The organism is Collinsella aerofaciens, assembly GCF_902501475.1.
GTDB lineage: Bacteria > Actinomycetota > Coriobacteriia > Coriobacteriales > Coriobacteriaceae > Collinsella > Collinsella aerofaciens_AL.
The window spans coordinates 115,343-173,013 of sequence record NZ_CABWIF010000011.1; the positions used below are offsets into that span (position 1 = coordinate 115,343).

The 57,671-nt window shown below is 59.7% G+C and carries 52 protein-coding genes and 1 pseudogene (2 of these 53 running past the window's edge); 9 read left to right on the forward strand and 44 right to left on the reverse strand.

Annotation, left to right across the window (positions count from 1 at the left end):
- The 4 genes from GDJ93_RS03370 to GDJ93_RS03385 form a co-directional block, all read right to left on the reverse strand.
- On the reverse strand, positions 1–492 hold the 5' portion of the coding sequence (locus GDJ93_RS03370) for an SGNH/GDSL hydrolase family protein (protein ID WP_152067746.1). It extends 168 nt beyond the left edge of the window; only the first 492 of its 660 coding nucleotides appear in the window; its start codon is at positions 490–492; its stop codon lies beyond the left edge, outside the window.
- 78 nt (positions 493–570) lie between these two features.
- Positions 571–1,686: a TIGR02452 family protein gene (locus tag GDJ93_RS03375; protein WP_152067747.1), complete on the reverse strand. Its 1,116-nt coding sequence runs from the start codon at positions 1,684–1,686 to the stop codon at positions 571–573.
- A 137-nt stretch (positions 1,687–1,823) separates the two neighbouring features.
- Complete coding sequence (locus tag GDJ93_RS03380) at positions 1,824–2,519, reverse strand: Bax inhibitor-1 family protein (RefSeq protein ID WP_152067748.1); 696 nt, start codon at positions 2,517–2,519, stop codon at positions 1,824–1,826.
- Positions 2,520–2,603: 84 nt separating this feature from the next.
- On the reverse strand, positions 2,604–2,942 hold the full coding sequence (locus GDJ93_RS03385) for a hypothetical protein (RefSeq protein WP_138374472.1): 339 nt from the start codon (positions 2,940–2,942) through the stop codon (positions 2,604–2,606).
- A gap of 249 nt (positions 2,943–3,191) precedes the next feature.
- Here GDJ93_RS03385 and GDJ93_RS03390 point away from each other — a divergent pair, with 249 nt between their 5' ends.
- From GDJ93_RS03390 to GDJ93_RS03400, 3 genes are all read left to right on the forward strand, one after another.
- Positions 3,192–4,241, forward strand: a complete 1,050-nt coding sequence (locus GDJ93_RS03390; protein ID WP_117655139.1) for an inorganic phosphate transporter — start codon at positions 3,192–3,194, stop codon at positions 4,239–4,241.
- Between the two features lie 67 nt (positions 4,242–4,308).
- Positions 4,309–4,932 carry a DUF47 domain-containing protein gene (locus GDJ93_RS03395; RefSeq protein ID WP_152067749.1) on the forward strand — a complete coding sequence of 208 codons (624 nt, stop codon included), beginning with the start codon at positions 4,309–4,311 and terminating at the stop codon, positions 4,930–4,932.
- Positions 4,933–5,218: 286 nt separating this feature from the next.
- Complete coding sequence (locus GDJ93_RS03400) at positions 5,219–5,749, forward strand: nitroreductase family protein (protein ID WP_152067750.1); 531 nt, start codon at positions 5,219–5,221, stop codon at positions 5,747–5,749.
- Positions 5,750–5,915: 166 nt separating this feature from the next.
- On the opposite strand, the gene GDJ93_RS03405 is transcribed toward GDJ93_RS03400, so the two are convergent.
- From GDJ93_RS03405 to arcA, 30 genes are all read right to left on the reverse strand, one after another.
- A complete protein-coding gene (locus tag GDJ93_RS03405) occupies positions 5,916–6,590 on the reverse strand; it encodes a DivIVA domain-containing protein (protein WP_148346099.1) in 675 nt (224 codons plus the stop codon).
- Positions 6,591–6,651: 61 nt separating this feature from the next.
- Positions 6,652–6,939 carry a YggT family protein gene (locus tag GDJ93_RS03410; RefSeq protein WP_040358293.1) on the reverse strand — a complete coding sequence of 96 codons (288 nt, stop codon included), beginning with the start codon at positions 6,937–6,939 and terminating at the stop codon, positions 6,652–6,654.
- Positions 6,940–6,954: 15 nt separating this feature from the next.
- Positions 6,955–7,677 carry a cell division protein SepF gene (locus GDJ93_RS03415; RefSeq protein ID WP_022094497.1) on the reverse strand — a complete coding sequence of 241 codons (723 nt, stop codon included), beginning with the start codon at positions 7,675–7,677 and terminating at the stop codon, positions 6,955–6,957.
- 60 nt (positions 7,678–7,737) lie between these two features.
- The gene (locus GDJ93_RS03420; protein ID WP_089571590.1) at positions 7,738–8,475 is read right to left on the reverse strand and encodes a YggS family pyridoxal phosphate-dependent enzyme; all 738 of its coding nucleotides are present in this window, start codon (positions 8,473–8,475) and stop codon (positions 7,738–7,740) included.
- Positions 8,476–8,594: 119 nt separating this feature from the next.
- Positions 8,595–9,452, reverse strand: a complete 858-nt coding sequence (locus tag GDJ93_RS03425; RefSeq protein ID WP_152067751.1) for a phosphate signaling complex PhoU family protein — start codon at positions 9,450–9,452, stop codon at positions 8,595–8,597.
- A 92-nt stretch (positions 9,453–9,544) separates the two neighbouring features.
- A complete protein-coding gene (gene pstB / locus GDJ93_RS03430; RefSeq protein WP_152067752.1) occupies positions 9,545–10,348 on the reverse strand; it encodes a phosphate ABC transporter ATP-binding protein PstB in 804 nt (267 codons plus the stop codon).
- Positions 10,349–10,360: 12 nt separating this feature from the next.
- Entirely contained in the window at positions 10,361–11,266 is a 906-nt protein-coding gene (pstA, locus tag GDJ93_RS03435) for a phosphate ABC transporter permease PstA (RefSeq protein WP_006234250.1), read from the reverse strand.
- A gap of 3 nt (positions 11,267–11,269) precedes the next feature.
- Positions 11,270–12,196, reverse strand: a complete 927-nt coding sequence (gene pstC / locus GDJ93_RS03440; protein WP_152067753.1) for a phosphate ABC transporter permease subunit PstC — start codon at positions 12,194–12,196, stop codon at positions 11,270–11,272.
- 1 nt (position 12,197) lies between these two features.
- Positions 12,198–13,034 (reverse strand): phosphate ABC transporter substrate-binding protein, encoded by an 837-nt coding sequence (locus tag GDJ93_RS03445; protein WP_055251678.1) that lies wholly within the window; start codon positions 13,032–13,034, stop codon positions 12,198–12,200.
- Positions 13,031–13,831: a purine nucleoside phosphorylase YfiH/LACC1 family protein gene (locus GDJ93_RS03450; protein WP_152067754.1), complete on the reverse strand. Its 801-nt coding sequence runs from the start codon at positions 13,829–13,831 to the stop codon at positions 13,031–13,033. The genes GDJ93_RS03445 and GDJ93_RS03450 overlap by 4 nt, the downstream gene beginning before the upstream one ends.
- 210 nt (positions 13,832–14,041) lie before the next feature.
- Positions 14,042–15,196: a cell division protein FtsZ gene (gene ftsZ / locus GDJ93_RS03455; RefSeq protein ID WP_022094491.1), complete on the reverse strand. Its 1,155-nt coding sequence runs from the start codon at positions 15,194–15,196 to the stop codon at positions 14,042–14,044.
- 199 nt (positions 15,197–15,395) lie between these two features.
- Positions 15,396–16,184, reverse strand: a complete 789-nt coding sequence (locus GDJ93_RS03460; RefSeq protein ID WP_226812441.1) for a cell division protein FtsQ/DivIB — start codon at positions 16,182–16,184, stop codon at positions 15,396–15,398.
- Between the two features lie 424 nt (positions 16,185–16,608).
- Positions 16,609–17,520 carry a UDP-N-acetylmuramate dehydrogenase gene (murB, locus tag GDJ93_RS03465; RefSeq protein WP_006234257.1) on the reverse strand — a complete coding sequence of 304 codons (912 nt, stop codon included), beginning with the start codon at positions 17,518–17,520 and terminating at the stop codon, positions 16,609–16,611.
- Positions 17,521–17,525: 5 nt separating this feature from the next.
- Positions 17,526–18,944 (reverse strand): UDP-N-acetylmuramate--L-alanine ligase, encoded by a 1,419-nt coding sequence (gene murC / locus GDJ93_RS03470; protein ID WP_152067756.1) that lies wholly within the window; start codon positions 18,942–18,944, stop codon positions 17,526–17,528.
- 97 nt (positions 18,945–19,041) lie between these two features.
- Entirely contained in the window at positions 19,042–20,157 is a 1,116-nt protein-coding gene (gene murG / locus GDJ93_RS03475) for an undecaprenyldiphospho-muramoylpentapeptide beta-N-acetylglucosaminyltransferase (protein ID WP_152067757.1), read from the reverse strand.
- A complete protein-coding gene (gene ftsW / locus GDJ93_RS03480) occupies positions 20,147–21,640 on the reverse strand; it encodes a putative lipid II flippase FtsW (protein ID WP_193221432.1) in 1,494 nt (497 codons plus the stop codon). Before ftsW ends, murG begins: the two co-directional genes overlap by 11 nt.
- A gap of 35 nt (positions 21,641–21,675) precedes the next feature.
- Positions 21,676–23,082, reverse strand: coding sequence for a UDP-N-acetylmuramoyl-L-alanine--D-glutamate ligase (gene murD / locus GDJ93_RS03485; protein ID WP_152067759.1), 1,407 nt, complete (start codon positions 23,080–23,082; stop codon positions 21,676–21,678).
- Positions 23,083–23,091: 9 nt separating this feature from the next.
- Positions 23,092–24,111, reverse strand: a complete 1,020-nt coding sequence (mraY, locus tag GDJ93_RS03490) for a phospho-N-acetylmuramoyl-pentapeptide-transferase (protein WP_006234262.1) — start codon at positions 24,109–24,111, stop codon at positions 23,092–23,094.
- A gap of 3 nt (positions 24,112–24,114) precedes the next feature.
- Positions 24,115–25,539, reverse strand: coding sequence for a UDP-N-acetylmuramoyl-tripeptide--D-alanyl-D-alanine ligase (locus GDJ93_RS03495; RefSeq protein ID WP_117770004.1), 1,425 nt, complete (start codon positions 25,537–25,539; stop codon positions 24,115–24,117).
- Between the two features lie 126 nt (positions 25,540–25,665).
- Positions 25,666–27,366, reverse strand: coding sequence for a peptidoglycan D,D-transpeptidase FtsI family protein (locus tag GDJ93_RS03500; protein WP_306421710.1), 1,701 nt, complete (start codon positions 27,364–27,366; stop codon positions 25,666–25,668).
- A 182-nt stretch (positions 27,367–27,548) separates the two neighbouring features.
- Positions 27,549–28,019 carry a hypothetical protein gene (locus GDJ93_RS03505; RefSeq protein ID WP_152067760.1) on the reverse strand — a complete coding sequence of 157 codons (471 nt, stop codon included), beginning with the start codon at positions 28,017–28,019 and terminating at the stop codon, positions 27,549–27,551.
- 90 nt (positions 28,020–28,109) lie between these two features.
- On the reverse strand, positions 28,110–29,075 hold the full coding sequence (rsmH, locus tag GDJ93_RS03510; RefSeq protein ID WP_006234266.1) for a 16S rRNA (cytosine(1402)-N(4))-methyltransferase RsmH: 966 nt from the start codon (positions 29,073–29,075) through the stop codon (positions 28,110–28,112).
- A gap of 20 nt (positions 29,076–29,095) precedes the next feature.
- On the reverse strand, positions 29,096–29,530 hold the full coding sequence (locus GDJ93_RS03515; RefSeq protein ID WP_006234269.1) for a division/cell wall cluster transcriptional repressor MraZ: 435 nt from the start codon (positions 29,528–29,530) through the stop codon (positions 29,096–29,098).
- Between the two features lie 462 nt (positions 29,531–29,992).
- The gene (xerD, locus tag GDJ93_RS03520) at positions 29,993–30,934 is read right to left on the reverse strand and encodes a site-specific tyrosine recombinase XerD (RefSeq protein ID WP_193221433.1); all 942 of its coding nucleotides are present in this window, start codon (positions 30,932–30,934) and stop codon (positions 29,993–29,995) included.
- A gap of 2 nt (positions 30,935–30,936) precedes the next feature.
- Positions 30,937–32,598, reverse strand: a complete 1,662-nt coding sequence (pyrG, locus tag GDJ93_RS03525; protein ID WP_055286060.1) for a CTP synthase — start codon at positions 32,596–32,598, stop codon at positions 30,937–30,939.
- Positions 32,599–32,776: 178 nt separating this feature from the next.
- A complete protein-coding gene (locus GDJ93_RS03530; RefSeq protein ID WP_152067761.1) occupies positions 32,777–33,115 on the reverse strand; it encodes a helix-turn-helix domain-containing protein in 339 nt (112 codons plus the stop codon).
- Positions 33,116–33,371: 256 nt separating this feature from the next.
- Positions 33,372–34,853, reverse strand: a complete 1,482-nt coding sequence (locus GDJ93_RS03535) for a DUF1846 domain-containing protein (protein WP_152067762.1) — start codon at positions 34,851–34,853, stop codon at positions 33,372–33,374.
- Positions 34,854–35,408: 555 nt separating this feature from the next.
- Complete coding sequence (locus GDJ93_RS03540; protein ID WP_370739707.1) at positions 35,409–36,896, reverse strand: YfcC family protein; 1,488 nt, start codon at positions 36,894–36,896, stop codon at positions 35,409–35,411.
- Positions 36,897–37,034: 138 nt separating this feature from the next.
- The gene (gene argF, locus GDJ93_RS03545) at positions 37,035–38,030 is read right to left on the reverse strand and encodes an ornithine carbamoyltransferase (RefSeq protein ID WP_099431521.1); all 996 of its coding nucleotides are present in this window, start codon (positions 38,028–38,030) and stop codon (positions 37,035–37,037) included.
- A 105-nt stretch (positions 38,031–38,135) separates the two neighbouring features.
- Positions 38,136–39,377, reverse strand: a complete 1,242-nt coding sequence (arcA, locus tag GDJ93_RS03550; RefSeq protein WP_055309804.1) for an arginine deiminase — start codon at positions 39,375–39,377, stop codon at positions 38,136–38,138.
- Positions 39,378–39,933: 556 nt separating this feature from the next.
- Between arcA and ppk1 the strand changes: the two genes are divergently transcribed.
- The 5 genes from ppk1 (at position 39,934) to GDJ93_RS03575 (ending at position 46,093) form a co-directional block, all read left to right on the forward strand.
- Positions 39,934–42,336, forward strand: coding sequence for a polyphosphate kinase 1 (gene ppk1, locus GDJ93_RS03555; RefSeq protein WP_226812442.1), 2,403 nt, complete (start codon positions 39,934–39,936; stop codon positions 42,334–42,336).
- A gap of 98 nt (positions 42,337–42,434) precedes the next feature.
- Entirely contained in the window at positions 42,435–43,763 is a 1,329-nt protein-coding gene (gene rlmD / locus GDJ93_RS03560; protein ID WP_152067765.1) for a 23S rRNA (uracil(1939)-C(5))-methyltransferase RlmD, read from the forward strand.
- Between the two features lie 106 nt (positions 43,764–43,869).
- Entirely contained in the window at positions 43,870–44,412 is a 543-nt protein-coding gene (locus GDJ93_RS03565) for a DJ-1 family glyoxalase III (RefSeq protein WP_152067766.1), read from the forward strand.
- A complete protein-coding gene (locus GDJ93_RS03570) occupies positions 44,409–44,990 on the forward strand; it encodes a Maf family protein (protein ID WP_152067767.1) in 582 nt (193 codons plus the stop codon). The genes GDJ93_RS03565 and GDJ93_RS03570 overlap by 4 nt, the downstream gene beginning before the upstream one ends.
- Positions 44,991–45,091: 101 nt before the next feature.
- Complete coding sequence (locus tag GDJ93_RS03575) at positions 45,092–46,093, forward strand: P1 family peptidase (protein WP_152067768.1); 1,002 nt, start codon at positions 45,092–45,094, stop codon at positions 46,091–46,093.
- Between the two features lie 372 nt (positions 46,094–46,465).
- On the opposite strand, the gene GDJ93_RS03580 is transcribed toward GDJ93_RS03575, so the two are convergent.
- Complete coding sequence (locus tag GDJ93_RS03580) at positions 46,466–47,497, reverse strand: glycosyltransferase family 2 protein (protein WP_152067769.1); 1,032 nt, start codon at positions 47,495–47,497, stop codon at positions 46,466–46,468.
- Positions 47,490–48,694: pseudogene (gene glf / locus GDJ93_RS03585) on the reverse strand (UDP-galactopyranose mutase). The gene GDJ93_RS03580 and the pseudogene glf overlap by 8 nt, the downstream one beginning before the upstream one ends.
- A 231-nt stretch (positions 48,695–48,925) precedes the next feature.
- Between glf and pta the strand changes: the two are divergent.
- The gene (pta, locus tag GDJ93_RS03590) at positions 48,926–49,906 is read left to right on the forward strand and encodes a phosphate acetyltransferase (RefSeq protein ID WP_152067770.1); all 981 of its coding nucleotides are present in this window, start codon (positions 48,926–48,928) and stop codon (positions 49,904–49,906) included.
- Positions 49,907–50,004: 98 nt separating this feature from the next.
- Here pta and GDJ93_RS03595 read toward each other — a convergent pair whose 3' ends face one another.
- The 8 genes from GDJ93_RS03595 to GDJ93_RS03630 form a co-directional block, all read right to left on the reverse strand.
- A complete protein-coding gene (locus GDJ93_RS03595; RefSeq protein WP_152067771.1) occupies positions 50,005–51,183 on the reverse strand; it encodes an acetate/propionate family kinase in 1,179 nt (392 codons plus the stop codon).
- A 164-nt stretch (positions 51,184–51,347) separates the two neighbouring features.
- Positions 51,348–52,526: an acetate/propionate family kinase gene (locus GDJ93_RS03600; RefSeq protein ID WP_152067772.1), complete on the reverse strand. Its 1,179-nt coding sequence runs from the start codon at positions 52,524–52,526 to the stop codon at positions 51,348–51,350.
- Positions 52,527–52,628: 102 nt separating this feature from the next.
- Positions 52,629–53,807, reverse strand: coding sequence for an MFS transporter (locus tag GDJ93_RS03605; RefSeq protein ID WP_152067773.1), 1,179 nt, complete (start codon positions 53,805–53,807; stop codon positions 52,629–52,631).
- Between the two features lie 119 nt (positions 53,808–53,926).
- Positions 53,927–54,817 carry a LysR family transcriptional regulator gene (locus GDJ93_RS03610; protein WP_152067774.1) on the reverse strand — a complete coding sequence of 297 codons (891 nt, stop codon included), beginning with the start codon at positions 54,815–54,817 and terminating at the stop codon, positions 53,927–53,929.
- 41 nt (positions 54,818–54,858) lie between these two features.
- On the reverse strand, positions 54,859–55,194 hold the full coding sequence (locus GDJ93_RS03615) for a histidine triad nucleotide-binding protein (RefSeq protein ID WP_035137921.1): 336 nt from the start codon (positions 55,192–55,194) through the stop codon (positions 54,859–54,861).
- Positions 55,195–55,243: 49 nt separating this feature from the next.
- Positions 55,244–55,510: an exodeoxyribonuclease VII small subunit gene (gene xseB, locus GDJ93_RS03620; protein WP_152067775.1), complete on the reverse strand. Its 267-nt coding sequence runs from the start codon at positions 55,508–55,510 to the stop codon at positions 55,244–55,246.
- Between the two features lie 42 nt (positions 55,511–55,552).
- A complete protein-coding gene (gene xseA, locus GDJ93_RS03625) occupies positions 55,553–57,004 on the reverse strand; it encodes an exodeoxyribonuclease VII large subunit (RefSeq protein WP_306421711.1) in 1,452 nt (483 codons plus the stop codon).
- Positions 57,005–57,119: 115 nt separating this feature from the next.
- Positions 57,120–57,671 carry the 3' portion of a zinc metallopeptidase gene (locus GDJ93_RS03630; protein WP_117855647.1) on the reverse strand. It continues 153 nt past the right edge of the window, so only the last 552 of its 705 coding nucleotides appear in the window; its start codon lies off the right edge, out of view; its stop codon occupies positions 57,120–57,122.

A 57,671-nucleotide genomic window follows, 5' to 3' on the forward strand; every position in this document is an offset into this window, starting at 1 on the left:
ATGCTCCGAGGCCTCGACGGAACGCTCGTCAAAATCGGTCATATATACGTCGGCGATTTGCGGCTTGATCTTGATAGGCGCCATCAGCAGAATACGCGGGCAGGGTGCGGCATTGGTCCAGGGAAATGCACGCACCGCGCGAATCAGCGCCATGGTGCCACGGGCAATATCGGAGGCCGTCACACCAAAGACCGTCTTGCAATCGTTAGTTCCCAGCATAATAACGATCGCATCCAGCGGCTTATGGGCCTCAAGCAGCATCGGCAGCGCGCGGATGCCGTTAAGATTGGTGTCCAAATGGCACATGTCGTCGCGTACCGTCGTGCGGCCGTTGAGGCCTTCTTCAATTATATGCCAGCCCTCGCCTAAGTCACGTTGGGCCACGCCACACCAGCGCACATCCCGCGCATAGCGCACCGCGGTGCCGTCGCGCATGCCCGCCGGATCGTAACCATAGGTGTTGCTGTCGCCAAAGCATAGAACGTTTTTCATCGTAAGCCCTTCCTTTAGTAAAAAGCCGACGGGAGCAGCCTCTCCCGCCGGCTCGACCTATCTGTCAGCACGTACCGATTACAGGTACTTGCGCCAGTCGTCGTCATCCTCGTCGTCCTCGGCAGCGGCCTGGGCCTGCTCGGCGGCGCGAGCTGCCGCAGCGCGAGCGGCAACCTGGGCATAGGACTCCTCGTTGCGCTCGGGGAAGTTTGCCAGCACGTGCTCGAACTTGGCAAAATCCTCATCCCAGCGCGTAGAAGGCACGGCAAAAAAGACCTGCTTGACCTTAAAGTCGCCCGACGCGAGCTCCTTGCGGAAGAGCTCGGCCACGGCCTCTGCGTCAAAGCCGTTGTTGTCGCAGCCCCAAGCGCCCAGCACGAGCTTCTCGCGACCCAGCTCGTCGCAGATGGCAAGCACAAAGCGAATGCGGTCGCGCAGGGCATCCAGCAGAGCATCGTCGCTCACGCGATACTCCTGGCGGGCGCGCTTAACGTTGGGCGCGGCGGCCACGATCACGTCGGCGTATGCATGCACGTGGTTGCGGTCGAAGCGCACCGCAGGCACCACCAGCGCACGGTTTCGGTAAAGCTCGCAGTTGATGTTGCGGCGACGGTTCTCGCCGTACCATTTGCGCTGCTTATCGAGAACGTTGTACAGATACGAATCGGCGCACAGCGTGGCCTCCTGGCCCAGATAGCCCTGAATATAGCCACCGCCCGGGTTGGTGAACGAGGCAAAGGCGAGCACGGCCATGTCGCAGAACTGCGCATAGCCACGACCGTTGTCCAAGATGGCCTGCGTGGCGGAGGCATCGAGCACAGTGACCTCGGGCAGAACCGGAGCGGGCTCCTCAGCAGGCGCGGACTCAGCTTCGGCGATTTCCTCGGCAGGCTCCTCGACGGGCTCGAGCGCTGCCTCGACCTCGGCAGCCTCCGCGCCCTCGACGTCCTCGGCAACCTGTTCTTCGGTGGCCACAGCACTCTGAACCTTGGCCTTCATCGCCGCGACAAAGCCGGCAGGCATACCGTCAAACTCGCGAACACCGGCAAGCGAACGCTCGATATCCTTGGCGCACGCTTCGGACACAGTTGCCACGTGACGCTCGGCGGCCTTGGCACGGGCCTCGCGCTTGGGATTGGGCTGACCCGCGCGATTAGACCTGCGGTTACGGTTCCTGTTGTCGACGTCTGCCATAAGTGGCCACCTTTCCTGTCGCTGCCGCTATCGGCTTTTTCCATCCATGATACCCCGCCGCGTACAAAAAAGACGGCCCCGAAGGACCGCCTTTCGCATCGATTTACACGCACGGCAAGCACCGCCGCAATTCGCCACTAGTCGCGACGGCCAAGGATGTTCAGGATGCGCAGGAACACGTTGATAATGTCCACGAACAGATTGGACGCCATGAGCACGGCGTTGGGCAGTGTAGGCGGCACTGTCGTGGCAACATAGGTGTCGTAGCCAATAAAGCCGGCGAACACCACGATCACGATCAGGTCGGTGATGGTCTGCGAGACGCCCATGAACATCAGCACGATCTCAACCAGAATAGTGGCGAGCAGAATGCCAAAACCGATGCCATATACGCGCTGGAAAAACTTGGGGAACGTCACGCCCAAGGCGCCAAAGACAAAGGTGATGGCGGCCGTGGCGATAAAGGCAGTGTTGATGGTGGGCAGGTCGTAGTTGGCAAGGCCAAACGACGCGGTCAGGCCAAAGGTACTCGCAAAGATTACGTAGCCCACAAGGGACAGGCCCACGGACTGTTTGCTGGCAGCAGCCGACATCATAACCATGCCGACGATGGTCAACATAAACGAGCCAAAGACCAGCGGCAAGGCGGCGCCGCTCATCATCATGCGCGCAAACGACATGGTGCTCGTAAAGTAGGCGCCGGCGCCCATGGCGCAAAAGCCCAAGAAGATCAGGGCAGACATGGTGAGATTGTACGCGCGCGGCGACATCTCCTTGGCGCGGCTTGCGCCGCTCTCGACGGGGCCGTTCTGATAGCCCTGGATATCGTTCATAGGTTCGTCCTTTCAAAAAGCGCCACAAATAACGGCGCAGTAGCTGACAAGATTCCTGTCATTGTACCCGAACGCCGTGCGTCCTTACCTACGGCGCTCGCCCTCAAGCGTACGGTCGAATGCCCACACCCACCAACGCATCAGGTGGGCCTGCGAGCCATCTGGTCGTTCACGCGTCTGGTCCTCCAGATACAACTCGGTCGCGTGCCCGCCAAAACGTACCTTATAGGTTGCCGTACGGATGCCGTGAACCGTCAGGCCAAACCCAGCGGTCGAGACAATCTCGTCAATCGTAAAGCAACGACCGTCGACCCAGCAGACGGTGACCGGCACGACCTGTCCGCCCGCGAGGATGCGAGCCACGACGTCCACATACTGCTTGTGCACGCGCCGAGTTTTGCCATCTGTCTGTCGATATTCCATGTCTCCTATTATCGAACGCATGTTTGCATGTTGTAAAGCGAACAGACTGTGGTTTTGGAGTGTCGAAGCGAACGCGCGTGTCCGCATGGCGTGATAGCAAAAAGAACACCCACGGTCAACAGGGCTAATATTCTATTTTAGTGCCAAAAAATTACTTCTCCCATCAGAACTCGGCAAAGAAACCCGTAGGAGGTGATACGATTTATCATGTTTTTGTAACGTGTCTGCAAACTTCGAGAAAGCCCATATATGGACGTAACGTTCTCAACCTTCCTCGGCCAAATTGTGTCGAACCCAGTCCTTGCCGTCACCGTGATCCTCGCGTTGGGCGCCATCTTCGTCAATGGATGGACCGACGCGCCCAACGCCATCGCGACCTGCGTCACTACGCGTTGCATGCCCGCCCGCGCCGCCATTCTCATGAGCGCCGCATTCAACTTCCTCGGCGTGCTCATCATGACGCACTTTAATGCGAGCGTCGCCAACACCATCTCACATATCGTCGATTTTGGCGGAAACAGCACCATGGCGCTCGCCTGCCTGTGCGCGGCGCTGTTCTCCATCGTCGTCTACGGCGCCACAGCGTCGCGTTTTGGCATCCCCACCTCGCAAAGCCACAGCCTTATCGCCGGCCTGACCGGTGCCGCTATCGCCCTCGGCGGCGCGAGCAGCGTCAACGTCCACGAGTGGATGAAGGTCATCTACGGCCTGGCGCTCTCCATCGGCCTGGGCTTTGTCATGGGCTGGGTCCTGTGCAAACTCGTCTCGATTCTTTTCGCCGCCGCCAACAGGCGACGTGCCAATGTCTTCTTTAAATACGCTCAGATCGCGAGCGCTGCGGCCATGAGCTTTATGCACGGCGCGCAGGATGGACAGAAGTTCATCGGCGTGCTCTTTTTAGGCGTGGCCTTCGCAAACGGCCAGACCAGCGTCGGCGATGCCGGCATCCCCATCTGGATTATGCTGCTGTGCTCGGCCACCATGGGTATCGGCACCAGCGTGGGCGGTGAGCGCATCATCAAGTCCGTCGGCCAGAGCATGGTTAAGCTCGAGAAGTATCAGGGCTTCTCCGCCGACCTCGCGGGCGCCGCGAACCTGCTGCTTGCCACCCTTACCGGCATCCCCGTGTCCTCCACACACATCAAGACCTGCGCCATCATGGGCGTCGGTGCCGTCAAGCGCCTCTCGGCCATCAACTTCGGCGTCGTCAAGGACATGATGTTCACCTGGTTCTTCACCTTCCCCGCCTGCGGACTCATCAGCTTTGTCATGGCCAAGCTGTTCATGATGTTCCTCTAGTCAAACCGAACGTCCATCTGGACCGCAACACTTCGCCCACCCGTCTTCGCCTCGAAAGGACCCACCCATGGCTAAGAAACCCGATTCGTTCTACTTTGACAACTACGTCGCCTGCGCCGACCTCGCCGTCCAGGCCGCCGAGCTGCTTACCCAGATTTTTGAGAACTTCGATCCCGCGCAGATTCACGACATGCTCAATAAGATGCATGCGATTGAGCATGCGGCAGACAAGAAGCACCACGAGCTCGAAGACGCCCTGCTCACCGCCTTTATCACCCCGCTCGAGCGCGAGGATCTGGATCTGATGAGCTGCGCGCTCGACACCGTGCTCGACCGTATTGAGGGCGTCGTGCAGCGCGTCTACTTCACCAACATTCAGAGCATCCATCCCGACGCCATCGTCATCGCCCACAAGGTGACTGACGCCTGCCGCGCCATGAAAGACCTGATGGTCGAGCTTCCCAACTACCGCAAGTCCAAAACGCTGCGCGAGCTGGTCATCCAGATCAACACCATCGAGTCCGAGGCCGACGAGCTCTACATCAACGCCATGCGCAACCTGCACGTTAACGGCAAGGATCCGCTCGAGGTCATCGCTTGGCGTGACGTGTACGCCTTCCTGGAGTACTGCGCCGACTGCTGCGAGAATGTGGCCGATGTCGTGGATTCGATTGTCATGAAGAACAGTTAATTGGGGGTACATGTCCCACCGGTCGCGGGCCCGGCCACTAATAACCTTTTTCACTCCGGCTGCAAGCAGAGTCGTTCAAAAGGTTATTAGTGGCCGGGCCCGCTCCCTTATGCACCACCATTGGGAACTTTGGCTGATAGGTTTAGCGCGATGGGGGTTTGGCTGAAGGGACCTTTGGTATCCGTTCGGACACTTTGGCCCTTGATGAGCGTTTGGCTGATTGCTGCTTTGGGTACCGTTTGGGTTACTTTGGGTTTGTTTGATTTTTAATTGTTGGAGGGCTTGTATGTCTTATTTGGATCTGGCTCGGGGTCGGTATTCTTGTCGCGAGTTTGAGAATCGTCCTGTTGAGCAGTCGGTGGTGGATGCCATTGTTGAGGCTGGGCGTATTGCTCCTTCTGCTTGTAATAATCATCCAACCCGTGTGATGGTGTTGGATACGCCTGAGCTTCTGGAGAAGGCTGCTGCTTGTCAGCCTCGGTTTGCTCGTGATGGATCTATCTTTGGCGCTCCGCTCATCTTCCTTATTTGTAGTGTTACCGAAGACGCTTGGGTGCGCCCGTATGACCAGATGAATTCCAGTGAAATCGATACGTCCATAGTGTGCGATCAGATGATGATGGAGGCCACCGAGCAGGGCCTGGGAACGTGCTGGGTATGCCATTTTAAGCCCGAGGTGGCACAGGAGCAGTTCAACCTGCCCAAAGGCGTTTATCCCTATCACATGCTCGTCTGCGGATATCCTGCCGACCACATCGCCGATCCCGAGCATCGCGAGGCCCGTACCATTCCCCTCTCCGACTTCCTCCTCAAGTAGGTTTTGGGACATGCCTTAAAACCTACCCTTGACCGCTCACCCGTTCGCCGAGTTCTGCGCCACTATGTGCAGGGCTCGGTTTTTTATGTTGCGCGCCCCTGCACAGTCATAAAAAAGGACCCGCAAGCTGCGGGTCCTTTCTAGGCACTAAATTGTAGGCCGAATGTTAGTCGAGGTCGTCGGCAGCGAAGTTGTCGATCGGGGCGAAGGGATCGGCCACGGGGACAACCGGGTCAGCGACGGGCAGCGGCTCGGCGGGAACAGTCACCGCAGGAGAAGCGGCAGAACCGACCGGCGTAGAGGCCATCAGATCGGCCGGGAAGGAGTTCTGGGCATCGTCCATAAAGTGCTGGATGAGCTTGAGATACTCGGCCTTGAACTCCTCACGGGAAGCTTTGAGACGATCGATCTCCTCGAGCTCGGCCTGCTTTTCGGTCAGAGCCTGGCGGATAACCTCGCGGGCCTTGGCGTCAGCCTCGTTGCGGATACGCTCAGCGTTCTCGTTGGCATCGTTGACGATGGTCTCAGCGGTCTGCTGGGCAGCAATCAGGGCGGCGGAAATCTGGCGCTCCTGAGCGGAGAAGTCAGGGGCGGGAGCAGCCACGGGGGCGGCAGGAACGGCCTGGTCGGCGGTATCCTGAGCCTGGGCAAGCTGAGCCTGTGCATCGGCAAGCTGCTGCTCGGTAGCAGTCAGACGACCCTTAAGGTCAACGATCTTAGCGAGCATAGCGTCAACCTCGGAGGACAGCGTCTCCAAGAAGACGTCGACCTCGGCAGGATCGTAGCCACGCTTGGCCTCAGAGAAAGTCTGAGCCTGGATGTCTGCAGGGGTAATAGCCATAACAAGTCTCCTTTTTCATCGCCTCGGCGCTACACGCCCGACGTAAGTTACTAAGTCAGTTCTACACGAGTATACCTATAAGAAGCTGCAGAACCAGCCTCTGCACCAACTGCAACGCAATAATCGCAACGACCGGCGAAAAATCGATACCGCCCATCGGCGGGATGAAACGACGGAACAGGTTAAGCCACGGACCGCACACGCTATCAAGCACCGCAGCAATATCCTGAAGCAAACCACCCTGCTTCATGGGAATCCACGTCATAAAGCAGTAGACGACAATGAGCGTGGAATAGAAATTGAACAGCGTGTTGACCAGCTGGACGATAGTGTAGATGTTGATGGGAATCTCCTCGTCTTGTCTTTACTTAAGGTAGCCGTCGGCACGAAGCTTCTTGAGATCGGAATCTTTGACCTCGCAGCCGGCGGGCAGCACCATGAACACGCGGTCGCCCACCTCCTTGACCGTGGCACCCAGACCGCAGGCAAAGCCGTAAGAGAAGTCCAAGACGCGCTTGGCCACTTCGGTGCGTACGCCCACAAAAATCAGTGCGACAGGCTGCTTGGTGCGAACGCGGCGCACCACGGTCTCCACGTCGTCATAGCTCTCGGGGCGCAGGACATAGGCCGGCAGCTGCGGCGTGGCGTTGATGATATTGCTCGCATAGGCCGAGGCATCGCTCGGTGCAGGCGCGGGTGCAGCGGCGGCACGGGCGCGGGTATTCTCGGCGTAGCTCGACGGCGTGTCATAGGCACCAGGACGATAACCGCTCGCAACACTGTCCTGCGAGCGCGAAGGCGGGTTATACGTCGTGGCATGGCGGGAGTCATCGCCGACCAGCTGACCGGAGCGCGTATACACGGCAACCGACTCAGCTTCACCGCGGCGCGTCTGACCAAGCAGGCCGTTGCTCGGCTCGTCTTGGGTATAGAAGCCCTCGCCCGAAGCACCGCTGTAGCCGTTGCCCTGATAGCCATCGTCATAGCCATCATCGTAGCCGTAGTCGTCGTCCTGGCCATAACCCTGGTCGTAACCCTGCTGGCCGCCCAGGTGCATCTTATTTTTAATCTCGTCAAGGAAGCCCATGGTTGTGTCCTCTCGCGGTTTAGTGCAGGCGCCCCGATAATCAGTGCGCACTTCAGAGCCTTATTTTACTGCAAACTCCGGGCTAAATACTACCCTGCCCAGGCGAACGAGCGTAGAGCCCTCCTCAAGGGCAGGCTCAAAGTCCTCGCTCATACCGCAGGAAAGCTCAGGCAGGTTCAAATCGGGATGCGCCGCCTCCAGCTCATCCCTCAGCTCACGAAGCCCCGCAAAGGTGCGGCGTGCCACATCCTTATTCCCCCGGGGCGCCATAGTCATAAGCCCCTGTACGCAAATTCCCTCAAGTTCCGCAAGCTCACCCGCGGCGGCGCGAATCTCATCGGGCGAAAAGCCTCCCTTCGACTCCTCACCACTCACATTGACCTCAATGAGCACACGCTGGGGGCCGGCGAGCTCGCCTGCCTCAATCTTGCGGACAGCACGGCTCGAGATCGCCTGCGCCAGATGCAGCGAACCCACCGAGTGAATCAGCTCGGCTGAGCCCAGCACCGCATTGATCTTATTGGTCTGCAGGTTGCCGATCATATCGAAGCGCACCTCGGGCAGCTCCGGATGCTCCGCCAGACCCGTGAGCTTGCGAACCAGCTCCTGCGGGCGGTTCTCGGCAAAATGGCGATACCCCGCCTGGATGGCGGCAACGGTCTCATCGACACCAACGGTCTTGGACACGGCAATGAGGCGCGCGGCGTCGTGGGGACGGCCTGCGCGATCGAGCGCCGCATAAAAACGTTCAAGAATCTGCTCGCGGCGAGCGCGCATCAAGTCCAAATAGTTATCCATTGCTAATCGCCTCCGCTGACAGCCAAACAAGTAGTCCCATGCTAACGCAAGAGCGCGGCCCCGCATGTGCAAGGCCGCGCTCACTTAGGTATTTACAATCTTTCGACGAACGGGGTTACTTACTCCTCGTCGTCCTCGCCATCGTCCTCGTCCTCAAGATGATCGAGCAGATAGCGAAGACCCTCGCTGACCTCGTTAACGGGCACCTTGGCAACGTAGTGCGCGTCGACGGCGGGCCTCATGATAACACCCTCGCCCGAAGGCACACGCATGCTCTCGAGCTCATCCTCATCAGTGCGGGCGATATCGCCGGCATTCATGCGCTGACCAGTCAACAGGAAGGTCAGACGGCAAGCGGCATCGATGGAAATCGAAGCGATGCGATCGAGGTAGCGCGAAACCATGATAGCGCGGCGCAGGTCGTCATAGTTGCTGTCGTCGTCCATAAAGTCGCCCGTATCCATACGGTTAAAGGTGCGGAAGAACTTCTCGTAGGCGGCGTGCACTGGCTCGTCCTCGACGGCCAAGTTGCAAATGATGGACATGTCATTGGTGACGAGCGCGGAAAGCGAAGAGCCCAGCACCTGGTAGACGGCCTCAGCCTCGGCCTCGACCGTGCCGACAAGCTCCTTGGGCAGCGAGATATCGGCCTTGATCATATGACGCGTGGCGCGGCAGATCTGGCGAACCTTATCGGTCATGCGCTGCAGGTTAAAGTCGACGTAGATGATCGTCTGAAGCAGGCGGAAGTCGGAGGCGACCGGTGACTGCGTGGCGATCAGGTTGTAGCAGACGGCCTCCAGGTTGGCGCAGCGTGCGTCAATCGAAAGCGTGCGCTTCTTGGTCTTGGTGGCGAGCTTGCGGTCGTCGGTCACATAGGCCTTCACGGCATCGTGGAGGGCCAGATCGACGGCCTCGTAGATGCTCAGCATCTCGTGGCGGGCCTCGATGAGCTGACGGGAAAACAGTTTGCGCATGGTTCACTCCAATCAGTTGGGTGCGGTCATGCCGCCCGCACAGTGAATACGCACCGGACCAGGTCCGATCGGCTTGGGACTAGTCGCACCGATCAGCCAAAGCGGCCGGTGATATAGTCTTCCGTCCGCGAGTCCACCGGGCTGGTGAAGATCGCGTCGGTTTGACCATACTCGATGAGTGTGGCGGGCTCGCCGGCAACTTCCTGCAAGAAGAATGCGGTGTAGTCGCTGATACGAGCTGCTTGCTGCATTGAATGCGTGACGATGATGATCGTCATCTCGGGCGCCAGCTCGGCCATCAAATCCTCGACCTTAGAGACGGACGTGGGGTCGATGGCGGAGCAGGGCTCGTCCATCAGAAGGACATCGGGTTGCACCGCAAGCACGCGCGCGATGCACAGACGCTGCTGCTGACCGCCCGAGAGCGCCAAACCATCCTTGTTGAGCTGATTGGATACCTCTTTCCAGAGGTTGGCGCGCTTGAGCGATTCTTCCACGATGTCATCGAGGTCGCTTTTGCTAGTCACGCCCTGCAGACGAGGGCCAAAGGCGACATTCTCGTAGATGGATTTGGGAAACGGGTTGGGCTGCTGAAAGATCATGCCCACGCGACGACGGAGATCGACCGGGTCGACACCCTCGGCATAGATATCGTTGCCGTCGAGCGTCATGGTGCCCTCGATGCGCGTGTCCTCGATCAGGTCGTTCATGCGGTTGATGCAGCGCAAAAACGTCGATTTGCCGCAGCCCGAAGGGCCAATAAACGAGGTGATGGCGTTTTTGGCGATGTTGAGGTCGAGCCCCGTCAGCGCATGAAAGTCACCGTACCAAAAGTTGAAATCCTTGGCCGTAATGGCCGCTTGCTCCAGCGTGGGAGCGGACTGATAAACGGACATGGGACTCCTTAACTAGCGACGCTTGCGCGACAGGAAGCGCGCAAACAGGTTGAAGGCCAGAATGATCACCATCAGCAAGAGCGCGGTGCCGTAGGCTGCGTTCATGTTGATGCCGTCGTTGGCAAGCAGGTACAGGTGAACCGTCATGGGGCGGCCGGAATCGAGCGGCGAAATAGGTAGATTGATGGCCTGCCCCATGGTGTAGAGCACCACCGCGGTCTCGCCAATGGCACGGCCGATGGCAAGGACGATGCCCGTGGCAATACGGCCAAAGGCAGAAGGAAGCACGATCTTGGAGACAACCTGCCACTTGGTGGCGCCCAGACCGTACGCGCCCCAACGGATATAGCGCGGAACGGCGCGAATGGCCTCTTCGGTGGTGCGCATGACGATGGGAAGCATCAAGAGCGCGAGTGCCAGGGCGGCAGAGACCATCGAAAGGCCCAAGCCCATGGCCTCGACAAACAAGGCGTAGCCAAACAGACCCATAACGATGGAGGGCACCGAGGCCAAAGCGTCAGCAGCGTAGCGAATGAGCTCGACGACCTTGCCCTGCTTGGCGTACTCGGCCAGATAGACGGCTGCCAGCACAGCGATCGGCGTGCAGATAAGCATGGCGAGCGCCGTCACATAGACGGTCGAGACGATCGTGGGCCAAATACCGCCCTCGGCGTTGACGCCCTGGGGCCAACCGAAGATAAAGTCGAGCGAGATGTGTGGCAGGCCGTTGATGACCACGTAGGCGATGATAGCGACCAGCACCAGCGTGGTGATGTAGGCAGCGGCACGGAACACGCCAAGCATGATCTTGTTGGACAGGTCCTTGTTGATGCGGCCCTTCTTGCCGTGGGAAAGGGCACGCTTGATGCGCTCGCGCGACGAGGTCGTATCGACCGTCGTGTCAACGGAATCGGACATAGCCTACCCCCTCTTCTTCTTGGAAATCAGACGGACGATGCCCACCAGTGTGGCGGAGATGATAAACAGGACCACACCCATGCCGAACAGCGCCGAGCGGTGCAGACCCGAGGAATAGCTCATGTCGAGCGCAATCTGGCTCGTGAGCGTCGAGATGGGGCTCGCAATGCTGTCGGGAATAACCGGGGCGTTACCTACGACCATGAGCACGGCCATGGTCTCGCCGATGGCACGGCCCATACCCAGCACGATGGCATCAACGATACCCAGCTTCGCGGCAGGTAGCACGACCTTATAGATGGTCTGCCACTTGGTGGCGCCCATGGCATACGATGCCTCGCGAATGCCCATGGGAATGGAATTGAGAGCATCGATGGTGAGCGTGGTGATGGTAGGGACGATCATGATGGCGAGCACAAACCACGCCGTCAGCGCACCAAAACCAAGGCCGCCGGTCAGTTGTGCGATAAACGGGCGGATGATGATCATGCCAAAGAAGCCGTAGATGATGGAGGGTATGCCCGCCAGCAGGTCAACGGCGGGGCTGATGAGCTTGCGCACGCGCTTGCTGGCAATCTCGACCAGGTAAACGGCCGTACCCACGCCCAGCGGCACGCCCATGGCGAGCGCACCGACGGTCACCAGACCCGAGCCGGCAAGCAGCGACAAGATGCCGTAGTGGCCCTCGGAAGGCGCCCACGTAAAGCTAAAGAAGTCCGCCAGACCGATGTCAGTAAAGACGGGCAGCGCCGAGTACGTGGTAAAGACAAAAATCAGGATGACGGTAACGACCGCCAAGAACGCGCAGGCAAAGAAGATCCACTGCAGCGCCTTCTCCTTGATATAGGTACTGTGCGATACGAGCGCCAGCTCGCGCTTCTTGGGCGTCTGAACATTCTGCTCAGTCTGGGAGTTTTCCTGTGCTTCCATGCTACTCACTCCCCTTCTCGTCGTTGGTGACGGGAATAAAGCCCGCCTCGCGAATCTGCTTGTCCATCTTTTCGGACGTCACATAGTCGATGTAATCCTGCGCCTGCTGCGAAGGCGCACCCTTCACAAAGAAGTAAAGGTCGCGTGAGATGGGATAGCCGCCGCTCGCGACCGTCTTCTCGGACGCCTCAACATGATTGACCGAGACGGCCTTGACCGAGGTCTTGGCGTTGAGACTATCGACGAAGCCCAGCGAAATGTAGCCAATGGCACCGCGCGAACGAGATACCACGTCGCGCACCTGGCCCGTGCCCGAAAGAACGGCCGAGCGGCGATCGAACGGGGTGCCGTCCATCACGATGGTGCGGAAGGCCTCACGCGTGCCGGACGCCTCATCTCGATTGATGACCTGGATCCTCAGGTCCTCGCCACCGACTTCTTTCCAGTTGGTGATCTTGCCGGCGTAAATATCGCGGAGCTGCTCGGTCGAGAGGTTATCGACCGGGTTATCGTCGTTCACGATGACCGCGATACCGTCGTGGGCAATGACGATGGGAGTCAGGCCCAGATCCTGTTCGTCGGCATTGAGTCCACGGGAGGAGCTGGCGATATCGGCCGTGCCGGCGCTGACGGCCTCGATGCCAGCGGAAGAACCCAAACCGGAAACGAGCACGTCGATGCCGGTCTCCTCCTTAAAGCCCTCGGCCGCAATCTCGGCGATAGGAAGGCAGGTCGTGGAGCCGGCGACGGTAATGGAAGAGGTAGAAGATCCCGAAGAACAGGCGCACAGCGTAAGCGTAAGCACAGCGGCGCTCAGGACCGATACGATCTTTCTCATAGCATCACGCCGATCGCAGCATGGCGCCCACAGGTGCCGTCCTCGTTACGGTAGGAATAAAAGCGGTCGTTCTGACGCACAGTCGAAAGCTGGGTATCCACGATATTATCCGCGTCGACACCGACATCTACCAGCGCCTCGCGAATGGCAGCGGAAAGATCGAGCATGCGAGAGGCACTCGCATCGATGCAAGAGAACTCGGCGGCAAAGCGATCCATGAGTTCCTGGGATACCTCATATTCGTCACCCAAGATATGGGGGCCGATATAGGCGGAAACGTTGCTCGCATCGCAGCCGGCAGCATCGCAAAGCGCCTGGCACGCCTTGGCAGAAATACGTGCAATCGTGCCCTTCCAACCGGAGTGCACCACGGCAAATCCGCCAGGGGCCACCAGCACCACGGGAACGCAGTCGGCAAAGCAGAGCAGCACGGGCACGTTATGCGCCGTGCAGACGATGGCATCACAGCCCTCGGCAATCTGCTCGCGAACGTCCTCAAGGTCATCGGCGCCGTTCGAGGTCACCGCAACGATATGATCACCATGGACCTGATTGGGAACGAGCAGGTTGTGCTCGCACTCGGCGGCACCCATAGCTTCGAGCGCACGACGACGATTTTCTTGAACAGCAAAGGGGTCATCGCCAACATGCGAGCCCAAGTTGAGTGAGGAGTACGCATCTTCGGAAACGCCACCGGCGCGCTCGGTGAAGGCAAAGCGAACATCGGATGTCGCGCCCTCCACCAACGTAACTCCATCATGGTCGACACGCGAAACGTTGTCCGCACGTGCTGCCATACTAAAGCCTCCTAATAACACAAGTACCGCGGCATCGCCGCTACAGCCCGCGTTTATACGGCTGTCATACTTCTCTAAAAGGATACCTGCTGCGCTGGAGGCAATCGTAAAGGGAACGTAAAGAGATTGGAGGTTCTAGTTTACAAAGTCGAAATTAAAAGGGCGCGTCCATACGGACACGCCCCTGTGCACAACAATGCAAAGAACGACTTAGAAGCTACCGCGCTTCAGGAAGTCGGGAAGCTCGAACTGATCGTTGCCGAAGTTAGGAAGCTCGGTGCCACCGACGTTGCGGGTCGGAGCGGCCTGAGCCGGGCTCGTGGCAGGAGCGGTGCGCTGCGGCTCAGCGGAGGCAGCGGCCTTGCTCTGAGACTGCTGAGCAGCAAAGAGCTCGTCCTGACGGTTGACGTTGGAGTCGGAGAAGCCCGTAGCGATGACGGTGATACGCACCTGATCGCCCAGGGACTCGTCGACAACGGTACCGAAGATGATGTTGGCCTCGGGGTCGACGGCGTTGGCGACAACGTCGGCGGCGTCGCTGATCTCCTGGATGCCCAGGTCCTTGGAACCGGCGATGGAGAGCAGCACGCGCGTGGCACCATCGATGGAGCTCTCGAGCAGCGGGCTGGAGATGGCCTGCTGGGCAGCGTCGACGGCACGGGTATCCCCAGAAGAGGTACCGATACCCATCATGGCGGTACCGGCCTGCTTCATGATGGTCTTAACATCGGCGAAGTCCAGGTTGATGATACCGGGGACGGTGATGAGGTCGGTGATGCCCTGGGTGCCCTGGGAAAGGACGCCATCGGCAATCGCGAAGGCCTCGAGCATGGTGGTCTTCTTCTCGGCGATGTCGAGCAGCTTATCGTTAGGGATGACGATCATGGTGTCGACGCAATCGGAGAGGGTCTTGATGCCCTCCTCGGCGCTCTTCTTGCGCTTGCGGCCCTCGAAGGTGAAGGGCTTGGTCACGACGGCGACGGTCAGCGCACCGACCTCGTTCATCGCGATATCGGCAACGATGGGAGCAGCGCCGGTACCGGTGCCACCGCCCTCGCCGCAGGTGATGAACACCATGTCGGCGCCAGCGAGCGCCTCGGCAATGTCGTCGCGGGACTCATCGGCAGCCTTGCGGCCAACCTCGGGGTTGGCGCCGGCGCCCAGGCCGCGGGTAAGGTCGGTGCCGATGTGCACCTTGATATCGGCATCAGAGATCGCGAGTGCCTGAGCATCGGTGTTGATGGCAACAAACTCGACGCCGCGGATGCCCTCTTCGATCATTCGATTGACCGCGTTGGTACCGCCGCCGCCGACGCCGACCACCTTAATGACGGCAAGGTAGTTGTTGATCTCTGTCTCGTGCATGTCGGTCCTCCGAACAAAGGTTATAGCCATAGCATGGGTCGACCCCTGCGCACATTAACCTTCAGGTTGAAAGTAAATGCAAAGGTAAACCGTATTATGTTTGCACATTATGAACGTATCAGTCAAATAATTGACCGTGAAAACCAAACAAACCAGATAAACGGCGTGGTATGGCCCCTCAACAAAGTAACAACCAGCGTTACGAGGTCGGAGCATTCCTAAATGTATAGTTGCCCGGAGAGCGCACATTGATATACGTTACGCCCTCTACCTGCGAAAGCAACTTGGTGACTACGCGTTCTTTCTTGGCGATATCGTCCGAATCGCCCAGCGACACCTCAATGCCGTTATTGAGGTTTGCCGAGATGGCTTCGACCGAAGGCGTGGAAATATCCTTGACTTGTCCCAAGAACTCGCTCGAAAAACCACGCACATAATCCAGGCCGGCCTTAACGGCCTTGGAGCTCACCGCCTGGCCGGAAACCGGAGCGACATCCGCCGAGACATCAGTCAACAGCACCGCGCCATAATGTTTAGCGAGCGCCAGCGCGGCATCGATTCCGGTCAAGGTATTTGAACCCTGCCCTGTCGTGATGACGTTGCCCTGGTCGTCCACTTCGACCGACGTCGACAGTGGGGCGATCCAAGTGTCATCATCCCCGATGGCCCAAGCAAGGTCATCGGAGCTGATATAGGCAATTGCGATGACCTTGCGCTCCATCGGCGTAATGATGAGCGTATGCGGGAACTGACGCTGGACATCCACGCCCGAGACCCACGGGTTCTGCTTGAGGTCCTCGGTAATCTGGTCGGGATCGACGTTAAAAAGCGACGTTCCCTCGGGCAAATCGATCAGCTGGATAGCATCGTGCTTCGTCACATGCTCGCTGCCTTGAATCTGAATATCAGTGGCGGTAAACAATCCAGAGTTGATCACCACGATGGCAACGACGACGAGCACGGCCAAGACGGCCAGAACGCCGCCCACGATTTTGCCTTTGCCTGCAACGGCTGAAGCGGCGTCTGATGTTTTATTTGCCATCGCCCCAAGTGAAGACAACGGGTTGACACCTTTTTTACTCGAAGGCTTCTTGGCGGTAGCCGGCACCGATGTCAGCGAGCGCGGTTTCGATGCGCCCAGCGTGCGACCCGGACGAGCCGCATTAGTTCCCGTCGAGGGCTTAGGAGTTGCCATGGGACGGGCAGGCTTGGCGCCCATAACAGGCTTTGACGTCACCGAGGGACGCGAGGACTTTTTTGCGGCCGGACGATTACCGAGCTGCGAGCCGACGACCGGACGACCGGCCTGTCGAGCATGCCCGACAGACTTAGAGTGCGCGACGGTATTGCGTTGAGGTTTGGCAGGCGCGCCGGAACACCCTCCGGCGCGGCGGAAGGTGGGTTTCGATGCTCTAGAAGCCGAGGAATTTAACTTCCGGTCTGAGCTCGATGCCATACGCCTCCCTCACCTTTCCGTGCACATGTCTGATAACCGCGGCAACGTCATCGGCCGAGGCAGTTCCGTTATTAACGATAAAATTAGCGTGAACGGGCGAAACTTCCGCGCCGCCAATCGAAAAACCCTTTAATCCACAATCCTCGATAAGCTTGCCCACGCTCGCATCGGGCGGGTTGCGAAAGACCGACCCGCAGGATGCGCGACCCATGGGCTGCGTACGCTTGCGCCTCGTCAGGTACCGTTCCATGCGCTCGCGAATGTCGGCCTTGGGCGCCGGTTTAAGCTTGAGCACGCACTCGAGGATGATCTCATTGCGGGGAAGGCTACATTCGCGGTAGCCCCAAGTGATCTCGGACCCCGCATAATGCTTGATACCGGATGCCGGGTCAAACGTTACGACATCCTCAACCAGCGAGCCAATCCACTCGGTCCGTGTGCCGGCATTCATAGATATCGCACCGCCGACCGAGCCAGGGATGCCAACGGCAAACTCAAGGCCCGAGAGGCTACGCGACAGGGCATCGTTGACCAGGCGCGCAAACATCACGCCCGCACCGACCGTCAGCGTACAACCGTCATCGGCAACAACCGTGCGCTGAAACTCACGTCCGAGCGAAATGACGGCACCGCGATAACCGCCATCGGCAACCAGCAGATTGGAGCCCTTGCCTATGATGACCCACGGCACCTGCTCGCGATCGAGCACCGCCACGGCGCGGCGGAGGGCATGATAGCTATGGCACGTCACAAAGAGGTCGGCCTTGCCGCCGATACGATAGCTCGTATGACGCGCAAGGCGCTCGTCCTCGATCACATCCGTGTCGATCATGCCCGAGAGCGCCATGACGGCGTTAAACAGACCCATTAGGCTTAAGCGTCTTTCTTGGCAGTCAGATACTCAATGAACTCGGGACCGACGGTCGTAACGTCACCGGCACCCATGGTGAGCAGCAGGTCGCCCTCGCCCACCATCTGCTCGAGCTCCTGATTGAGCTCAAGACGGCTGGAGCAGTACACGACCTCCTTGCCAGGATGCTTGGCGCGCACGGTATCGGCGAGCATCTTAGAGGTGACACCCGGGATGGGCATCTCGCCAGCCGAGAACACATCAATCAGCAGCAGTTTATCGGCATTGGCAAATGCATCGGCAAAGTCGTCGCACAGGGCCTGCAGGCGCGAATAGCGGTGCGGCTGGAACACGACGTCGACGTGCTTGTAGCCCAGCGACGAAGCGGCAGCAAGCGTCGCCTTGATCTCGGTGGGGTGATGGCCGTAATCATCGACCACGGTGATGCCATCGATATCGCCCACGTGGGTAAAGCGGCGGCGAACGCCCTCAAAGCTCGAGAGCGCCTTGGCGGCGGCGTCGATGTCAAGGCCCAGGACATGGGCGACGGTGAGCACCGCCGTGGCGTTGAGCATGTTGTGGCGACCGGGATTGCTCTTGATCTCCACGGCATGTTCAGTGCCATCCTCAAAGCGAACGATAAAGTCACTCTGGATGCCCTTGACATCCGGGTGCATGCAGACGATGTCGTTGCTCTCGGCAAAGCCGTAGGAAAGCACGTGACGGCCCGTCGACTTGGCGAGCTCGGCCAGATGCGGGTCCTCACCGCAGACGATGACGGTGCCGTCCTCGCCCACCAGGCTCATGAATTTGGCGAAAGTTGCCTCGATCTCCTCGATACCCGAGTAGTGATCGAGGTGGTCGGCCTCGACGTTGGTCACAATGACTACGTTGGGGTTCAGGAACAGGAAGGAGCTGTCGGACTCGTCGGCCTCGGCGACAAAGTAGTCGCCCGAGCCGTTCTTGCCGTTCGTGTCATAGCCCTCGACGATGCCGCCGATCAAGAAGCTCGGATCCAGACCCATGCGGTCGAGCATGGTGGCGCACATCGAAGACGTGGTGGTCTTGCCATGCGTGCCGGCAACAGCGACGGTGGTGTAGCCGTGGCCCAAAGCAGAGAGCATCTTGGCACGGGGCCACACGGGAATACCAAGCTCGCGAGCGCGCACGAGTTCAGGGTTGGACTCCGGAATAGCGGTGGAGACAACAACCACGTCGGGCTTGACCTCGTCGATCGTGGCAGTCTCATGGCCCACATGCACCTTCACACCAGCGCGGGTAAGCTGGCGGATATAACGTGACGTCTTAAGGTCGGAGCCGGTAACGGCATAACCGCGCTCGTGCAGAACGAGGGCGATGCCGCTCATGCCGGCGCCGCCGATACCGATAAAGTGGGCGCTCTTAAACTCGGGCGCGGAGGTTGCAGTCTGGGAATCAGCCATGTGCTCGTGTACTCCTTGCGTAAACACTGCCTGTAACCCGTTAACTGTACCGCACCTACCGCATCAGCGCGAGGGCGACCGACGATATCCCGTCTAACTAACGCAAACCCTCTACCGCATCGGCCAGAAGAGCGGCGGCCCTATCCTGAGCCAGACCACGCGCCGCCTGACGCATGGCGTCGCGCGCCGCCGCGTCATCGACCAGGTGCAGCAGCTCATCGGCAAAGGCAGAACCGTCGATATCGGCATCGGCGCAAAGCACACCGGCCCCGGCGTCGACCAGATAACGGGCATTGGTGGTTTGGTGGTCGGCCGTCGCATGCGGATACGGCACGAGCACCGAGGGCACGGCGAGCGCAGCGATCTCGGCCACGCTCGATGCACCCGAACGCGAGAGCACCAAATCGGCAGCAGCCAGCATATCGCCCATGTTGTCGATGTAAGGCTGGACGCGGTAACGCTTCGCCTCCTCGGGCGTCAGCGCCAAAGCGCGCTCGGTCTCCTCAAAGCCGTCGGCACCCGTCGAATGCAACACATAGAGGTTCTTGCGCGAAAGCAGCTCGTTTTTGAGCGAAGCCACGCGCTCGTTGAGGTGCTGGGCGCCAAGTGAACCGCCAAAGACGAGCAACAGCGTAGCGTCCTCGGGAACGCCAAGTGCCTTGCGGCCGCGAGCGCGATCGCCCTCGAGTACCGAGCGACGTACGGGGTTGCCGGTCATGAGCACGTGGCCAGGGTCACCTTCGCGCTCAAAGACCGAACGCGCTGCCGGCACCGAGATGCACACGCGGGCGGCGTGGGAGTTCATCATCTTGTTGGCCAGGCCCGGAACAGAGTTCTGCTCATGCAGCAGATACGGAACGCCCGCGCCCTTGCACCACCCCAGCAGCGGAACCTCGACATAGGCACCAAAACCAATGGCGGCATCGGGCTTGCCGACCTTTGAGAAATGACTGGCGAGCGCACGTTTGGCCTTGTTGACACGCCACAGCGAGGTCAGCGCCGTCCAAGGACGGGAGCGGTCGAAGCCCGTGACCGTAATGGGCACAAAATCAAACCCAGCCTCGGGGACCAGACGACCCTCGAGCTTGCGCGACTGGCCCACGAACACAACGTGGTGGCCGCGGTCACGCAGCTCTTCGGCCAAGGCGAGCGCGGGGTTGATGTGCCCTGCCGTGCCGCCGGCTGCAATAGCAACGGTCATTTTATCGGTCATGGTAGTCCCTTCGTACGCGCGGTCCCTGGTCGTCGATACGCAGACGTGCCGACGGGTCCGAGTTCAAATCGATTCGATTATATCCGCCGCCCGCATTGCGAGGAGTGGGGCGCTGAGGACGACCTTGCGGCGCCGTTCGCTGACGCGGGCGGGCTGCCGGCTCGGTCGCAGAGCCATCCAGGACGGTAAAACCGTTACGCGAAGATCGCTCGCCGCGCACGTGGGGCACGCCGGCGGTACTCTCATCCATAACGGCAAAGCTCTCACGTCGGCGGTCATACTCATCGCGGCGGGCGCTCTCGTACGAAACGCGCAGGATCAACCCGGCAAGCATAAGCGACACAATGATCGACGAACCGCCGTAGCTAATAAACGGCAACGGTTTGCCCGTCATGGGAAACACGTTGAGGATGCCCAGCGCGTTAATCAAAAACTGCACCGCGAGAATGACCGCGGAGCCAGACGCCATGAGCGCGCCCCGACGATCGGTCGCCTGCTCGGCAATGCGAAACGCCGAGTAGATCAGCATCGCAAACACCAAGAAGAACAGCACGGTTCCGACAAAGCCGACTTCCTCGCCAATGATAGCCAGGATGTAGTCATTGTGCGCCTCGGGCAGATACGAGTACTTCATGGTTGAGTTGCCGATGCCACGGCCGAACAGACCGCCCGAGGCAAAGGCCATGATGGCAAGCGTGGCCTGATAGCCGTCACCATACTCGTCGGCCCAAGGGTTCAAGGCAACCTGAATACGCACCATACGGTACGGCTCTGCGACAAGCGCAAGCACGATCACGAGAATGCCGAAGATTAGCACGCCGATGATAAATCTGGGGTCGAGACCCGCAAACAACGCCATGCACATGAGGGTCAACAGGATGATCAGGACAGTACCGAAATCGGGCTGGATAAAGATCAGAAAGAGCGAAATGCCCAGGTAGATGCCCATCTTGCGAAGGAATTCGTTGATGTTGCCACCGGGCGAAAAGAAGCGATCGAGCATGATGGCCGAATACGCAATGGCAAATGGCTTTAAAAACTCGGAAGGCTGGAACTGAATGCCGGCGATGTTGAGCCAGCGCGTGGCGCCACGGCTGCCGCTGCCCACCAAGAACACCAGAAGCAGTAGCCCTATCATGCCGATGAGGAAGATCCTGAGCACATCCTCCCCAAACCAGCTGTCCGGCAAAACGCGCACGATGGCAATCAGCGCCAGAACACCGACCACGGCAAACGCGGCCTGTCGACCCAGAAAAAACGTCGCCGAGCCATTCTCGTGCAGCGCCTCGACCGAAGACGCCGAGTACACCATCAGCAGGCCAAAGCATACCAAGGTAAACAAGCAGGCCATGAATATCAAACGGGGGCGCATGATACGGGCGGGAACGCCGGCAATATAGCGTTCGCTAAACGACTGCCCGCCGCGGCTGGAACGCGGTGTGATACGACGTGAGGAAGCACGGTCCGAGTCGGGCCTCCTCATACCTTGTCGGGGGCTCTCCTCTCTCACCGCAACCCCTATTCCATTTGTGATTTCGCCGCAGCGGCAAGCTGGGCCACGTAGTCCTTAAACACGCGGCCGCGCTCCTCATAGCCCGAGAACTCATCGAACGAAGAGCAGGCAGGAGAAAGTAAGATCACGTCACCACGGCTCGACAGCGAACGGGCGACGTCCACGGCGTCGCGTAGGTCATCCGCCTGGGCGATATCCACATCGCCATCGACATCGGCCTCGTCCATAGCGGCGGTGAAGCGCTCGCGCGCATCGCCAAAGCAGACGACCGAGCGCACGTTGTCCATAACGACGCGCGCGAAGTCCGTGAGCGGCGTGCCCTTATCGTGGCCGCCGAGCAGCAAGATCACGTCGTCATCGGGAAATGCCGTCAGTGCCTTCTCGACCGCATCGGTGTTGGTCGCCTTGGAATCGTTGACGTAGCGCACGCCGTCAATCTCGCCACACGGCTCCACACGGTGCTCGAGCGGCTGGAACGAGGCCAGACCACGGCAGATACCATCGACATCGGCACCGACTGCCAGGGCAGCCGTGGCGGCGCACAGGGCATTGATAACATTGTGATGGCCCGAGATCTTGAGCTCGGATGTAGCGACGAGCGGGGTCTCGACGCCCTTCAGGCGCACGATCATCTTGCCATCGCGCACAAAGGCGGCATCCTCACCCTCAGGCTCGTCAAAGGCAACCTTGCAGATGCGACGACCCGGCGTGTAGATGTACTCATCGAACTCGCGAATGCCGGCGTCTTCGACGTCGACAACCGCCAGATCGTCATCGACCATATTGTCAAACAGTTTGATCTTGGCAAGCGCGTAGTTCTTATGGCTCTTATGCCAGCCCAAGTGGTCGGGAGTGATGTTGAGCAGCACCGCCACGCGGGGGTGGAGCTCGGTTGTCGTAGCAATCTGATAGCTCGAGAGCTCAGCCACAAACCACTCGTTGTGGGCTCGGCCGTCAATCTCGTTGACCGGCGGCTCGCCGATGTTGCCGACAGCAACGCTGGCCTCGCCGGCAGCCTTAAGCAGATAATCAGCCAGCGACGTGGTGGTCGTCTTGCCGTTGGTGCCCGTGATGGCAATCCAGTTATCGGGCGACAGGCGATAGGCAAACTCGGGCTCACCCATAATCTGGGCGGCATGCTCGCGCCCGGCCTTAAAGAAGCCCGAGAACTCCGAGATGCCCGGGCACGTCACGCATACGTCATAGGCGCCCTCGACCTGTTCGGTCCCATAGACAAACGACGCACCAGCAGCCTCGAGCGCACGCGTGGTGTCATTGGGCTCAGAGGTGCCACCGCCATACACGGTAACGGCACTTACGCGCTCGGGATGTGCCAGCGCCCAGCGGGCGACATCGAGACCGGATTTGCCCTGACCCAAAACGAGCAGGCTAAAGACATCAGCAAGAGGCATGAAAGACCACTATCCCAACTGGAAGAACAGGGCAAGGCCAACGGCACCAAAGGCAGCAGCGATAATCCAAAAACGGATGACGACCTTGGTCTCGGCCCAGCCCTTCTTTTCGAAATGATGATGGATGGGCGCCATAAGGAAGACGCGCTTGTGCGTAAAGTGGAAGTAGACAACCTGAATCATGACCGACAGGGTCTCAACGATAAACAGGCCGCCGATGATGAGGGAGACGACCTCGGTGTTGGTCATGATGGACGTGCAGGCAAACGCGGCGCCTAGGGCAAGCGAGCCGGTATCGCCCATAAAGATGCTCGCCGGATAGCAGTTGAACCACAGAAAGCCCAAGCAGGCACCGGCACACGCGGTGCAGAAGATGGACAGGTTCACGTCTCCGTGCAAAAACGCCATGGCAGCCATGGCGAGCATGGCAATCATGGAGGTGCCGCCGGCAAGACCGTCAAGGCCATCAGTCAGGTTCACGGCATTAGAAAGACCGGCGATCATCAGCCAGCAAAAGACAATGTAAAGCCACGGGAACGAAAGGCCGCAGATAGTGGTCGAAAGAACACCGAGGTCAATCGTCAGGCCGCCGGGAAAACGAATCTCGGGGGCGACGCCGCACCAGTTGACGGCAAGTACCGTAAAGGTGACACAGATAATGGTTAGACCGATCATCTTGGCATGAGGCGTCAGACCGAGCGAGCGCCCATGCGTAACGGAAGTCAGGTCGTCGATCAGGCCCAGCACGCCGGTCGCCAGCGTGGCGAGCAGCACGAGCACGAGCTCGGTGGTGAGCTTGCCCATCAGCAGGCAGGTCAGCGAGATCGCGACGAGGATGACAACGCCACCCATGGTGGGCGTTCCCTGCTTAACCAAATGACGCTTGGGGCCGTCGGCACGAACCTGCTGGCCGATACCCTCGACCTTGAGCAGCTTGATCCACCACGGCATGAGCAGCAGCGCAATGGCAGCGGCGATGCCAAGCCCCAAAAAAGCCTGATACGTTGGATACGAGGGATTGCCGAACATGGGCTAGCACACACCTTCCACAAAGCGGTCGAGCTCAACAAAGCGGGAACCCTTGACCAGTACAACATCATGTTTTTCAAGCGCGCCGCCCATGCGGTCGAGCACCTGCTGATAATCGGAGAACACCTGGATGCGGTCCTCGTCCATGCCCATCATGCGCGCGGCATCGGCCATAAGCTGGGCCAGCTCACCACCCACGCACGCCAGCATGTCGAGCTTCTTGGCGGCCGCATAGGCGCCCACGAGCTCATGCATGCGAGGAGCCTCATCGCCCATCTCGCCCATCTCGCCCAGGATCGCCATGCGAGACCCCGTGCACGAAAGCGAGCACAGTAGATCGAGGCCAGCAGCCATGGATTCGGCACTGGCGTTATAGGAATCGTCGATGACGCGGGCACCGCTCTTGGCGCGCTTGATCTCCTGGCGGTGACCGGTGATCGTGAGGCCCCTAAAGGCAGCATCGATCTGCTCGGGCGTCACGCCCAGGCGATAGGAAACCGCGGCGGCCTTAACGGCATTAGGAACGGACTGCACGCCGGGGATGGCAAGCATGGTATCGATCGTCTCACCCTGGCCAAAATCGAGCGTAAAGACCGGACGTCCCTCGTCATCAACACGAATGTCGCGGGCACGGACCTCATCATCGTCCGAGACGCCGGCCAGCATCACATCGATACCAGCAGGCTGGGCGAACGTATCGCGAATGAACGGCGTAAAGTCGTCCTCGCCGCCCAAAACCAGCAGCGGCAAGAAGTCGCCGGCGGCGCACATACCCTGGACAATCTCGGCCTTAGCGCGGGCGATGTTCTCGCGGCTGCCCAAAATGCCGATGTGAGAGGTACCAATCTTGCTCACGATGGCAAGGTTGGGATTGGCGGACTGGGACAGGCGCTCAATCTCGTGGAAATGGTTCATGCCCATCTCGAGCACCAGGACCTCGGTATCGGCCGGAGCGGAAAGCACCGTGAGCGGCATGCCGATCAGGTTATTGAAATTGCCCTTGGTGGCCCAGACACGATAGCGCTTGGCGAGCACGGCGGCGAGCACGTCCTTGGTCGTCGTCTTGCCGATGGAACCGGTAATGCCAACGACCAGGCAGCCAAGCTCCAGGCGATACGTGTGCGCCAAACGCAGCAGAAACTCCTCGGGATCATCGGTCAGCAGGATGGCGCACCCCTTGTCCTGCGCCAGCGAGACCAGCTCGGCCTCGGGCTCACGCGTCATCACGACGGCGCCGGCACCCGACTGGACGGCACGGGAAGCAAAATCATTGCCGTCGACGTTTTCACCGGGAAAGGCGACGAAAATCGTCCCTTCCTCGACCTGGCGCGAGTCGATAACGCACCCGCGGCATACCCGATCGGCTTCTCCCGTCACGGTTCGGGCCCCTGTTGCGGCCGCGAGGTTGTTGACGGCGATCTCTATCATTGCAGCTCCCCTGTAAACCTAATAATGCTATCGGCGTATTGTATCCCAGCGCCGCACATGCGTGGTGCAGGGCATGTGAACACCCTCATATGGGACAACAAACCACGCCCCAAAGATTGTAACCCCCTACTTCGTGTGCGGGATACCCAGCACGTCGAGCGCGTTGGCCATAATGGACTGGAACGGCACCGCAGCGGCATCTGAGCCGCTCGGCGTTCCGTCGAGCGTGATATAGCACAGCACCTTGGGCGATTGTGCCGGTGCAAAGCCCATAAAGGACGACATGTAGTTCTCCTTGAGGTAGCCGCCGTTCTCGTCGGCACGTTCGGCCGTACCGGTCTTACCCGCCACGTCATAGCCGTCAACCGCGCCGCCAACGCCCGTTCCCTCGGACACGACCGTCTGCATGCACGATGTCACCTGGGATGCGGCGTCCTCCGAAATCGCGCGCTCACCTTCGCCCCAGTCCTTCTCGTCGCCTTTGCTGGACTTATAGAAGTGCGGTGTCATCATCACGCCGCCGTTGGCGATGCCGCCCACGGCACGTGCGATCTCAATCGGCGAGACGGACAGTGCCTGTCCAAAGCTCATCGAGCCCAGCGTGGCGCCGTCATACTGGTCACGCTCCTTGACGATACCCAGGCTCTCTCCCGGAAAATCGACACCCGAGCTGTGACCGATGCCCCACTTGTCCACATAGGCGGCAAAGTCGTCGGCACCGATCTTGCGCCCCACTAGGACAAAGCCCACGTTGGACGAACGGCGCATCATCTCGCGCACATCCATGGTCATGGCATAGTCGCGCTTGTCGGCATCGGTGACGGTATCGTCGCCCACCTTGATGCTCGCCGGCACCTCAAACGACGTACTCGATCGCACGACGCCCAAGTCGAAGCCGGCGCCCGCCACGAGCGTCTTAAAGACCGAGCCGGGCTCGTAGGCGTCGGTGACCAGGCGCAGATTCATATCCTCGGTCTTGGCATTCTCCAGATCGGTCTGGTCGTAGGTCGGGTACGAGCAGGCTGCCAAAATCTCGCCTGTCGTAGGATCGGTGACCAGCGCCGAGCCGTTCTTGGCCTTAGTCTTCTCAACCGCCTCTGCCAGGGCATCCTCGGCCGCACGCTGGATATTGACGTCGAGCGTCGTCACGATATCAACGCCGTCGACCGCAGCCACCTTTTTATAGGCACCGCCCGCGATATAGCTGCCGTCCCTCGCGCGCTCGCGTACGAGAGAACCGTTCGTGCCGGTCAGAAGCTTGTTGTATTGCTTTTCGAGACCCGTCAAGCCGTCGTTGTCTACATTCACTACACCCAGCACCTGCGATGCCAGATTGCCGTATGGATATACGCGCTTCATGGCCTGCTCAAAAAGCACGCCGGGCAGGTTCTTCTTCTCCAGCGCCGCAACATCGTCTTCGTCCACCTGGCGCTTGATATACACCCAGGTTCCATCGGACTCAACGAGCTTGCGGCAGGTCTTTTTATCGATTCCAGTTGCCTTGACCAGCGCCGACACCGTCTTGTCAACATCCTCGACAAGCTGCGGGTTCACGGCGATGTTGCGACATTCGACCGACGACGCCAACACGTTGCCGTTGCGGTCGTAGATGGTGCCGCGTTTGGCATAGAGGGTCTGCGCAAGCAGGCGGCGCGCATCGGCACGCTCGCGCAGTTTATCGGCTTCGACAATTTGATAGTCGGCAAGGCGAAAGACGCCCAAGCCCAAGCCAAGCCCGATGAAGCCCATGACGGCTTTGCGGCGAGGCAGAGGCGCGCCTGTGAGCCATTCGGTCGACGAACTCTTGCGCGACCTGGTGTTATGCACTTGAGGGCCGCCCGAGCCGCGAAGTCGCGACGCCAGGTCGTTGCCACGGGACCGCCCGGCGTTGTAAGATTGCCGACCCGTTCCTTGATAACCAGAACGTCCCCGCGACGAGGGACGTCCAGAACCGCGGCCCCCATCGGAACCGCGGCGATAGTCATTTGTCATACTCAGCTACCGTCTTGCTACTGAGCGGTCGCGGTCGCGTTGGCGCCCGCGGCTGCATCCTGCGAAAAGTCAAGTGTAACGCTCTCGCTGGGCTCCACCATGCCATAAGCGCCCGCAAGGTCGCGAATGCGCGTGTCGGCGCCGTAGACCGAATGCATGACCTCCAGGTCGGAGCTCTCATCGGTCGCCTTTTCGAGCGTGTTGGTAAGCTCGGCGTTGCTGTTGAGCACCTGGGCCGTAACGCCGGCGAGCGCCACGCGGGCGACGCCGATCGTCATGAAGATAGCCGCAATGATGCAAAACGTTTTAAGAACGCTCATGAAAACCGGGCTTACCGCCTGGTTTGCCTGACGGCCCGCGCCCGTGTAGACATCAAAGCGCGGCGCGCGCTGCTCACGGGGAGCAACGGGGGCCTGCGGCGTCTCACGATAGGCGGGCATGGCGTTCATATCATAGGCGAGTGCTGCGCTTGAAGTGTTGTAGCCCATGATATGCCGCCTCCCATCCCGAGTACGTTGGTAGTGTGTTTAAGCTTCGTTTATGGTGCGAGCGGGAGGTCCAATATCGCGCGGTCGCGTCTACAGACGCTGCGCCACGCGGATTTTGGCTGATCTCGCCCGAGGGTTGCGCTCAACCTCATCAGGCTGGGCAACCAGGGGTTTGCGGGTGATGACCTTGAGTATCGGCACGTTGCCGCACACGCACACCGGAATCTCCGGCGGACACGTGCACCCCTGGCTCATCTCCTTAAAGTGGTTCTTTACGATACGGTCCTCGAGCGAGTGATACGAGATGACGCAGATACGTCCGCCCGGGTTGAGCCACCTGGTGGCGGCATCAAGCCCTCGTTCGAGCACATCGAGCTCGTGATTGACCTCGATGCGAATGGCCTGGAAACTTTTCTTGGCCGGGTGTCCGCCATGCCGACGAGCGGCAGCCGGGATACCCGCCTTGATGATCTCGACAAATTGGCCGGTGGTTTCGATCGGTTCTTGCTCGCGGCGGCGCACGATCTCGCGCGCGATCTGCGAGGCGAACTTCTCTTCGCCGTAGACGCGTAGAATCCGGGCGAGGTCGTGTTCGTTATAGGTGTTGATGACCTCAGCTGCGTTTAAGGTGTTATTACCCGGATCCATCCGCATGTCCAATGGGGCGTCCTCGTTATACGAAAAGCCCCTGCCAGGGATATCGAGTTGCGGTGACGAAACGCCCAAATCGAACAGGAAGCCATCGACCCCGGGCACCTCGGCCGAGCAAAGAAGCTCGTCCAAGTCGCCGAAGTTGCCCTTCAGCAGCTGGTGCGGAACGCCGGGAACCTCGCGGTCCAGACGGGCGCCAGCGGCCTCGAGGGCCATGTCGTCCTGATCGACGCCGAGCAAAAGGCCCGTCTCCCCCACCTGCGCGGCCATCTTTACCGAATGGCCGGCACCGCCAAGGGTGCAATCGCAGACAACGGAGCCGCTCTTTAGCCGCAGCGACTCAAGCACTTCGCCGAGCATGACAGGTTCATGCCGATATTCTTGTGTCAAGATCCCACGCTCCATCCGTTACCCGTGCCTTGCCCTTACGAGAAGAAGAGGTCCAGCAGGGCCTCATCGTCATCGTCCTCATCGGCCGCGGCGCGATCCCAAACCTCAAGGTGGTCGTAGTTGCCCACAACCGTGACCTCGCGGTCGAGGTTCGCCTGCTTGCGGAGAGACTCGGAAAGACCGATACGACCGGCGCTGTCCACGTCCATCGACGTGGTGCGCTTGTTGATCGCCCTCATGAGCTTCTGGTCATTAATGTCACGCGGGTTAAAACCCTCGTGGCCCTCACGACCCGCGAAGAGTCCTTCGACCCACTTATCGAAGGCCTCGGCAGAGAACACGTACAGAGCATCGACATCCAGGGCTTTGAACACGCGAACGTGCTCTCCAAGCTCCTCGCGAAGGGGTGCAGGCAGGGACAGACGACCTTTTGCATCGAGATTGCGCTCGTATGCACCCGTCATTCCCATGTGCGCCCTCCCCTCGGTTACTCAGATGGCACGTACGCGGGGAACCGCCCCGCCTGTCGACGTCATTAATAATATGGGGAACCACCCCATTTTTCAACACCTTTCCCCACCCCTTCCCCCACCCCGCCCCACCACTCCACCCCCTATATGTTGCAAAACACCCCCGAGCATATGTTCGAAAACACAATATGTTGTGTTTACAGCAACGGCGGGATGCCACCTGTAGAACCACGCCCGCGAACCTCAACCTTCAAGTTGACCTTGAGGCGATTTTTACGTCCCTTTACACGCCGTTCACATCGCCCCCAAACTCCCCCGCCCACGGTACACACGGCCCACCACCGCGTCGGTGTCTGGCGAAAAATGGGACGGGCCCCAGATTGCCCATGCGCGCGCAAAAGCACGCCGCGGCAATCTGGAGCCCGTCCCCAAATACCTATAAATATGCAGGTCAGCGATGTGTTAACGATGTGCCAGCGGGTGCGCCGCCAAATAGACCTCGGTCAGTTGCGTACGATCGACATGCGTGTAGACCTGCGTGGTCGATATATCGGCATGTCCCAAGATCTCCTGTAGCACACGGAGGTCTGCGCCGCCCGCAAGCATATGGGTGGCAAAGGAGTGACGCAGCGTATGGGGATGGAGTCCCACCAGTCCCACCTGGCGCCCGTAGCGCTCACAGATGGCATGGATGCCCTGGCGCGACAGACGGCGGCCGTTCTTATTTAAAAAGACCGCCGAGGTCTCGGCTCCGCGGGCATGGGCCGCCAAGCGAGAACGCCCCTCAGTTACATAAAGCGCCAGAGCTCGCGCCGCGCTTCCCACCAGCGGGGACAGGCGTTCCTTCGAGCCCTTACCGCGAACGAGCACAAAACCATCGTCGATATGGATATCGCCCACATCGAGTCCCACCAACTCGCTCACACGCAAACCGCATCCATAGAGCACTTCCAAGATGGCATGGTCACGCAAGCCCATCTCGCCCTCGGGGAAATCTTGATCGAGCAGCGCCGAGACATCCTCCACCGATAGATACTCCGGCAAACGCTCAGCCTTTTTAGGTAGGCGCAACGCCGCCGTTGGATTTTGGGCCACAGCCCCATCGCGCACCAAAAAGGCATGCAGGCCCTTCACGGCCGCAAGCGCACGCTCCACCGAGGCATCGGAATAGCCCCCATCGCGACGGTCGGCGACAAAGCCCTCCACGACCTGACGAGTCACCTCTTCAAAAGACACAATACCCGCCCGCTCCAGATAGGCGCAGTACGTCGTCAGGTCACGACGATAGGCCGCAATCGTGTTGCGCGCCAAACCCCGCTCGACCGCGAGGTAATCGAGATACTCCCCCGCCGCCACGGCGAGCGACGAGGGAGTAGCTTCGGTATGTTCCTTATTCGACGGCACCCTTAGTCCGTAGCAAGGTTCATGGGCGTCACCTGCAGACGGTCGACACCCTCGTGCTGGCCGATCGAAGCGCGCACGAACTCGCGGAACAGCGGCTGCGGGTTGGTCGGACGGCTCTTGAACTCGGGATGAGCCTGGGTTGCCACATACCACGGATGCACGTCGCGCGGCAGCTCGACCATCTCGACCAGGCGCTCGTCGGGCGACAGGCCCGAGATAACCAAACCGGCGTCCTCGAGCTGGTCGCGGAAGGCGTTGTTGAACTCAAAGCGGTGACGATGACGCTCGTAGACGAGCTCCTCGCCATATGCCTCGCGCGCGAGGGTATCGGCGGCGAGCTTGCACGGATAGGCGCCCAGGCGCATGGTGCCGCCCTTCTCGGTCACGTCCTCCTGCGAGCTCATCAGATCGATGACGCTAAACGGGCCGTCCGGATCGAACTCGGAGGAGCTGGCACCGGCAAGGCCGACGACGTTGCGGGCGAACTCGCACACGGCCACCTGCATACCCAGGCAAATGCCCAGATACGGAATCTTGTGCTCACGGGCAAACTCGGCCGCGAGAATCTTGCCCTCCAGGGCGCGCTTGCCAAAGCCGCCGGGGACCAGGATGCCCGAGGCGTCGCCCAGAACCTCGGAGACATTCTGCTCGTCGAGGCTCTCGCCGTCGACCAGCTGGACGTCCACATGGCGATCGTAGAAGACGCCCGCATGGTGCAGGGCCTCGATAACCGACAGGTACGCATCGGGCAGCTGCGTGTACTTACCCACGACGGCAATCTTCACCTTGTCGGCGTGATGGTTGGCGTGATTCTGTTTGCGCAGGAACTCGTTCCACTCGCTCATGTCGCGCTCACGCGGGTCCAGACCCAGGCGCTCGCAAATGCGCAGGTCAAAGTCCTGCTCGGCAAGCAGCTGCGGAACATCGTAAATGCTCGCGCAGTCCTCGTTGGTAAAGACACAATCGGTGTCGACGTCGCAGAAGCTTGCGATCTTTCCGCGGATAGCGTCATCGATATGGTGGTCGGAGCGCAGCACGATGATATCGGGCTGGATGCCAAAGCTGCGGAGCTCCTTGACGGAATGCTGCGTGGGCTTGGTCTTGACCTCGTGGGCGGCGGCGATATAGGGAACGAGCGACACGTGGATGTAGCAGACGTTCTCGGGGCCGGCCTCCTTGCGGTACTGACGGATGGCCTCGACAAACGGTTGGGACTCGATGTCGCCGATCGTGCCGCCCAGCTCGGTGATGACTACATCGGAGCCGGTCTGCTCCTCGATGCGGCGGAACTTGTCCTTAATGGCATTGGTGACGTGAGGAATCACCTGCACGGTACCGCCCAAAAAGTCGCCGCGACGCTCGCGGGCGATCAAGCTCTTATAGATGGCGCCGGTCGTAAAGTTGGAATCGCGGGTCAGGTTCTCATCAATAAAGCGCTCGTAATGACCCAGGTCCAGGTCGGACTCGTAACCATCCTCGGTAACGAAGACCTCACCATGCTGGAAGGGGCTCATGGTACCGGGGTCGACGTTCAGATACGGATCGGCCTTCTGCATCGTTACTTTGTAGCCACGCGACTTGAGCAGACGGCCCAGCGAGGCCGCGGTGATACCCTTGCCCAGGGACGAAACCACGCCACCGGTTACGAACACATGCTTGGTCATATTGAGTTACCTGCGCTTCCCGTAGAAGTTGTTTATCCACATCTTACGGGTCTTCATTGTAATACTCGCGCCGCGGACCGTTCGCAATTTTTCTCGCGTGCGATTGCATTTCTCAATCTTGAAACAAAACGCCGCCCGGTTTCCCAGGCGGCGTCGCTATGGCAAGGGTTACATGCTGCTATCGATCAGCAACCTCGTCCTCAAGCATTTCTTGAACGAGCATGCCGGTACGGACGCCCTCAAGATACCACTCGCCACGTTCGGTGAGGCAAATGCCATTTGCAAGCTGACCGCCGTCGTCGCTATAACGCGAGACGACATCAATCATGCCTTCGGAATCCAAGCGATCGATTGCGGCGCGGGCACGATACGGCGAAACCCCCACGCGCTCGGCAAGCGTTTTGCGCGAGAAACTATACGGCCCGCCATTGTCTTTGGTTTGCTGGTCGATCTCCATCAACACCAGCACCTCGACACGCTTCATATCGTTGACACTCGCACGACCCTTGCCCGCCATAGCAGCCTCCTCAAACCGAGCACGAGCATCTAACGCGCCGTGCGCGACCGACACACCTCACGATGGCAGGTAATATCCATCATGCGGCATCCCGCTAAGGATGAAACAGTTACGGTTATTGTATACCGCTCAAATTGTCTCTAGGCAGGTAAACAGCTATTTTTCGCCGAAATAGGCGCTTTATTGATCAAAAAGCCGTACCGGGCGCTAACCCGATACGGCCAAAATGCAATGCAATTACCGCGGTGCTTCAAACTTAGCGATGGAAGAAACCGCGGCGCTCAAACTTGGGCTCGCAGCACACGTTGATACCCAGTTTGCGCAGCACCGTCTCGTCCGTCGGCGAGATAATCACGCTAAAGAAGGCATCGCAGCCGCGCAGCTGCTCCAGGCCCGAAAGGACGCGAGCGGCCGTCTCACTCGTGGCCGAGGTGATCGATAGCGCCATAAGCGTCTCGTCGGTGTGGAGGCGCGGGTTTTTGCTGCCCAGGAAATGCGTCTTGAGCTTGCTGATGGGCTCGATCGCCTCATCGCTAATGACCTCGAGCTCAAGGTCGACGCCCGAGACATGCTTGAGGGCGTTCATAATGAGCGAACTTGCGGCGCCCAGGCGCGTGGAGGTCTTACCGGTCACCACGGAGCCATCGGGCATGACCATGGCACCCACGGGACCACCCGTCAGCTGCTCCCTGGTGAGGGCCGCCGAGCGCGCCGGTGAGTAGTTCTTATCGATGCCGGCTTTCTTCATAATAATCTTGAGACGGTCGACTTGCTCATCGCCCACGCCGGTACGGCGCACATTTTCGACCGCGGTAAAGTAGCGGCGGACGATCTCCATCTTGGAAGCGTCGCGGCAGGCATCGTCATCGGTGATGGCAAAGCCAACCATATTGACGCCCATGTCCGTAGGGCTCTGGTAGGGGCTCTTGCCCAGGATCTTTTCCATCAGGGCACGGACTACCGGGAAGGCCTCGACGTCGCGGTTGTAGTTGACCGTGGTCTTGTTGTAGACCTCAAGGTGGAAGGAGTCGATGATGTTGGCGTCATCGAGGTCTGCCGTGGCGGCCTCGTAGGCAATGTTGACCGGATGCGTAAGGGGCAGATTCCAAACCGGGAAGGTCTCGAATTTGGCATAGCCGGCGGCCGTGCCATGCTTGTGCTCGTGATAGAGCTGAGACAGGCAGGTGGCAAGCTTGCCCGAGCCAGGACCGGGGGCAGTGACCACGACGAGCGGTCGGGTGGTCTCGACAAACTCGTTCTTGCCGTAGCCATCATCGGACACGATCAGATCGACATCGTGCGGGTAGCCCTCGATGGGATAGTGCAGCTTGGCAGGAATGCCGAGCGCGTTCAGGCGGTTGCGGAACACATCGGCAGCAGGCTGGCCGGCGTACTGGGTGATGACCACAGCCGCGACGGCAAAGCCGTTGCCGCGGAACAAGTCAACCAGGCGCAGCACATCCTCGTCATAGGTAATGCCAAGGTCACCGCGAGCCTTGTTTTTCTCGATATGGTTCGCGTTGATCGCGATGATAACCTCGACATCGTCGGCGATGCTCTTGAGCATGCGGAACTTGCTGTCCGGTTCAAAACCCGGCAGCACGCGGCTCGCATGATAGTCATCGAACAGCTTGCCGCCAAACTCCAAATAGAGCTTGCCACCAAACTGTGAGATGCGCTCCTTAATGTGAGCAGCCTGCAGCTCGATATACTTCGCATTGTCGAAACCCTGGCGCATATATGGCTCCCGTCCCGTTTCCATTTAATGTTCTAGGCGATTATAACGGAGCCCGCCCTCCCCGATACCCAGACCATCAACAGGCACCAACCAAACACGCCCACCGCAACCACCGGGGACCCGGGGTAGATCATTTGGGACGGGAAACAAGGCACTCAGCACCAACAATGAAAACGTCACAGGCAGAGCCAAAGCCAGCGAACGGGCACCAGAGTAGGCAAAGCGCCCTCTGCACCAACAATGGAAAGCACCGCAGGCAGAGGACGGACAGCGAGCGACGTCCAGGACGTACAAGTTGGCATGAAAAAGGCAAGGCATAGACCTTTTGGTCATGCCTTGCCTTTTGAATGACAAATTGTCGTCCTGGGCGGCGCGCAGCGTCGACTGGTTGCGCGGTTCGTAGAACCGCGCAACATAAGTGCGCCCCCTCCCGCGCACGGAACGGGAGGGGGCTAAAGGTAGGAGTCTACCGGTGGGTTGACCCCACCGGACAGACGATGACCAGGTGATCCCTTACAGGATCGTCAAGGTTTCCGTGGGGTACCCGTTGGGTACTTAGAGCAGCACGCAGGCGACGGTCAGGATGACGGCGCAGACGACGGAGAGAGCGACGATGAGCTTAAGGGCAAACTTGAGCCAGGTCGTCCACTCGATCTTGGCCAGGGCGAGACCGCCCATGATGGCGCCGGAGGTCGGGGTGAACAGGTTCACGACACCGATGGCGGCGGAGAAGATCATGACCATGACCTCGGGCGAGAAGCCGAGCTTAACAGCCAGCGGTCCCATGATGGGCATGGAGACGGTGGCCATACCAGAGGTCGAAGGGATCAGGAAGGACAGGCCGAAGTAGACCAGGAAGCTCATGGGAGCGAAGATCACGCCGGACAGGCCAGCCAGGGCATTGGCGGCAGCGTCGAGGACGAAGACGTCGAGGCCGGTGTTAGCCATGAGGACGGAGATGCCACGGGCGAGGGCGATGACGAGAACAACGGACATCATGTCGGCAGCGCCGGTGATGAAGGTGTTAACGATCTGCTTCTCGGACAGGCCACCGATGATACCGATCAGGACGGCCATGAGGAAGAACCAGGTGGAAGCCTCGTCGAAGTACCACTGGCCAATGGGCAGGCCGGTGATCAGGGCAGACCAGCCCTGGACGACGGCGTTACCGTCGGCGTCGTAGACAGCGCCAGCGTCGAAGAAGTTGGCGACGCCCTCGTTGAGGTCGGCCAGCGGAATGAAGCCGACGATCATGACGACGAAGGTGAAGGCGAAGGCGATCAGAACACCCTTCTGACGACCGGTGAGCTTGACCTCCTTGTGGACCTCGGAAGCAGCCTTGCCGTGAGCCTCTTCGGCGTCCTTGAGCTCCTGCATCGACAGGATGGTGGAACCCTTGTCAGCCTTGACCTTCTTGGCATAGTTCATCACGAAGACGATGGACATAGCAGTAGTGACAATCCACAGGACGGCACCGAGGCCGATGATGATGGACTGGTTGACCTCAATGCCAACGCCGGTCAGAGCGTCGACGGCAGCGCCGACGGCAAACGGGTTAACCGTGGAGCCCAAGCAGCCGCAGCCAGCACCGAGCAGGACGGTAGCGGCGCCGACCATGGGGTCGAAGCCAGCGGCCATCATGGTAGCGGCGAGCAGGGCGTAGAAGGGAACGGTCTCCTCGCACATACCATAAGTGGTACCGCCGAGGGAGAAGATGAGCATAAGGACAGGAACGAGCATGATCTCGTTGCCCTTAAGCTTCTGCACCAGGACGGCGATGCCGTTGTCCAGGGCGCCGGTCTCGGTCATCATGCCGAGGAAGCCGCCCAGGATCATAACGAAGAGGCAGACGGGCAGAGCGTCAGCGAAGCCCAGGATCGGGGCGGTGCAGAAATCGCTCAGGCGGGCTGCGGTAACCGCGCCGCCGGACGTGCCGGAGACGATAACGGTAATCACTGCAACAATTGCCAGCAGAGCTAGAAGAATGGTGAACGATGAAGGCATACCGCGCTTTTTCTTAGCGGTCTCAGTCATGGTTCTCATCCCCCCTTCATAAATCATTTAACTTTCTCGCGCGAAGCGGATTTTCCGTGCCGTGCCCACCGCCCGACGCAAGATATTTACCAGACAAAACCGCTCGGGGTGAGCAGCAATACACCCCGAGCGAGATGCTAGATGCTCTTACTTGAGCGTGGCGTACATGACAGCCTTGATGGTGTGCATGCGGTTCTCGGCCTCGTCGAAGACCTTGGAAGCGGGGCTCTCGAAGACCTCGTCGGTGACCTCCTGCTCGGTGATGCCGAACTGCTCGCACTTCTCGGCGCCAATCGTGGTGTTGGTGTCGTGGAAGCTGGGCAGGCAGTGCAGGAAGATGGCACCCGGGTTGGCCATAGCCATGACCTCGGAAGTGACACGATACGGGGTGAGCTGAGCGATGCGCTCGGCCCAGACCTCGTCGGGCTCGCCCATGGAGACCCACACGTCGGTGTAGATAACGTCGGCACCGGTGACGCCGTCCTTGACGTCGGTGGTCAGCTTGATGGTGCAGCCGTTGGCCTCGGCGATGGGCTTGCAGGCCTCGATGACGTCGTCGGCGGGCATGCACTCCTCGGGGCCGCAGGCCACGAAATTCATGCCGAGCTTGGAGCAGACAACCATGAGGGAGCGAGCCACGTTGTTCTTGCAGTCGCCCATGAAGACGAGGGTCTTGCCCTTGATGTCGTAGTTGAAGTTCTCCTGGACGGTCAGGATGTCGGCGAGCATCTGGGTGGGATGCCACTCAGTGGTCAGGCCGTTCCACACGGGCACGCCGGACTTAGCAGCGAGCTCCTCGACGTCGTCCTGGGCAAAGCCACGGAACTCGATGCCGTCATACATGCGGCCGAGAACGCGGGCGGTGTCCTCGATGGACTCCTTCTTGCCCATCTGCGACGAACCCGGATCGAGGTAGGTGACGCCCATGCCCAGATCCATGCCGCCGACCTCGAAAGCGCAGCGGGTACGAGTGGAGGTCTTCTGGAAGAGCAGGACGATGTTCTTGCCCTCGAGATAGCGGTGCGGAACGCCAGCGCGCTTCATGTCCTTGAAGTTCTTGGAGAGCTTGAGCAGGTACTCGATCTCCTCGGTGGAGAGATCGAGGAGCTTGAGGAAGCTACGGCCGGAGAGGTTAACACCCATGGTTCGAATCCTTTCGAAGAAATGAATTACATAAGTATCAGTGTTGCCCGTTTGACGGGCGAAACCGGTGCGGTTGTAGGGAGACCGCACCGGAAACGGAAAGACTTAGAGGTCCTCGCGCCAGAAGGGCATGCTCATGCAGCGCGGGCCGCCGCGGCCGCGGGAGAGCTCGGCGGAGGGCACGACGAGAAGGTCCAGGCCCTCCTTGTACAGCACGTCGTTGGTGACGGTGTTGCGGGCGTAGACGCAGATCTTGCCGGGCTCGACGCACAGGGTGTTGGAGCCGTCGTTCCACTGCTCGCGGGAGGCCGCGATCGGGTCGCCGCCGCCGCAGGGGATCAGCTTGACCTGGTCGACGCCGGTGGCGTCCTCCAGGACGTGCTCGAGGGTGTCCTCGATCAGGCGGATGTTCACGTCGCCCGGGTTCTTGCCGGCGGTCAGCTCGTAGACGCGCAGGGTGCCCATGATGGCGGGGTGGATCGTGAACTTATCGACGTCGATCTGGGTGAAGACCGTGTCGAGGTGCATGAAGGCGCGCGAGACCGGGATGTCGAAGGCCAGGATGCGCTCGACCTTGGAGTCGGAGTTCCAGAAGATGTTCTGGGCCATGACGTCGATCGCGGCGGCCTGGGTGCGCTGGGAGATGCCGACGGCGAGGGTCTTCTCGTTGATGTTCAGCACGTCGCCGCCCTCGGTGTGGAACTGGCAGTCGCGGCGGAAGTACAGCGAGACGTCCTTGTAGTCGGGGTGGTACTTGAAGATGTACTTGCCGTACAGGGTCTCGCGGTTGCGGGTGACCGAGTACATGCGGTTGAGGTTGACGCCCTCGCCGATGACCGCGAACGGGTCGCGGGTGAAGTAGAGGTTGGGCATCGGGTCGATGATCAGGTCGGACTCGGACTCGGAGTTGACCAGGGAGTCGAGGGTCGTGGACGCCGTGAGGGGCATGTCGATCTCGGACTTGGTCATGCCGGCCATGGTCTTCTTGACGAACTCGAGGTTGTCCTCGATGGAGTCCAGCTTCTCGCGGACGATCTGCGGCATGTGCTGGCCGCGGATGCCGGCCTCGGCGATGTACTGGTCGGTGAACTCGGCGCGGGCGCCGGGGACCTGGTCGAACACCTCAGCGACGAGGTTCTCGAGATAGAGGACCTCCACGCCCTGGTCCCTCAGGATCTGGGCGAAGGTGTCGTGCTCCTGCTGCGCGACCTCCAGGAACGGGACGTCGTCGAACAGGAGTCGCTCGAGCTCGTCGGGCGGCAGGTTGAGGAGCTCGTCGCCGGGACGGTGCAGGCAGACCTTCCTGAGCTTGCCGATCTCGGAAGGCACGTGCAGACCTTTCGTCATGGCCTCCTACCTTTCTTTCGGGCCTTTCGGCCGAATCTCTCAGCGCCCTTCCGTAACGGGCACTGCTTGCTGACAGCTCTAGTTATATCCAAATTCCACCCGCAATTCCACCTCGCCCCCGAACGGTCAACAAAGTGCGATGAACGGTATATCGCATGTGATTCCCCCATGATGTACTTCGGCGTTCTAAAGTAACTTTTCTAAGGTAAACGCTCTTTTTTCTTAAAAACCATTTGCGATTGCGTCTCTAAACTTTTGATTCAGAATTGCATAGCTAAATCGGTTTTATGTATATAAATGATGTTTGTTTACGTTTCCGCCTGCATTCAATGATATTCAGCTATCCATCATTCTTATTCACACTTACGTACCAGTTGAGTGAGGATATAGACCGCTTGCAGACGAGCAGGGCGTCAGTCCTATGACTCGTCAGCGTAAGAAGTAGGTAAAGATACCGTTCACGCGATACGTTCGTGCCAGCGGTCGACTAAATTGAGACAATAGTGAATAAGAGTTAGGCTACCGTCCCCTACGGGGACTGAACGGACAGATGCATATGCCGAGCAAAATCGAAAAGAAGCAAGCCGCTGCAAAGCTGCGCAAGCCGCCGCGCGACTTCTCGTACACGCAAAACCGAGAGCTTAGCTGGCTGCGCTTTAACAACCGCGTGCTTGACGAAGCCTTCGATGAGACCGTTCCGCTGTTCGAGCGTCTAAAGTTCGTGTCGATTTTCGAGTCTAACCTCGACGAGTTTCTCATGGTGCGCGTGGGCGGCCTGTCCGATCTGGCAGAGCTCAAAAAACAGCCTGTCGACAACAAGAGCAATATGACCGCCTCCGAACAGGTCGATGCTGTCATGGCCGAAATGCCCGGGCTCCTTACTCGTTGGGAATCCATCTTTAAGAGCATCGAAGGCAAGCTCGACACCTTGGGCGTTCACCGCGCCCGCATCGATTCGCTTACGCCCGAGGAGCGCACCTTCGTAACCCGCTACTTCCAGGCCTACGTGTCGCCGGTCATCTCGCCGCTGGTCATCGATCCGCGCCACCCCTTCCCCAACCTGCGCAACGGCGCGCTCTATCTGGCCTGTGGTCTGGACGGCGCCACCGACGAGGAGAGCCTGCTGGGCCTTATCGAGATTCCCGCCTCGATGAACCGCGTGGTCGAGATTCCCTCGCCCACCGGCACCTACTCCTACATCTTGCTCGAGGACGTCATTCTCGCCTGCCTGGACAGCTGCTTTGGCTCCTATAAGCCGCTGGATCGTGCGCTGATCCGCGTCACCCGCAACGCCGACATCGATCCGGACGGCGAGGGCGTCGAAGAGGAAGAGGACTACCGCCAGCACATGAAGCGTATCCTTAAGAAGCGCCTGCGCCTGCAGCCGGTAGTGCTCGCCGTCTCGGGGTCGCTCGAGAAGGCGACGCTCAAGACTATCCGCAAGGCGCTCGAGCTCTCGCGTCGCTCGGTCTTTACCTGCGATATCCCGCTCGACCTGGGCTACGTCTTTGGCATTGAGGGCAAGATTCCCGAGCACCTGCGCAACGAGCTGCTCTTTACGCCGTTTAAGCCGCAGCCCAACCCCAACATCGACATGACCCGCTCCATCCGCGAACAGGTGCTGCAGGGCGACAAGCTGCTCTTTTATCCCTACGAGGCCATGAACCCCTTCCTGGATCTGGTGCACGAGGCCGCCTACGACCCCGAGTGCATCTCGCTGCGCATCACGCTCTACCGCGTGGCCAAGCAGAGCCGCCTGTGCGGATCGCTGATCGATGCTGCCGAGAACGGCAAAGAGGTCACGGTGCTCATGGAACTTCGTGCCCGCTTTGACGAGCAGAACAACATCGAGTGGGCCGAGCGTCTGGAAGAGGCGGGCTGCACCGTCATCTATGGTTCCGAGGGCTTTAAATGCCACTCAAAGATCTGCCAGCTCACCTATCGCGAGGGCATGGCGCTCACCCGTCTCACGCTTTTGGGCACCGGCAACTTTAACGAGAAGACGGCCAAACTCTACAGCGACTTTATGCTCATGACCGCCCATCCCGGCATCGGTGAAGACGCCAACCTGTTCTTCCGCAATCTGTCGCTGGGCAACCTGCGCGGCGACTACCGCTTCCTGGGTGTGGCGCCCGTCGGACTGAAACCGCTCATCATGCGCGGCCTGGATCGCGAGATCCAGCGCGCCCTTGCCGGCGAGCCCGCCCGCGTGTTCTTTAAGCTCAACTCGCTGACCGACCGCGAGGTCATCGACAAAATCGCCGAGGCATCGTGCGCAGGAGTCCGCGTGGACATGATCATCCGCGGTATCTCGTGCCTCAAGCCCGGTGTTCCGGGCAAGACCGAGAACGTGCATGTCCGTTCTATCGTCGGACGCTTTTTGGAGCATGCGCGCGTTTACGCCTTTGGCGTGGACTCGGACATGATCTATCTGAGCTCGGCCGACATGATGACGCGCAACACCGAGCACCGCGTGGAGATCGCCTTCCCCGTGCTCGACCCCACCTGCCGCGCCCTAGTACACGAGTACATGGGCATGCAGCTGCGCGACAACGTGAAGGCCCGCAGCCTCACGAGCGACGGCACCTGGGTCCCCGTAGAGCGTGCAGAGGGTGAGAAACCCTTCAACTCGCAGGAAGCTCTACTGGAGCGTGCCTATCGCAACGCCGAGGCCGCGCCCGAGCCCGTCATTGAGGCGGAACCTGCCCCCGAGGCCGAGCCGCAGCCAGTAGCACCCAAGGTCCAAGAGGTCCAGGCGACCGTCATTGAGCCCGAGCCTGCACCTGCACCTCGACCCGAGACGCAGGTCACCAAGCCCGCACCCGAGACGAGCGCCCGTCGCGATAAGCCCGCTGGCAAGACCAAGGCCATCGAGCGCCATCGCCCCGGTCGCGTGCGCATGGGCCTGGGTCTGATCGGCCTGGGTCTAAAGACGCTCATTACCGGCAAGACGAAATAGTCGTTTGTAGAAGCAGTTTGTAGAAGCGCCCCGCATTTGAGGAAAGCCTCGGATGCGGGGCGCTTTTCCCTGCTACCATGGTGCGAACAACAACGCGAATGACAGGCAGGAATATGAAGCTCACTATAGAATCGATGACCTACGGCGCCGACGGGCTGGCGCACGCCGACAACGGCAAGGCCGTCTTTGTGCAGGGCGCCGTGGCAGGCGACACCGTCGAGGCCGAGGTCGTACAGGACGGCAAGTCGTTCATGCGCGCCCGCACCACCGAGATTCTGGAGCCAAGCCCCGATCGCATTCAGCCTCCCTGCCCCTTCGTGGGCATCTGCGGCGGCTGCTCGTGGGGCAATCTCTCACGCACGGCACAGCTCGCCGCCAAGGAGCAAAACCTGCGCTCCACGCTCGAGCGCATCGGCAAGTTCGCTCCTGAGCAGGTCAATGAGTTGGTGCAGCCCATCTGCCACACCAAGGACGACTGGGGCTACCGCAATAAAATCGAGCTCGAACCGACCGTCGTCAACGGTCGCGTGCGCCTTGGCATGCACGGTGTCGACCCCAGCAAAATCGTGACCGTCGATACGTGCCCGCTGTTCGATAAGCGCTTCCCGAAGGCGCTCAAATCGGTCGTCGGCGCACTCAACTATCTAAGCGGCAGCCATGACTTGGGGCTCGAACGCGTGGGCATTCGCGCATCGCGCCGCACCAAGGCACTCGAGGTCGCACTCTGGACGCCCACAGGCTCTTTTCCGCGCTCGCAGGTCTCCCGCGTGCTGGCGGACGCCGCTCATCCCACGAGCATCGTGCGCGTGATGAGCAAGGGCGAAAAGAAGGCCCGCCGTGTCTCCAAGGTCGAAATGCTCGCCGGAGAGGGCTCATGGACCGAGAATATCGCCGAGGGTCAGATGCGCTTGTCTGCCCCGTCTTTTTTCCAGGTCAACACCAAGGGTGCCGAGATTTTGATCGAGCTTGTCATGGAAGCACTCGACCCGCAGGAAGACGAGCTTGCCGTGGACCTGTACTGCGGTGCCGGCACCTTTACCCTGCCGCTCGCCCGCCGCTGCGACTTTGTCGCCGCCGTCGAGGCCTACGGCCCCGCCGTGCGCGATCTACGCCGTAACCTGGAGATCAACAAGCTTGATAACGTCGACGTCATTGGCGGAGACGCGGTGCGCGAGTTCCCCGACCAGGATGCCGACGTCTTGGTGGTCGACCCGCCGCGCGCAGGCCTCGCCCCCGAGGCGATCGACCTTATCGCCAGCACGAGTGCCCGCGATGTCGCCTACGTGAGCTGCGACCCGGCCACCCTGGCGCGCGATCTCAAACGCTTTGTCGAAGAAGGCACTTTCTCTCCCGTAAAGATCACGCCAGTCGACCTGTTCCCACAAACCTTCCACTGCGAAACCGTCGTCCACCTCAAGCGCAACTAGCCACTTAATCATTGCTCAGAAAAATCATTGGGAAATCGAGCGTGGCAAGCGGAGGTCTTCGGGGTATAAGACGGCTAATTGTATGCCGCCTATGAAAGGAACCCTCATGCCCAGCGTTGCCGTTCTCGCCGCCGATGGCTTTGAAACTATTGAATGCTTGACCATGGTCGATGTCATGCGTCGCGGCGGCGTGCGTGCCACGCTCGTCTCGATCATGCCCACGCGCGAGGTCGTAAGCTCGCTGCAGATCCCCGTGACCTGCGATGCGCTCTTTGATGAGATCAACTTTGACGAGTACGACTGCGTCGTGCTGCCCGGCGGCCTGCCCGGTGCCACCAACCTGCGCGCAGATCAGCGCGTCTGCGACGTAGTCTGCGAGTTCGCCGCAACCAAGCACGTCGCCGCCATCTGCGCCGCCCCGTTTATCCTGGGCGAGCTCGACCTGCTCGAGGGGCGCCATGCCACGTGCTTCCCTGGCTTTGAGAAAAGCTTCCCCGAAGGCGCCTATACCGGCGAGAAGGTCACGCAAGACGGCAACATCATCACTGCCAGCGGCATGGCACAGTCACTCCCCTTTGCATTGGAGCTGCTGCGCACGCTCGCCGGCGACAAGGCCGTCGAGAAGGTCGCCGAGGGCGTCCAACTATGATTTTGGCTTCGCAATCGCCGCGCCGCATAGAGCTGATGCGCGAGGCAGGCTACAACATTCGCGTGATTCCCGCGGATATCGACGAAACGCCCTTTGATGGCGAGGCCCCGCTCACGCTTGTCGAGCGCTTGGCACGCGCCAAGGCGGCTGCCGTTGCTGCCGAGTATGCCGAGCCCAATGAGCTGACGGTCGCGGCCGACACCATCGTCACCTTTGACGGCAAGATTCTGGGCAAGCCGGCAACCGAGGACGAGGCGCGCACCATGCTCCGTGAGCTTTCGGGCCGCACGCACCAGGTCGCAACCGGCGTCTGCATCGTTAAAGCCGACGACGCTACAGCCCCGCATGCCGCCGAGAGCCTATCCTTTGTCGATGTGACCGACGTGACGTTCTACGAGCTCACCGACGAGCAGATCGAGCGCTACGTCGCCTCGGGTGAGCCCATGGACAAGGCCGGCGCCTACGGCATTCAGGGCACAGGCGGACGCATGCTCGTGCACGATATTTCGGGCGACTTCTATAACGTGGTGGGCCTACCCATCGCCCGCGTCGCGCGCGCGATTCAAAAACTCTCGTAATTGCATCTGGCGCTGGGTATTCCCCAGCGCCTACAATTTTGGCGTACCGTACGGATCCCGACCGGGCACAAGGCGCGGCGGAAAACCGATAGGAGTTAAACATGGATACATTGCTCGAGGCCATTGACGTCTGCGATGTCGATGGCTTTTGCTATGGCAACTATACGGACGAGGAGGCCGGCACCGGTTGCACCGTAATCGTGGCACCCGAGGGCGCCACCGGCGGTGTTGACGTTCGCGGTGGCGCTCCCGCTTCGCGCGAAACCGACCTGCTGCGACCCGAGAACACCGTCGACAAGGTACACGCCGTCTGCCTTTCGGGTGGATCGGCCTTTGGCCTCGAGGCTGCAAGCGGCGTCGCTCGCGAGCTTGAGAGCCGCGGCATCGGCCTTCCCGTCGGCCCCACACAGGTGCCTATCGTGTGCTCCAGCTGTATCTTCGACCTCGCCTTTGGTAACCCCACCGTACGCCCCGACATTGAGGCAGGCATCTCCGCCGTGCGCGAGGCGCTCGACAACACCCCCACCACGCTCGAGCAGGGCAATGTAGGTGCCGGCACCGGCGCCACTGTAGGCAAGCTCATGGGGCCTGCCACCTGCATGAAGGCCGGCCTTGGAGCTGCTGCCGTGGCGCTCGGCCCCATCAAGGTGGGCGCCGTGGTCTCAGTCAACGCCTGCGGCAACGTGGTCGACCCCTTCACCGGCGAGTGGGTCGCCGGCATGCGCGCCGCAGCCGATAGCGACCAGATCGTCGACATGGAACTCGCAGCCTTTGCCTCCGCCGGATCCATGCAGATGCCGCTCGACCGCACCAACACCACCATCAGCTGCATCGTCACCAACGTGGAACTCACTAAGGCACAAGCTACCAAGGTCTCCCAGATGGCCGCAGACGCCTACGCACACGCCATCCGCCCCACACACACCACCAACGACGGCGACACCATCTACACCCTCGCCAGCGGCAAACTGGGCGCCCAGGCAAGCGCCGCCGTTCCCCTAGACCTGCTGGGCATGCTCGCCGTAAGGGCCTTGGAAACCGCCATCGTAAACGGAGCCAAAACCGCCAAAACCTCCCACGGCATCCCCGGCGCCGCGAAGTAGCCTAACCTGACCGGTTGCCCGGTGGGGCTTGGTTATGTTTGCTGCTCTACAGTCCTGGCTCGCACGAAGAGCACATTAAGTGCTCTTCGGCTCGTGCGGAACTCGCGACAAACATAACCAAGCCCCACCGGGCAACCTACCAACCAGATTCTTTTCAGCCCAGGCCCCTGTGTACCGCGCGTCGAAGATCTTCAAATTCAGGCAGCCTGACAATCGATTCTTATAGCAGAGGCCCCTTGGCCTTTAGTTTGATACAAGTTCCGCACGAGCCGGAAAGCACTTAATGTGCTTTCCGTGCGAGCAGGACTGTTCGCAGTAGCAAACTAAAGGCCAAGGGGCCCAGTCAACCTATCAGCAGCGATTACTCAGCAGCTAGTTGAATTTGAAGATCTTTGAGGCAAGACGGTATAGGCCGAGCGTGGTTTTGTCTCCGGCCCGTCCGCGCAGATTGGTGAAGAACCCGACCACGCCGTAGCGGGCACGACGATACATGCGCTCGTCGTAGGCCTTCAAATCATTCCACAGCGTCTTTAGGCGCTCGTCGGCGCAATCTTCCTCGGAAAGCTTGGTGAGCACTGAGCAGATCGCCATCATCATGGTGAAGTAGCCCATCATGTACGAGCGCAGACGAGACGACTCAACATCGCTGTACAGGTGGTACGACTCCATCATGATACGCGTAACACGGAACTGCTGGTCCAGACGCTTGACCATCGTGGCCTCGTTGACACTCTGGCCCTCGCGACCGATAAAGTAGCGATAGAGGTCGATGTCGGCGTAGTACATGGTCTTGCAACGCGGCAGCGGCACGTAGGCGTAGATGTTGTCCACATAGAACGTGTGCGGCGGCATGGGAAGGTTGGACTCGCGCAGCACATCCGTGCGATAGCACAGGCTGTGCATGAGTAGGTTCTGGTCCAGGCGGAAATGACCGATCTGATCCCAGGAAAAGATCTTCTTGCGCGGCAGGGCAAATTTGTAGCCAATAGCGGTATGCGTGCCCTCGTAAACCTTCTCGTACACGTAGTTCGAGATAAACAGGTCAACGCGCTGGTCGCGCTCCTCAAAGCCACGCAGAATCGACAGCATGGTCGAAAGGGCAGCGCCGTCAAGCCAGTCGTCCGAGTCGACAACCTTGTAGTAGGTGCCCTGCGCCTCGCGCAGACCCGAAAGGACGGCAATACCGTGACCGCCATTCTCCTGGTGCACCGCGCGGATGATTCCAGGATAACGTGCCTCCCACTCATCGGCCTTATCGGCCGTCTCGTCCTTGGAGCCGTCGTCCACCACGATAATCTCGATATCGGTAGCGTAATTGCTCCCCTCCAAGATGGAGGTGATGCAATGGTCAATGTCCTTGGCGGCGTTATACGAGGGAATACCGAATGTTATGACTTTATGCATGGCAGGCGATAATCTCATCCGAAAGATCGAGGGCAGAATTGGTCACGGCGTCCATATCGTAGTAACGATACTCGGCCAGACGGCCCACCGGGTGGAAGTTCGTCAGGTTCTGGACGCGCTCAAGATAGCGCTCATAGAGCTCACGGTTCTCGGGCTCAAAAGAATGGCGTAGTACGGCGTCTCGCCCGAGCCGGGCGTATAGGCCTTGGAGTACTCCTTCATGATGGTGGTCTTGCCGGGCAGGACCTGACCGGTCATGTTCTTGAACTCGGTGATGCGCGTGTAGTCCTCGCTCGTGGTGTAGTTGACAGTGCCCACGGGCTGAAACTGGTCCATATCGAGCGTCTCGAACTTCATATCGAGCGTGCGGTACGGCAACGCACCCAAGTCGAGGTTGAACAGCTCGTCGAGTGGACCGGTGTAGACGATCTCGCCACCATAGACCTTGCCGTCGATCTTGACGGTAGTCTCGTCGATTTCAAAGAGGTCACGGGCGTCCACGTCGCAGAACACGTCGATCAGGTCGTGGTCGAGCATGTGCTCAAAGAGCGCCGTGTAGCCCTCCTGCGGCATGCCCTGGAAGGGAGCTTGCGGGAAGTAGCGGTCATCATCGCCCACAAAGACGGGAACGCGGCCGGTGATCGAGGGGTCAATCTGATCGGGCGTCTGGCCCCACTGCTTCATGGTGTAATGCAAAAAGACGTTCTCGTAGACGTAATCGGCGACCTCGGCAAGATCCGGGTCGTTCTTCTTACGCAGCTCCATAATGGGCACCTTGACATCCCTGCCAAAGGTCTCCACGAGCTTCTGATACAGCTCCTCGCCGCGCTCGTCACCAAAGGCGAGCTTGAGACTCGCATGGTTGAAGGGCACGGGCATAAGGGTACCGTTGATGTTGGCGAGCACCTTGTGCTGATAATCCGTCCACTTGGTAAAGCGCGACAGGAAATTGTGCACGCGCTCGTTAAAAGTGTGATAGATATGCGGACCGTACTCGTGGATCAGGATTCCGGCCTCGTCAGTGCAGTCATAGGCATTGCCCGCAATGTGGCTACGGCGCTCCAAAACGGCAACACGATAGCCGATGGTCTCGGCAAGACGGCGGGCGCAAACGGCACCGGCATATCCAGCACCGACGACAATCATGTCGTACGCGCCGGCGTTAAAGCCTTCAGGCAGGCCTGAGGTAATCTGCATCGATACTCCTTGTCAAAAGCCACGGGCTCGTTAGCTGGGCTTTTCTCGAACATTCTTCGAGACATATTTATCAGAGCGATTATAGCGCTAATGCGTCCTATAATGAGCTTGCCACACAAGGAAAGCTCAAGCACCGCGGCGTACATAATTGAAAGGTAAACCCGCTAGCAGCGGGTTTATTCGTGAACAGCCGGGTGCCTGGAGCTTAGCGAAACGCTTGTAAGGAGTAACATGAGCGATTTCCTAAACCGTATGAAGTCTGCCGCCAAGGCCGACCTTAAGACGATCGTCCTGCCCGAGGGCGAGGATCCGCGCACTATCGTCGCGGCCACCAAAATCATCGAGGAGGGCCTGGCAAAGATCGTCATCCTGGGCAACCCCGACGAGATCAACGTTCCCGGCGCTACCGTCATCGACCCGCGCAATGCCGAGAAGCACGAGGAGTACGCGCAGAAGTTTGCCGAGCTCCGCGCCAAGAAGGGCGTTACCATCGAGCAGGCTCGCGCCCAGGTGATGGACGCCACCTACTTTGGCACCATGATGGTCAAGATGGGCGATGCCGACGGCCTGGTCTCCGGCGCCTGCCACTCCACCGCCGACACCCTGCGCCCCGCGCTTCAGATCCTCAAGACCGCCCCGGGCACCAAGCTGGTCTCGGCCTTCTTCGTGATGTGCACCGACACCCCGCAGTTCGGCACTGACGGCACGCTGATCTTCGCCGACTGCGGCCTCAACATCAACCCGTCCTCCGACGAGCTCTCCGAGATCGCCATCGCCTCCGCTCACTCCTGGTCCACCTTCATGGGCAACGTTGAGCCGCACGTGGCCATGCTCTCCTACTCCACCATGGGCTCCGCTGGCGGCGAGGTCGCCAAGAAGGTCCAGGAGGCTGTGAAGTTCTGCAAGGAGAAGGCTCCCGAGTTCGCCATCGACGGCGACCTGCAGCTCGATGCCGCTATTGTCCCCACCGTCGCCCAGCTCAAGGCTCCCGGCTCCTCCGTTGCCGGCAAGGCCAACGTGCTCGTGTTCCCCGACCTCGAGGCCGGCAACATCGGCTACAAGCTGGTCCAGCGCTTCGCCGGCGCCGACGCCTACGGCCCCATCCTGCAGGGCATCGCCAAGCCGGTCAACGATCTGTCGCGCGGCTGCTCTGCTGACGACATCGTGGGTGTCGTGGCCATCACCGCCGTCCAGGCTCAGATGGCTGAGTAGCGGACATATCCCCTCGGGACAGGAATTTCCACCTGCTAGCAAAAAGGCCTCCGGAGCTGTTGCTCTGGAGGCCTTTCGTTTACTTGCAAATGCGCGCGTTAGTTGTTCTTGGTCAGGCGCTCGACGTCGTGGGCGATCATGTATTCCTCGTCGGTGGGGATGACCATAACCGTGACGGAAGAGCCGGCGGCACTGATGACCTGCGGGCCGTTGCCCACGGCCTCGCGGTTCTTGTTGTTGTCGATGCGTACGCCCAGCCACTCAAAGCAGTCGCAGAAGGCCTTACGGATCGACCAGTCGTTCTCGCCGATGCCGGCGGTAAAGGTAATGGTGTCCACGCCCGCCATGGAAGCGATCATGGAGCCGGCCTGCTGCATAGCCTTGTAGGCAAACATATCGAAGGCGAGCAGGCAGCGCTCATCTCCCTCGGAGGCGCGCGTGCGGATGTCGCGGGCGTCGTTGGAGATGCCCGAAATGGCAAGCAGGCCGGACTGCTTGTTCATCATGTCATCGACTTCCTGGTAGCTGTAGCCACCCTCGCGCTGAAGGTAGCACACGGTGGCCGGGTCAATGGAACCACAACGAGTGCCCATCATCAGGCCATCAAGCGGCGTTAGGCCCATCGTGGTATCGCGGCACACGCCGTCCTCGATGGCGGCGAGCGAAGCACCGTTGCCCAGATGGCACGAAAGCAGACGGTGACAGCGCGAGCCCAGGATCTCCTTGGCCATCATCCACTCATAGCGGTGGCTCGTGCCGTGGGCACCGTACTTGCGCACGTGGTACTTGTCGCACACGTCCTTGGGCAACGCGTAGGTGTAGGCGACCTCGGGCATGGTCATGTGGAACGAGGTATCGAAGACGGCCACGTTGGGCAGCTCCGGATACTTCTCGCGGCAATACTCGATTGCTGCGGCCTCGCCATAATTGTGCAACGGAGCGAGCGGGGCCACCTCAAGGATCTTAGCCATGACCTCATCGTCGACGACCGCGGAATCATCGAAGTGCCAGCCGCCCTGAACGATGCGATGCCCAATGCCATCAATCGTAAAGTCGGTCTTCTCGAGCTCCTCGAGCACACGAGCGATAGCAGAGCGATGATCGGGGAAAGGGACCTCCTCGGTCTGCTTGGCGCCACCGTTCTCGGAGTGGCCAAAGATGCCCATGTCCGAACCGATACGTTCGCAGTTGCCCTTGGCGAAAACCTCGCGGGTAACGGTATCCAAAAGCTGATATTTAAGGCTTGAGCTGCCGGCGTTGACAACAAGTACGTTCATGAGACTCCTTTACAGTGCAATACGGTCGACGCAGACCCCTTAAGGCGGCCGCATTTTAATAAGAAGTTATCACAACTTGATAAATAGCTATCAAGCATATCGCCCAACGAGCACAAAAGAGGGGCCGAACGGCGCTCGGTCGTCCAGCCCCTCCCCTCTTGCAATTACTTGCCGTTGACAATGCGCTCGACGTCAGAAGCGATCATGAACTCCTCGTCCGTGGGAATGACGAAGATCTTGACCCTGGAATCCTTGGCAGACAGGCACCAAGCGCCGTCACCACGCAGGGCGTTGCGGGCATGATCCATCTTGACGCCCATAAAGGCCAGACGGTCGGCCACGCCAGCGCGAACGGCCGGAGCGTGCTCACCGATGCCAGCGGTGAAGACCAGCGTGTCCATGCCGCACATGGAAGTGGCCATCTCGGCAGCCTTGGCGGCAATCTTGTAGACAAACATGTCGAAGGCGAGCTGAGCATCGGGGTCACCAGCGGCGGCGAGCTCCTCGACGTTGCGGCAGTCGTTGGTCTTGCCGCCGGTCACAGCCAAAAGGCCGGACTTCTTGTTCATCATCTCATCGACCTCGTCGAAGGTGTAGCCACCCTCACGCTGCAGGTAGCACACGGTAGCCGGGTCGATGGAGCCACAGCGGGTGCCCATCATGACGCCGTCGAGCGGGGTGAGGCCCATGGTGGTGTCCATGCACTTGCCGTCCTCGATGGCGCACAGGGAAGCGCCGGAGCCGATATGGCACACGACGACCTTGCGAGCCTCGCCGTTGGTCATCTCGGCGACCTTCTTGGAGATGTAGCGGTAGCTGGTGCCGTGGGCGCCGTACTTACGGATGTGCAGCTTGTCGCAAACATCCTTGGGAAGGGCGTAGGTCTTGGCGACCTCGGGCATGTTGAAGTGGAAAGCGGTGTCGTAGACCGTGACGTTGGGCAAGTCGGGATACTGCTCGAGGCAGTACTCGATGACGTTGGCCTCAGGGTTGTTGTGCAGCGGGGCGAGCGGAGCGACCTCGCGGATCTTGGCGAGAACGTCCTCGTCGACGAGGGAGGAATCGCCGAAGTACCAACCGCCCTGAACGATACGGTGGCCGATGCCCTCGATCTTGACGCCGTTGGCCTCGAGGTCCTTCAGAACGACCTCGATGGCGACCTTATGGTCGGGGAACTCGATGTTCTCGGTCACCTTCTTGGAACCGTTGGCAGCGTGGGTGAAGGTGCCGCCGGTAAAGCAGACGCGCTCGCAGGAGCCCTTTGCGGACACCTTGTGGGACTTGGTATCGATGACCTGATACTTAAGGGTCGAAGATCCCGCGTTGACGACCAGAACGTTCATGTGTCTCCCTACTAACAGGCGGTGTGGCGCCGCCAGGTTACATACGCTTCAATAATAAACCCAAACGCCCTCGCGCTCGGGTTTATTGCGTTGATATATAAGTTATCGGTGCCTAAATACGCATGGCCTTTGACTTGTAAGACGAAAGAGCGCGGGGATATACACCAAAGAAGAAATCCCGAGCGCGACAAGCAATATGACTCGAATGTCCGCGATGCTGCTCAACGCAGCATTGAACAGATAGAAAAGGATGGCACCCACCGCCACCATCTGGCTTTGAACCGAAATCAGTGAACAGCGCATCGAAGAATCGGCAGCATTTTGAAAAATTGAGTATTTAATTGGAGCAAATAACGAGTAGGCGACCGTCTGCAACACATAGAACACGGGCAGCAAATAGACCGGAGTAAAGGGAGTCAAAAATAGAGCAGTCAGGGAAAGGCGCACGATGCCGCAAATACGCGCAAAACGGCCCTTGTCGACATGAGCAATCACACTGGGCACAATAAGCCCCATGGAGGCCGAGGCAAGGAGCTGGACCGCAATGATCACACCCGAAGCGACGGCATTCATTCCGCGACCCGCAAGCAACAGTGAGAAAAAGTCTTCCAGGGCGACAAAAGCAAATGCTTGAGAACAGTCCCTGATGAACGCTGAACGAAGAATGCCGTTACACGCAATAGCGGCACCGATCATCTTCGGGCTCATTCCACGCTCAGGTGTCCCCGCAGTGCCCCCTCTTCGCATCTCAGGAATGCAGACAACGACAACCAGCGTCAACACCATTGCGATGATATCTGCCGAAAGACCAATGAGATATGCACCGACAGACGAAATGAAACCGCCCACGCAAGCGGAGATGGCAAAAGAGGCATAGAAAACAAATCGCTCAACGACATTAAGTCTTACGAGCTGGTCCTGAGAAACGCTGTCAATGTAAATCGCTTCTATGGATCCGCTCACACATGCAACGGCAAAACCCTTGAGAGCAAACGCGCCGATTAAAAGCAGAGGAGAACGGACGAAAAGCAGGGCGGCGTAGTATCCAAGCATTCCCACGACGCCAACGAGACCGCTTGTCTTTCGTCCAAACCTATCAGCAATATAGCCAGTGGGAACTTCAAGGATGAACTTGCTCACTTGATATGCAATCATCATGCTAGAAATCGCCACCATCGAGAATCCGACGAATTCAAGGTAAACCGTCAGAAAATACAAAATGGTGCTGAAGTTCGACAGAAAAACGAACGTCATATAAAGCAAAACCGTACGTTTTTTCATACTCCGCCCTCCAAGAGTCAGCAATCTAAATCGGAATCTTGGAAAAGCATGAGGGCAGAGCCGTCAGTCATGTGTTACAAGGCGTCAACATTCACTTGACGCCACGAGGCCAAATGGCCTCACGAAGCAAGGTGACGCAATAGGTGAAGAAATACCGTCTGGTGTCGATCGGTCCAGGCATTTTGTCGATAGCAAAAGTAGATGGGCAAGGCTACGTCATGCGAGCCTTCAATGGAACACTCGCTCACTTCCAGTCCATCTGATGCGAGAGAAGAGCCAGAAAAGCTCAATATCAATCCCCCGGCTTGAAGAAACTCAGTCTGCGCCCTGTTTCCGTATTCGACATCGCGAAAGCGGAAATTAACCAGCTGGGCTTCGGGGCATTGATTGATTGCATTGAGACAGGGTGACAAATTAATTGGAACAGCGAGCCTGCCGCCTAGTAACTCACGAACGGTCATAGCATCCACAGATTGATGACCCGCTGGGCACGAAAGAACCTTGAGCTCCTTTTCACCCAAGTATTTCGAAGAAAGGACACTGTCCCTTGGTTCCTCAAATGAGATGGCCGCATCCGAAATGCCAAGCACAAGTGATTCAAAGCATGTGGCCGTTGGCTGATGCCAAACATCAAGGTGAATCTGAGGGTGCGAGCTTTCAAACGAGTCGTACCAGTTTTCGGAAAAAAGACGCCCCCGCCCGTGAAGACAGGGGGCGTAAAGACGAAAGTGACCGTCGGGCGAAACGCCGCCGTTCCCCGATTGGGTGTACTTTTTGAGATCGTCGACTTGTGCCAGGATCACGCGTGCACGACGCGCAAATTCTCTGCCCGCCGGAGACAAAACAGCCTCCCCCGCCGATCGGTCGAGCAAAACAATCTGATACTCAGATTCCAACTTTTTGATTGCCGACGAAACGGCCTGTGGGCTCACGTGAACGGCGCGAGCCGCTTTGCGCACGCCGCCGTAGTTCGCTACCGCTTGAAGGTATTCGAGTTGAGAAAGCTGCATAGGTTACTCCAAAGGCAGCCAAGGCGACGGGCTGTGCGTCCTCAGATGAGGTTCTCGCCCAGGTTTTTGCCGCCGAGGACGTGCATGTGGAAGTGCATGACGGTCTGGCCGGCGTTGACGCCCTTGTTGGAGATGACGCGGAAACCGTCCTCCAAGCCCTTGGCCTTAGCGACCTCCTGGATGGCGTGAGCCATGGCGCCCATGGTCTCGGCCGGTACGTTGTCGGCGATGTCACTGTAGTGCTTCTTGGGAATCACGAGCGTATGGACCGGCGCCTGGGGATTGAGGTCGTCGAAGGCGATGACCTGGTCGTCCTCATAGACAACGGTCGAGGGGATCTCGTGGTTGGCAATTTTGCAGAAGATGCAATCGCACATGGTTGGTTCCTTTCTCACAGACCAAGGTAATTATATTTAGTCGGGATGGTTAGAACGAGAGGTTGTCGTCGGTGTTGGCGGCCTCGCCGTCGACGAGCACGTCGTTGCCGTCGACGTCCTTAAGGAGCACCGAGACCTTCTGCTCGGCATCGGACAGGCGGGTGCGCAGGCTCTTGAGGAGCTCGACGCCGCGGGTATAGCTCTCGAGCGACTCCTCGAGCTCCATATCGCCCGACTCCAAGCTACGGATGATGAGCTCCAACTCCTGCGAGGCCTGCTTGTACGTAAGCTGCTCGACCGGGGTCTTCTCTGCCATATCTGTTTCCTTTCCTAAAGGTTTATCGCTATGAAACGCGGCCTACTCGACCGTATCGACCGTTGCCGCCACATTGCCGTCTGCCATGCGCACGCGGATGGCGTCGCCGGGCTTAAAGGTCTTGGCGCTCGTGGCCACGCCATCATCGCTGTACGCGATGGAATAGCCGCGGGCAAGCACTTTGAGCGGCGACAGAGCATCGAGCGAGGCTGCCGCACGGCCCAGGTCGGACGCGGGCTTGTTGAGCATCGTGCGCCCCTGATGCTCCAGACGGGAGCTCGCAAGCGTGAGCGCATGGCGCTTGCCATCGAGCCCCGAGGTGCTTGCAACTAGGCGCTCGGGCAGGCGCTCAAAGTTGGAGCGGAATGTCCCGACCGAGCGTACTATGGCGCCCGACAGGCGATCGGCAGTCAGCGCAAGCTCAGACTCGCGACGCTCGACCATAAATGTGGGGTCGTTGAGGCACGGGCGGCACGCAGCCGCATCGAGCGCATCGCCCAAGCGAGCCGTATAGGTGTCCCAGGCACGGCGACCGCGCTGATCGAGCATCTCCAAATCAACCTGATTCGACCCAATCATCGATGCCATCGCAGCGCCCAGACGCTGATGGCGCGCCTCGAGCACATCGGCCAACTCCGTCATAGCCGGCGCCACCGATTCTGCCGCCGCCGTGGGCGTGGAAGCGCGGCGGTCGCTCACCATGTCGCAAATCGAGGTATCGGGCTCATGGCCGATACCGGTCACCACGGGCACGGGACAGGCAGCCACTGCACGGGCAAGCTCCTCGTCGTTGAAGGTCATGAGGTCCTCGAAGGAGCCGCCGCCGCGTACCAGCAAGATGCAGTCGGGCGCCGGCGTGACGGCGGCGGCACGGCGCAGGCCCTCGATAAGCTCGGCCGGCGCACCCTCGCCTTGTACCTTGGCACCCACGCAGACAAGCTCGACGAGCGGGTTGCGACGACGCAATGTGCGCTTGACGTCGTCGATTACAGCACCCGAAAGCGAGGTGACGACCGCCACGCGTGAGCAAAACACCGGAATGCGGCGTTTGCGCGCTTCGTCCATCAGGCCCTCGCGGCGTAGCTTTTCGGCCAGTTGCGCCACTTGTTGACGCAGCAGACCCTCCCCCGCCAACGAAAACGAGCGGGCAACAAAGCTCATGCGGCCCGTGGGCTTATAGAGATTGAAGCTGCCCTTAAAGCTCACCTGCATGCCGTCGCGCAGATCGAAGGTGCGCTTGAAATAGGCGCCCTTCCAGATAATGCAGTCGACGGCGGCCGAATCGTCCTTAATCTGGAAATAGCAGTGGCCACTTCGGGCGTTAGGACCACGAAAACCCGTGACCTCGCCCAGAACGCTCAGCTGCGGAATGGCATCGAGCGCACCGGCAGCGATTTCTACCGCCTGGCTCACGCTGAGCTCCTTGCGCTCCTGCTCATCCGAACCGTCAAACTCGGCGGAAACGGCATTGCCGGTTAGATTCCAGCCTGCCACGCAGCCTCCTTTCGTCATCGTGCACATGGGCTCCGGCCCTGCGCAAATTTAAGTCCAACACATAGTACAGCGCCGCGGGGACACGAATCCCCGCGGCGCCCAGCGACCCAATTTGTTATCGGTTGGAGTTTCTGTTGTAGCGAGCCATAAGATAGAGCAGCTGAATAATCGAAGTGAGCGCTGCGGCAACATAAGTAAGCGCGGCTGCCGTCAGGACCTTCTTGGCACCGTTGACCTGCTTGGAGCTCATGCCCGACTGCTCAATATACGCCACGGCGCGTCGGCTGGCGTCAATCTCGACAGGCAGCGTAACCAGTTGGAACAGCACGCTAAAAGAGAAGAAGATCAATGCGAGGGTCGTGAGTCCCGCGATGTTCATAAACAGACCCATGAGTAGCACGATGGTCCAAGTGTTCTGGGTAAAGTTGACGACCGGCACGAGGGCGGTGCGTACCTTCATCATGGCATAGCCGCTTTGACGCTGGGCGGCATGGCCCGCCTCGTGGCAGGCGACGGCAACGCTTGCGACCGAACCGCCCGAACGGTTGGCATCCGACAGATACAGGTTGTTATCCTGCGGGTTGTAATGGTCGGTGAGCTCACCGGCGACACCCTTGATACCCACGGCATTGCAACCGTTGGCGTCAAGCATGCGGCGAGCAACCGT

Bases quoted from the DNA above. Each gene is read 5' to 3' on its own strand.
- GDJ93_RS03390 (WP_117655139.1), top strand. From the start codon at position 3,192: ATGGACGTAACGTTCTCAACCTTCCTCGGCCAAATTGTGTCGAACCCA.
- GDJ93_RS03615 (WP_035137921.1), bottom strand. From the start codon at position 55,194: ATGTGCGATTGCATCTTCTGCAAAATTGCCAACCACGAGATCCCCTCG.
- mraY (WP_006234262.1), bottom strand. From the start codon at position 24,111: ATGTTCGGCAATCCCTCGTATCCAACGTATCAGGCTTTTTTGGGGCTT.
- murB (WP_006234257.1), bottom strand. From the start codon at position 17,520: ATGGGTCTGTTTAACGCCGTCATGGCGCTCTCGGGCATGATCGACACG.
- argF (WP_099431521.1), bottom strand. From the start codon at position 38,030: ATGGGTGTTAACCTCTCCGGCCGTAGCTTCCTCAAGCTCCTCGATCTC.
- GDJ93_RS03575 (WP_152067768.1), top strand. From the start codon at position 45,092: ATGGATACATTGCTCGAGGCCATTGACGTCTGCGATGTCGATGGCTTT.
- pstC (WP_152067753.1), bottom strand. From the start codon at position 12,196: ATGGAAGCACAGGAAAACTCCCAGACTGAGCAGAATGTTCAGACGCCC.
- pta (WP_152067770.1), top strand. From the start codon at position 48,926: ATGAGCGATTTCCTAAACCGTATGAAGTCTGCCGCCAAGGCCGACCTT.
- GDJ93_RS03450 (WP_152067754.1), bottom strand. From the start codon at position 13,831: ATGGCAGCACGTGCGGACAACGTTTCGCGTGTCGACCATGATGGAGTT.
- GDJ93_RS03400 (WP_152067750.1), top strand. From the start codon at position 5,219: ATGTCTTATTTGGATCTGGCTCGGGGTCGGTATTCTTGTCGCGAGTTT.
- GDJ93_RS03415 (WP_022094497.1), bottom strand. From the start codon at position 7,677: ATGGGCTTCCTTGACGAGATTAAAAATAAGATGCACCTGGGCGGCCAG.
- GDJ93_RS03605 (WP_152067773.1), bottom strand. From the start codon at position 53,807: ATGAAAAAACGTACGGTTTTGCTTTATATGACGTTCGTTTTTCTGTCG.
- pstB (WP_152067752.1), bottom strand. From the start codon at position 10,348: ATGTCCGTTTATCAGTCCGCTCCCACGCTGGAGCAAGCGGCCATTACG.
- GDJ93_RS03385 (WP_138374472.1), bottom strand. From the start codon at position 2,942: ATGGAATATCGACAGACAGATGGCAAAACTCGGCGCGTGCACAAGCAG.
- GDJ93_RS03495 (WP_117770004.1), bottom strand. From the start codon at position 25,539: ATGATAGAGATCGCCGTCAACAACCTCGCGGCCGCAACAGGGGCCCGA.
- GDJ93_RS03610 (WP_152067774.1), bottom strand. From the start codon at position 54,817: ATGCAGCTTTCTCAACTCGAATACCTTCAAGCGGTAGCGAACTACGGC.
- GDJ93_RS03595 (WP_152067771.1), bottom strand. From the start codon at position 51,183: ATGAACGTACTTGTTGTCAACGCCGGCAGCTCAAGCCTTAAATATCAG.
- GDJ93_RS03530 (WP_152067761.1), bottom strand. From the start codon at position 33,115: ATGGCGGGCAAGGGTCGTGCGAGTGTCAACGATATGAAGCGTGTCGAG.
- GDJ93_RS03425 (WP_152067751.1), bottom strand. From the start codon at position 9,452: ATGCGCAAACTGTTTTCCCGTCAGCTCATCGAGGCCCGCCACGAGATG.
- ftsW (WP_193221432.1), bottom strand. From the start codon at position 21,640: ATGAGGAGGCCCGACTCGGACCGTGCTTCCTCACGTCGTATCACACCG.
- GDJ93_RS03505 (WP_152067760.1), bottom strand. From the start codon at position 28,019: ATGGGCTACAACACTTCAAGCGCAGCACTCGCCTATGATATGAACGCC.
- GDJ93_RS03535 (WP_152067762.1), bottom strand. From the start codon at position 34,853: ATGCGCCAGGGTTTCGACAATGCGAAGTATATCGAGCTGCAGGCTGCT.
- GDJ93_RS03570 (WP_152067767.1), top strand. From the start codon at position 44,409: ATGATTTTGGCTTCGCAATCGCCGCGCCGCATAGAGCTGATGCGCGAG.
- murD (WP_152067759.1), bottom strand. From the start codon at position 23,082: ATGCCTCTTGCTGATGTCTTTAGCCTGCTCGTTTTGGGTCAGGGCAAA.
- GDJ93_RS03420 (WP_089571590.1), bottom strand. From the start codon at position 8,475: ATGGATAACTATTTGGACTTGATGCGCGCTCGCCGCGAGCAGATTCTT.
- GDJ93_RS03600 (WP_152067772.1), bottom strand. From the start codon at position 52,526: ATGAACGTTCTGGTCGTCAACGCGGGATCTTCGACCCTTAAGTATCAG.
- GDJ93_RS03375 (WP_152067747.1), bottom strand. From the start codon at position 1,686: ATGGCAGACGTCGACAACAGGAACCGTAACCGCAGGTCTAATCGCGCG.
- rlmD (WP_152067765.1), top strand. From the start codon at position 42,435: ATGACAGGCAGGAATATGAAGCTCACTATAGAATCGATGACCTACGGC.
- pyrG (WP_055286060.1), bottom strand. From the start codon at position 32,598: ATGACCAAGCATGTGTTCGTAACCGGTGGCGTGGTTTCGTCCCTGGGC.
- pstA (WP_006234250.1), bottom strand. From the start codon at position 11,266: ATGTCCGATTCCGTTGACACGACGGTCGATACGACCTCGTCGCGCGAG.
- murG (WP_152067757.1), bottom strand. From the start codon at position 20,157: ATGACCGATAAAATGACCGTTGCTATTGCAGCCGGCGGCACGGCAGGG.
- GDJ93_RS03540 (WP_370739707.1), bottom strand. From the start codon at position 36,896: ATGAGAACCATGACTGAGACCGCTAAGAAAAAGCGCGGTATGCCTTCA.
- GDJ93_RS03580 (WP_152067769.1), bottom strand. From the start codon at position 47,497: ATGCATAAAGTCATAACATTCGGTATTCCCTCGTATAACGCCGCCAAG.
- murC (WP_152067756.1), bottom strand. From the start codon at position 18,944: ATGGCTGATTCCCAGACTGCAACCTCCGCGCCCGAGTTTAAGAGCGCC.
- GDJ93_RS03395 (WP_152067749.1), top strand. From the start codon at position 4,309: ATGGCTAAGAAACCCGATTCGTTCTACTTTGACAACTACGTCGCCTGC.
- arcA (WP_055309804.1), bottom strand. From the start codon at position 39,377: ATGACGAAAGGTCTGCACGTGCCTTCCGAGATCGGCAAGCTCAGGAAG.
- ppk1 (WP_226812442.1), top strand. From the start codon at position 39,934: ATGCCGAGCAAAATCGAAAAGAAGCAAGCCGCTGCAAAGCTGCGCAAG.
- GDJ93_RS03445 (WP_055251678.1), bottom strand. From the start codon at position 13,034: ATGAGAAAGATCGTATCGGTCCTGAGCGCCGCTGTGCTTACGCTTACG.
- GDJ93_RS03405 (WP_148346099.1), bottom strand. From the start codon at position 6,590: ATGGCTATTACCCCTGCAGACATCCAGGCTCAGACTTTCTCTGAGGCC.
- GDJ93_RS03380 (WP_152067748.1), bottom strand. From the start codon at position 2,519: ATGAACGATATCCAGGGCTATCAGAACGGCCCCGTCGAGAGCGGCGCA.
- GDJ93_RS03565 (WP_152067766.1), top strand. From the start codon at position 43,870: ATGCCCAGCGTTGCCGTTCTCGCCGCCGATGGCTTTGAAACTATTGAA.
- rsmH (WP_006234266.1), bottom strand. From the start codon at position 29,075: ATGGAGCGTGGGATCTTGACACAAGAATATCGGCATGAACCTGTCATG.
- GDJ93_RS03515 (WP_006234269.1), bottom strand. From the start codon at position 29,530: ATGGGAATGACGGGTGCATACGAGCGCAATCTCGATGCAAAAGGTCGT.
- xseB (WP_152067775.1), bottom strand. From the start codon at position 55,510: ATGGCAGAGAAGACCCCGGTCGAGCAGCTTACGTACAAGCAGGCCTCG.
- ftsZ (WP_022094491.1), bottom strand. From the start codon at position 15,196: ATGCACGAGACAGAGATCAACAACTACCTTGCCGTCATTAAGGTGGTC.